Origin of the sequence: Streptomyces sp. NPDC052036 (assembly GCF_040680495.1) — a bacterium.
GTDB lineage: Bacteria > Actinomycetota > Actinomycetes > Streptomycetales > Streptomycetaceae > Streptomyces.
This window is the reverse complement of record NZ_JBFAWW010000003.1, coordinates 73000-129548: the sequence shown is the minus strand read 5'-3', so window position 1 is coordinate 129548 and position 56549 is coordinate 73000. Positions and strand designations below refer to the sequence as shown.

Sequence of the window (56549 nt, the reverse complement as noted above, 5' to 3'; positions counted from 1 at the left end):
CCCAGGTGCTTGATCCCGTTGATGTACGGAAGGGCGCTGGTGATGAGGTGTCGAGCCATCGCGGGCTGCTCCCAAGTCGCTACGTGGGGTGACGATCGCCGGTTTTTGGACCGTCTGTCATCGTCTACGAACCTTGAAATCGTAGCCGACATGGGTACGCCGCCCGCTTCCCGTTTTACGGGGTGAGAAGCGGGCGGCGTCTTTCGAGCGGTCTTTTGGGGCTCCTGTGATCCCTACGGGCGCCAGTTCGCCAGGACGCCCTCGTAGACCTCCGTGTCCGTCAGCTCGCGCGGGGTCTCGCCGGCCAGGAAGTGGGCCGTGTTGTCCGACTTCAGCTTGCGGAGGTAGTCGAAGGCCTTGTTCTCCGGGTCGCCGAAGGCGATGAAGGAGAAGAAGAGGGCGGGGTGGCTCTTCGCGGCGTTCGTGAGGGACTGGGTGGCGGGGGTCTTCGCGTCCGGAGCACCATCCGTCTGGAAGATCACCAGGGCGGGCAGGGCGGGGTCCGCGGACTTGTCGTGGTGGCCGGTGACGGCCTCCACCGCCGCGTGGTAGCTGGTACGGCCCATACGGCCGAGGCCCGCGTGGAGGTCGTCGATCTTGTTCTCGTGCTCGGCGAGGGTCAGTTCTCCGGTGCCGTCCAGTTCGGTGGAGAAGAAGACGACGTGCACCGTGGCCTCGGGGTCGAGGTGCGCGGCGAGCGCGAGAGCCTGCTCGCCCAGGGCCTGGGCGGAGCCGTCCTTGTAGTACGGACGCATGGAGGCGGAGCGGTCCAGCACGAGGTAGACCTTGGCCCGGGTGCCGGTGAGGCCGTGCTTCTCGAGAACGGTCGCGGCGGCCTTGTAGGCGGTGGTGAGACCGGGGGCGTGGGACTTGAGTTCGGCGGGGGTGAGAGCGGGCTTCGCGTCCGCTTCGGTGTCGGTGTCGGTGTCGGTGTCGGTGTCCGGCGTGGCCTCGGCTTCGCCGTCGGCGGGGGCGGACGACTCGATCGGGGCTTCCTCGGCGGCGGCGACCGGCTCGGTGGCGGGGGCCGCCGGCTCGGGGTCCTTGGCCTGGGGCTCGGCCTCGGGGGTGGTTTCGGCGGCGGGTTCGGGCGTGGGCTCGGGGGTCGCTTCGGCGACCGGTTCCGGCTGGGGCTCCGGTTCCTGCGCGGCCTCGGGCTCGGGGGTCGTGGCCGTCGGCTCCGCCTCCGGTGTGACCTCGGCGGAGGCCTCGGCCTCGGGCTCGGCAGCCTCCGGCTCCGGGGTGGCCTCCGGTTCCGGTACCGCCTCGGCGGCCGGCTCGGGTTCCGCGGCGGCTTCCGGCTCGGTGGTCTCGGTGGTCGCCTCGGAGGCAGCCTGGCTCTCGGGCTCCGCCGTGACTTCCGGCTCCGGCTTCGCCTCGGCCACGGGCTCGGGGTCTGCGGCGACCTCCGGCTCCGGCTTCTCCTCGGCCTGCGGTTCCGGCTTGTCCTCCGCGACCGATTCGGTCTCCGGCGCGTGCTCGGCCTCGGTGACTTCCGGTTCGGGCGTCTCTTCCACCACCGGTTCGGGCTTCGCCTCGGCCACGGGCTCGGGCTCTGCGGCGGCCTCCGGCTCCGGCGTCTCCTCCGCGACCGGCTCCGGCGTCTCCTCCGCGACCGGCTCGGGCTTCGCCTCCGCCGTCGGCTCGGGTTCCGTCGTAGCCGTCGGTTCCGGCTTCTGCTCTGCCGTCGGGGGCGCGGGCTCCTCCTTCGGAGTCGCCTGCCTCGGTACCGTCACGTGGTCGAACGCCGCTGACACCAGATCGTGTTCGTCGTCCCGGCCCGTCGCCTGGGCCGGGACCTCCGCCGACGCCGGAGCCTCGGTGATGACCGCGGAGGCCGATGTCGATTCCGAGGTCGTCGTCTCCCGCGAGGGCTCCCCCTCGGCGGTGCGACCCTTGCGTGAGCGGCCGAACGCGTTCCGCAGGAGAGTGAGAATGCCCATGTGCGCAACCCTTCGCGTGAGTTGATGCCCGTCAATCCCTGGCCAGGACGGACACGTAAGGTTAGCCGCCGCAGGCGCCGATCTTGGGCAGGGTCCCGCCATCGGAAGCGCCGTTGTCAATACCGCTATCTCGCCGTTACCGGCCCCGCAGGGCCCAGCCTCCTCCGCGTACCCCTCTTCGTACGCCAACCGCCGTACGGATTCCCCTGGTTCGACGGCCGTTCACCCGGCCGCCCCGCATCCGCACCTCCCTCTCCCCAAGGTTGCGCCCAAGTCAAGGAATTGCATGGGAAGAGTAAAGTGTGCAAGCTGCTGCCGCTGAGCGGAACGCCGTCCGGTTCGTAGCCCGTCGGACACCGCGACCGCGCACGGGGCCGTCTCGCGCGTCCAGGGCCTGACCGTCGAGGAGGTCTTCGTTTTCACCCGGGCGGCGGGCGGCAAGGCGGGTACCGTCACGACGCGTCCCCCGATCGCCCGCCCGGTTCTCAGTGCGGAGACGCGATCGCCCGGGCCGCCGCCACCTCCTGGCGCAGCGGTTCCAGGATGCTGTCCGCCGGGCCGGCGAGGTCCGTGCGGACCGCGACCAGGACCTCCGTCTCCCGCAGGCCCTGCGACAACTCCCGCAGTTGCAGGGCGACCTGTGCGACCTCCGCCGGGGACGGAGACCGCGCGCCCTGCTTCACCCGCACCCGCGCCCCGGTCGTCGCGTCCACGATCCGTTCCACCGCGACGACCAGCGGCCACCAGGCGGCGGCCCGGCGCCCGGTCGGCGGCGGCTCGGTCAGTGCCCGCTGGAACTCCGTACGGATGGTGGACAGATCGCGGTACAGACGGCGCCGCATACGGGCGCGGGCCGCCGGGTCCGCGGTGTCGCCGAACGCGTTCTCCACGTACTCGGCGGTGTCGGCGACCGCGTCCGCGAGCCGGGCGCCGACCCGCGCGTGCCAGCTCTCCGGCCACAGCAGATAGCCGGCGACGAGCGCGATCGCGCAGCCGATGAGCGAGTCGACCAGCCGGGGCACCAGCAGGGCGGTGCCCAGATGGTTGAGGAGGTCCGACAGCAGCAGGATCACCGGTGTGATCGCGGCGGTCTGATAGCCGTACCCGCGCGGGGTCAGCGCCGGGATGAGCGGGGCGAGGACCGCCACGGCCGCCACGTCCCACCAGCCGAGCGGCACCGCGGCCAGCACCGCGGCCGCCACCACCAGACCCACCACGGTGCCGAGCGCCCGCAGGAGCGCCCGGGAGAAGACCGAGCCGAAGTCGGGTTTGAGGACGAAGGTGACGGTGAGGGCGACCCAGTACGAGCGCGGGACCGGGACCAGGGACACCAGGGTCTGGGCGATGCCGATGCACAGGGCGAGCCGGAGGCCGTAGCGCCAGGAGGTGCCGGACAGTAGGACGTTGCGGGTCGCGCGGTAGACGCGGACGCGGAGGGAGGCGGGCCGGCCGAGGCGGTCGACGATGGTGTGCGGGTCGATGTCGCAGGCCGTGACGACCTCGGCGGCGTGACGCAGCGCGTGGTCGACGGCGCGTCCCGTCTCCCCGACCGGTTCGGGCAGGTCGAGGGGGAAGGCGTCCGGGTGCCCGGCGTCGACGGCGTCGGCGAGTCGGCGCACGGTGTCGGGCATCGCGTCGGGCAGCGGCCTGCCGTAGCGGTGGCCGGCCGCGGCGGCCTCCACGATCGGGGTGAGCGCGTTCAACTGTGCCTGCAGACGCACCAGGTCGGGGCTGCGGCCGTGCTGGAGGGTGCGCCGGGCGAGGATGAGGTCGTACGCGTGGTTGAGGGAGATGGTGACGGCGTACCGGGCGGTGTCGTAGGCCTCCGTCCCGCAGGCGGCGAGCAGTTCGGCGGCCGCTCGGTAGGCGGCCGCGACGGAGGTCCGCTCCGGTACGCCCGACCGCAGCGGCCAGGAGAGCAGCGCGAGGGCGAGGACGAGCAGTCCGCCGCCGGTCACGAGCAGGGGGCCGAGCCACCAGTCGCCGGGCAGCGGGATTCCCGCGCCGATCACGGCGTTGAGGAGCAGCAGCAGTCCGGAGACCGAGGCCACCGCGCCGATCGTGGAGATCATCCCGGAGATCAGCGCGATCCCGGTCAGGGCGGTGACCGCGAGCCAGCCCTGCTCGAACACCAGTGCGCCCACGGTGACGCCGGCGGCGCCGAGGAGCTGGGGGACCGCGATGTTGAGGATCCGCATGCGGTACGCGTCCGCGGTGTCCCCGATGACAGCGGACACGGCGCCCATGGAGGCGAGCGCGCCGTAGGCGGGGCGGCCCGCCGCGAGGCCCAGCGCGAGGGGGAGGGCTATCGCGATCGCGGAGCGGACGACGGCGGGCCGGTTGACGGGCGACTGCTGCGGTCTGAGGTTCCTGACCAGCCAGTCGGGAGGGGTGAGGCCGGTGGGGAACTCTCGGGACATGCCCTCATTATGGCCATTCGTTCGAATGGCTCACGAGGCCGGGCGGCGAACCCCGAGCCCCCGGGCCGGGGTCAGTGCGTCTGCGGGCGCCCGTGGAGGGTGACGTCGACGACCAGGGCGCGGTGGTCGGTGTCCGCGATGGTGAGGAAGTGCGCGGAGCGCGCCGAGAAGTCCGGGGAGACCAGGACATGGTCGATCTGGGCGCCGAACGGCGGGGCGGTCCACGTGGGCCAGGAGGGCGTGCGGGCGTCGCCGGAGAGGCGGGCGCTGTCGCGCAGACCGGTGTCGAGGATGCCGCGGAAGACGGCGTGGTCCTGGGAGGCGTTGAAGTCCCCGGCGAGGATCGTGGGGGCGCCGCCCCCGGCCGCCGCGTAGGCGCGCAGCTCCCCCAGTTCACGGCGCCAGACGGACAGCTGTCCCGGCAGCGGGGGCATGGGGTGGGCGAGCTGGAGGCGTACGGGGTGGTCGTGGACGTCGGCGACGGCGCCGGGCATGCCCATGGTGCCGGGCACACCGGGCGCGGCCGTCAGCGGGAACCGGCTGAGGATGACCGATCCGTCGGAGCCGGCGCCGTCGACGGCCCGCCGGTAGGGGTAGCGGCCGCCCGTGCCGCCGAAGGCGCGTTCCAGGGTGGCGGAGCAGTGGTACTCGCACTCCTCGACGAACACGACGTCGGGGCGCTCGCGGCGGACGGCGGGCACCAGGGAGGCGGTGCCGCGGCCGAACTCCACGTTGGAGGTCAGCACTCGGAACGCGGTGAGCGCGGGGCCGGAGGGCTCCCCGGCCCCGCCGTACGGTTCGGTGAACCAGGCGAGGGCGGCGAGCACGAGGACCGCGCCGACCAGGCCGGTGCGCAGGCGGGCGAGCAGGGCGAGCAGGAGGGCGAGTGCGGCGGGGACGGACAGCCAGGGCAGGAAGGCGAGCAGTTGGGGCACCGGGGTGACGGCGTCGGTGCCGGCGGCGCGGCAGCCGATGACGACACCGACCCCGGCGAGCAGCGCTCCGGTGCACCAGGCGGCCGCGGTCCGCCTCCGGGACCGCGGCCGGGCGGGGGCCGGGCCGGTCGGCTCCAGGGTCGCAGTGTCCATGGGCCGGCTGCCTTCCCCTCGATGGGCTGGATGCCCGAATCCTCCCTCAGCCGGGGGGCTCTCTCATAGAGGGAGTTCTGGGGGAAGGGGTGTTCGCGCGGCCGTCACAGGGTGCCGTGGGTGCCCCCGGGGGACTGCGGCGGCTGTTCCGCGCGGCCCGCCGTGACCAGGGACCAGATCACGAAGGCTCCGATGGCGATGGCGATGACCGACCAGACCGGGGCGTACGGCAGGAACATGAAGTACTCGACCATGTACAGGGCCGCCAGGCCCACGCCGATCGCGCGCGCCCAGTCCCGGCCCTGGAGCACGCCCCAGCCCGTGATCGCGATGAGGGCGCCTATGACCACGTGGATCCAGCCCCAGGTGGTGAGGCTGAACCCGTACACATAGTTGCCGACGCGGGCGTAGACGTCGTTCGTGGCGATGCCCGCGACGCCGTTCAGCATGCCGATGATGCCGCTGACCATCATCAGGACACCGGCGAACGCCATGCCGCCGGTGGCCAGGGCCGTGTGCTTCGCGTGCGGGGTGGGGGTGCGTGCGGTGTGCTGGACCATGGGGGCCGCCTCCTAGGGACCTCGGGACCTTCACCCGCAGGTTCACCCGTGCGGCGGTGGAGCGCAGGGTGATGTAGGCCGAACGGGTGGCCGCGCGATCCGGGGCGATGACCCGGCGGGTACGGGGAACCCGGCGAATCCGCGGGAACCTCGTGGGACCTCGTGGACACCTCGCGGGGTCCGTGTCGTACGCCGGGAGAAGGCCGTGGTCCGGGGGCGGGCGGCGGCTCCGGCGCCTCGGCCGTCGTGGGCGGGGAAGCCGGTCATTGGCTTGATCATTAATCCCCGGGCCGTCAACTCCCCGGCGCAATAAGATCGTTACGCAGGGTGCAATCCTTGGAGGGATGGTGGGGGACTACCGGAGCATCGCCGACCGGATAGCCGCGGACATCAGCGCGGGGCGGCTGAAGCCTGGCCAACGGCTTCCGCCGCAGCGGCAGTTCGCGCGCCGACGCGGTATCGCGGCGTCCACCGCGGGGCGGGTGTACGGCGAACTCGTGCGGCGGGGCCTCGTGGTGGGCGAGGTCGGGCGGGGCACTTTCGTACGGGCCTCGCCGGCGCCCTCGGACCGCGCGCCCGCCGGAGCGGCGCCCCGGGCATCCGTCGACCTGGAACTCGACCATCCCGCCGTGCCGGGCCAGTCGGAGCTGCTCGCGGCCGGGATCGCACCGCTGCTGCGGCCCGACATCCTCGCGGAGGCGACCCGCACGGCGCCTCCCGAGGGTACGCCCGTCGCCCGGGAGGCCGCCGCGGGACTCCTCGCCACCGCCGACTGGCACCCCGCCCCGGACCGGGTGCTGTTCGCGGGCAGCGCCCGGCAGGCCCTCGCGGGCACCCTCGCCGCCCTGGTGCGCCCCGGGAGCCGGATCGGGGTGGAGTGGTTGACGTATCCGCTGGTCAAGGAGGTCGCGGCGCGTCTCGGTATCGTCCTGGTCCCGCTCGCCACGGACGAGCAGGGACTGCGCCCGGACGCCCTGGCCGCCGCGCACCGCGCCACTCCCCTGTCCGCGCTCTATGTGCAGCCGACGCTGCACCATCCGACGTCGGTGACCTCGGGGCAGGAGCGCCGACGCCAACTGGCCGCCGCAGCACGCGCGTTACGGCTGCCTGTCGTCGAGGACCGCGTCTGGTCGTTCCTGTGCGGGGCGGAGGTCGGCGCACCGCTCGCCGCGTACGCGCCGGAACGCACCTATGTCGTCGACGGACTGTCCCTGCGGGTCGCGCCCGGGCTCACCGTCGGGTTCCTCGTGGTGCCCGAGGGGCGCGGCGAGAGGACGGCCGGAGCGCTGCGGTCGGGCGGCTGGACGGCGGGGCGGTTCGCGTTGGAGGCCGCGGTGAGGTGGATCGAGGACGGCGTCGTGGCGCGGCTGGTGGAGGCCAAACGGGCGGACGCGGCGGCGCGGCAGCGGCTGGTCGCCGAGCATCTCGACGGTTTCGCCGTACGGGCCGACCCGCGGGCGTACTTCGTGTGGTGGCGGCTGCCCCGGCCCTGGCGTGCGGAGGGGTTCGCGGCGGCCGCGGCCGAGCGCGGCATCGCGGTGACGCCGGGGCCCGCCTTCGCGGCGGCCGGGCGCGGGGCGCAGGACGTCGCGGCGGACTGCGTCAGGCTCTCACTTGCGTCGGCTCCTCGGCCGGAACTGGCGCGGGCCCTGCGGACGCTCGCCGACGTCGCACGTACAGGCCCGTGAGCCACGCGCCCAGGGCGACCGCGAGACCGACGCCCATCAGCACCCAGGAGACCAGCCGGAGCGTCTCGGTGAGCGCGTCGTAGACCGCACCGGCCGCCGGGTGCGAGACGCCCGGCGGAAGGTCCGCCAGCGTCATCCGGCGGCCCACCGCGATCGCCACGGCGAGCAGCGCGGCGCCGAGGGCCGTGCCGAGCCCGGTCGCGAGCACGGCCCGGCGGCGCGAGACGGAGACGAGGATGCCGGACAGGGCGAAGCAGGCCGAGGCGACGGGAAGCCAGAAACCGGCGACTTCGAGCACGTGGAACCCCTTCCGGAACGTCGTCAGGTCCTGCGACTGCAGCAGGATGATCTCCGTGTGGGAGACCGGGATGCGGCCCGCGAACGGGACGTGCTCGTCGACGAGTTGCCGTTTCATCCGCTCGGTGGCGGGGGCCAGGTCGAGGGTGACGGGGTGGTCGTCGTCCTCGCGCAGGGCGCGCATCACGGCATCATGGGCGCTCAGGTTCGCGGTGTCCCAGGCGGAGCGGAAGGCCTCGGTGCCGGTGAACGAGCGGACCGCGTCATGGACGAAGGCGTGCACGGACCCCTGGAGGGGCGCGCCGACGTGCACCTCGCGCATGATGCCGTCGGTGACGGCGCTGGCGATGGCGTCCTGCACCTCGGCGTCGGAGGCGAGCGGAGCGGTGGTGGCGGCGTAGCGGGCACTGTCCTCGACGCCGTACTTCGCCCACATGGCGAGGACGCCGAGCGGCACGAGCAGGCACGCGAGGCTGACCAGCACGGCGGAGAGAGGGCTCCGGACACGTCGAGACACCTCACCAGCGAACCGCGCCTGCGCGCACCCTGCGAGCGATATGCCTGCAAATGGGTGGATATGACAATCCGATGGGCGACTGGCGGACCGCGGTGCGGACGGTGGTGCCCTGCCCGGTCCGTGCGCTCTCCGGTGGAGGGTTCGGCCGAACGGGTGTTATCTGGTGGGTGGGGAGAGGAACGGACGGCAACCGGCCGGGGAGAAGCCTGTGCGTCGGCCCGCCGTGTCCTCTCCTTTCGCAGGACTCCTCGACCGGCGCCCGGAAGCGGATCTCGCCCCGGGTGACGGGTGAGTGAGGGAGACGCATGAGGCCCCGGCGCCCGGCGGGGCCACCACACACCGGGGTCTCGTGCGCCTGATGGAGCGGCGACCGTACGCGGGCGGCCGGGAACCGGTGAGCCGGAGGCCGGTCGGCCCCCGGCTCACCGGGCGGCAATCGCAGCCGTGGTCGTCAGGCGACTCTGTGGCCGGTCGCGTCCTCGTGCGTGTAGTAGCGGTAGAAGTTGAACGCGAAGAAGGCCACGGCGACGGCGAGCGAGAGGCCTGTCGCAAGCAGCACGCTCTGGCCGGTCTGGCTGTACAGGAAACCGAACGCGATGCCGGCGAACGCCGCCCACAGCACCGCGTGCAGTTCGCGCCGCAGCCGGGACGCCATCATGAACAGCCCCGTGCACAGCGCCGCGAACACGATCGCGCACACGAAGCCGAACAGGATGTTCCAGCCGGTGATGGGACCGGCGGCACGGCGGTTGGCGGCGGCCCAGTAGCCGTAGAGGAGCCCGAGGACGACGGGCACCGCCAGCCGTCCCGTCAGGTGGACGCGGTGGTCGAAAATGTCCGGCGGGCGATACCGCGTGACCGGCCCGCGGGGTGCGGTGACAGGTGTGCGCGAGGCCCCGGACGCGGGTGTCGCGTGAGTCATGGGAGCACTCCTTCCTCCAGGCGTCTCCTCGTGTCCCCTCGCCCCCGTACTCCAGGGCACACCTCGCCCGCGCGCCGGGCAAGTCGGGATGCGCGGGCCCCCGGGCCGTGTTTCGCTGGGGCTCATGAGGATCGTGCTGTTCGGCGCCACGGGCATGGTGGGCCGCCGGATCGCCGCGGAGGCGGCGCAGCGCGGGCACCGGGTCATGGCCGTGAGCCGCTCCGGCCGGTCGCCCGTGCCGGGTGTGACCGCCGCGGCGGCGGACGCCTCGGAGCCGGCGAAGGTGACGTTTCTGGTGGGCGCGGCGGACGCGGTGGGCAGCGCCTGCGCACCGCCGCGGGACGGTTCGGACCCCATGGAACCGTTCCTCGCGGTGAACCGCGCGCTGGTGCAGGGCCTGCGCGAGGCCGGGGTGCGGCGGTTGGTCGTGGTCGGCGGCGCGGGCAGCCTGGAGGTGGCCCCCGGCGAGGAACTCTGCGACCAGCCCGACTTCCCCGAGGCGGTCCGGCCCGAGGCGCTGGCCCACCGCGCGGCCCTGGAGTACTTCCGCACCCTCGACGACTTGGACTGGACGTATGTCTCGCCCGCCGCCGAGATCGCGCCCGGAGAGCGTACGGGCCGCTTCCGGGTGGACGGCGACCAGCTGCTCACCGACGAGCACGGCGTGAGCCGGATCAGCGCCGAGGACTACGCGATCGCGTTCGTCGACGAACTGGAGCAGGGCGCGCACCCGTGTGCCCGCATCTCGGTCGCGTACTGACCGGGCGGAAGGGCGGTGCCCGTGCCCCCCAGGCGACCACTCCACGACGGTACGCCGCCCCCTCGGGGACATCCCGACGGCTCGCTTCCCCCCGGGTCCGCCCCGGAGGCCGCCGCCCCCGTCGGCCCGGCCGGATTCCTCCGTGCGCGACGTCCCCGGCCCTCGGGGGCCGACGCCCCGGCGCGCGGTCCGTCGCAGCTGCTGCGCGTGCGCGGGCGCAGTGTCACCTGGATACCGCCGCTGGTCCTGCTCGTCGCCATCGCCGCGCTCGACTGGCTCACCTCCGGCAGCTTCCGGACCATCTCCTGGGTCGTGCTGGTGCCCGGCATCGCGGCTGCGATCTGCGGGCTGCGGGGCACGATCGCCGCCGCGGTCCTCGCCCTCGTCACCTACGAGCTGGAGGACCGTGCCTGGCCGCACCAGTTCCGCACCGGACTGCCCGACTTCATCCTCGTCGTCCTCGGCGGGCTGATGGCCGTGCTGGCCTGCGCGGTGCGGCTGCGCGCCGAGCGGCGCATGCTGCACATGCAGGACATCGTGGAGACCACCCGGCGCGCGGTGCTGCGTCCGCTGCCGGCCGGCTGGGGCGGCCTGGACCACGCGGCGGTCTACCTCGCCGCCGACAGCCTCGCCCGCGTCGGCGGCGACTTCTACGACATCCAGCCCGGCCCCCGGGGCACCCGCGTCCTGCTCGGTGACGTCCAGGGCAAGGGCCTCGGCGCGGTCGCGGCCGCTGCGGCACTGCTCGGCACCTTCCGCGAGGCGGCCTACCACGAGCCGCTGCTCGGCACGGTCGCCGACCGGCTGGAGACCCGGATGCAGCGGCACATCCGCTACGGCGCGGCCATCGGCCGGGACGAGGACGACCGCTTCGCGACCGCGGTGCTCTTCGGCTTCCCCCCGGACGACCCCGCGCAGGTCGAGTTCATCAACTTCGGGCACGAGCCGGCGCTGGTGGTCACGCCCGGCGGGATACGGTCCCTGCCGTCCGGCGGGCGGCTGCCGCTGGGCTTCGGCGACCTGGACGGCCGGCCGCCCTGCGCGCTGCGCGTCCCCTTGGCCCCCGGCGAGACGCTGCTGCTGGTCACGGACGGGGTGTCCGAGGCCCGTGACACCACCGGATGCTTCTTCCCGCTGCGCGACCGGGTGGCCCGCGCGGTGGCCGAGGACCCGCGCGCCGCCGAGCCCGGCCGTCTGGTGCGGCTGGTCCGCGACGGCACGCTGCGGCACTGCGGGGGACGCCTCGACGACGACACGACGATCTTCGCGCTACGACGGCCGCGCACGCCCGGCGGTATGTGAGTCTCCGCTCATCCCCCTGCCGTACAACCCGGGCCATAGACGGGCGATTGTCGTTCCTCCGTCGCAGCTTTGCAGGCGCAGCCGTTACCGTGCTGCGGTACGTGATCGATCGGGGAGGGAACGATGCCCGGAACCGTGCTGCTGCTGGCGGCCTCACCCGCGGGCAAGGGGTGCCTGGTGGACGCGGCCTCCGTGCTCCCGGTGCTCGCGGCCGTCGCCCCGGCCGTGCTGTCCGGCACGGACACGGCGAACGTGGTCGAACTCGCCGATCCGCTGGAGCCGCAGGCGGTCCTCACCCGGCTGCGGGCCGCGGCGGCCGTGCCCGGCCCGCTGACGGTGTTCCTCGTCGGCCAGCTCCAGCTCGACCGCCGCGAGCACCTGCCCCATCTGGCGCTGGCCCGGACCACCCCGTCGACCGTGCGCTACACGGCCTTCCCCTGGCACTGGTTCCGCGAGGAACTGCGGCTGCGGCCGCCCGGGGGGACGACGGTGTTCACGGATCTGCACGCCGACGCGGAGACCTGGCGGTATCTGCGCACCCGGCCCCTGGACTGCGGCCGGTCCGTACTTCTCTACGGCCGGGTCGCCCCGCCGCCCCCGCGCCGTGCGCTGGCCGCGCCGGCGTACATGAAGGCCGTGGCGACGATCCTGCGCAGCGGCCACCGTCCGGACCCGGGGACGCTGCACCACGAGGCCCTCACCCGGTCGCTCGCCGAGACGGGCGCAGCGGCGGGCACGGAACGGGACATCGTTTTGGGCCCGGTCGTGAACTCCCCGGCCCCGTACGGCCCGTGGCACACCCCGCCCGCGGGGTACGCCCCGCACCCCGGGCACCCCGGGCCCTCCGCGCACCCCGAACATCCGGCGCCCACCGGGACCTCGGTCCCCTCCGCGCACCCCGAGCAGCCCCTGTTTGCCGTGCAGTCGGCTCACCCCGAGCGCCCCGAGCAGCCCCCGTCCGCCGCGGGGTCCGCGCCCCCCGTGCAGTCCGTGACCCCCCGCCAGACCCCGCCCCCCGGACCGCCCGCCGACGCCCCCCGCAGCGCCGGGCGACCGCCCGCCCCCCGGACCTCCCCGCCGGCCGTACGGCTCCAGGTCGTCGCCCCGCCTCCGACCGCCGGCGCGCCTCAGGCCACCGTCCCCCCGCAGGCCGGCGGCACCGGTGCGCCTGACGCCGCCGTCCCGTCGCTCCCGGTCCCCGTCCCGCCGGACCTGGACCCGGACCCCCACACCGCGCTCGCGGCCGCGGTGCAGGACGGCAGGCACGCGGAGGCGGAGGCGCTCGCCGCGCGGTGGGAGCAGACCGCGCTGCGGGAGCACGGGGCCGGCTCCGAGGAGGTGCTGCACTGGATGGAGGTCCGCGCCGACCTCGCGATGCTCGCGGGCGACCCCGGCCGCAGTTGTGAGACCTGGCTCGCGGTCGCCGCCGCCCGCCTCGCGGCCGGTCAGCCGCCCGAGGACCCCGCGGTGGAGGCGGCGGTCGACCGCGCCCACCATCAGTGGGGCCGGCTGCGTGACCCGGCCCGGGCCCGCGAACTAGGCCCGGTCCTCGCCGAGTTGCGCACACGGGTCCCGGGACGCCGCGAAGGCGCACTGGACCATGTCCACAGGCGCCTTCGCCGGCTGGGGGCCGGGCTGCAGACCCAGCCGTGACGAGGACGGGACACGCCCCCGCCGCCCGTCAGCTCGGCCGGGTCAGGCGACCGGCAGATGCGCCAGGGCCCCCGACACCAGCGTGCGGACGCCAGGGACGACGGTGGACAGGTCGGGTGCGAAGCGGGGGCTGTGATTGCTCGGGACCGCCGCGAACTTCTCCATGAGGTCCTCGCCCGGTGCCGCCTCCCAGACGTCCGCCGGGGTGCTCGTCACGAACCAGTACGCGTACGGGATCCCGTCCACCGCCAGGCGCGGGAAGTCCTCGCTGCCCATCGCCGGGCCCGGGTCGAAGACCGTGGCCGCGCCGAACACCTCCCCGTGCACGGCGGCCACCGGGCCGTCGGTGGCGGCGTCGTTGACCGTGACGGGGAAGTCGGAGCCGACGGTCACCTCGGGCTCGCGCGAGCAGCCCGCGGCCAGGCACTCGCCCGCCGCGATGCGCCGGACCGCGGCGACCATGCGGTCACGCACCTCGGCCGACTGGGTGCGCAGGTTCAGGGCGATGCGCGCCTCGGACGGAATGATGTTGTGCAGGGTGCCCGCCTCGATGCGGCCCACCGTCAGCACTGCGGAGTCGCGTGCCGCGATCTCCCGGCTGACGACGGTCTGCAGCCGGGTGACGAGATAGGCGGCCGTCACCACGGGGTCCACGGTCGACTCCGGGCGGGAGCCGTGGCCGCCCCGGCCGTGCACGACGATGTCCACGTCCGTGGAGGCGGACAGGATCAGACCCGGGCGGTGCGCGTACAACCCGGCCGGGCCCGGGGCCGCATGCTGGGCGAGCAGCACGTCGGGGCGCGGGAAGCGCTCGTAGAGCCCGTCGGCGAGCATCGCCCGCGCGCCCTGGCCGGTCTCCTCGGCGGGCTGGCCCACCACCAGCAGCGTGCCCGACCACGCGTCGCGCCCGGCGGCCAGCGCCCCGGCCGCGCCGGTCAGCCAGGTGACATGCAGATCGTGCCCGCAGGCGTGCATCACGCCCGGGGCCTCGGAGGCGTAGGGCAGGCCCGTCTCCTCGGCGACCGGCAGCGCGTCCATGTCGGCACGCAGCAGGACGGTGGGCCCGTCGCCGTTGCGCAGCACCCCGACGACGCCGGTGCCGCCGACGCCCTCGGTGGTCTCGTACCCGGCCGTGCGCAGCCGTTCCGCGAGCAGTCCCGCGGTCCGGTGCTCGTGCAGGGACAGTTCGGGATGGCGGTGCAGATCCCGGTAGTAGTCCTCCAGTTCGGGCACGGGGAGGTCGGCGGTGAGGTCCAGCGCGGTGCGTGCGGCGGGAGTAGTCACGGGGCTCAGGGTATGCGGCGGGCAAGCCAGGCGTCGTCGGTCGGTCCGGACAGGGCCTGGTGGACGGGGCCGTGCTGCTGCGGGGCGATGTGCCTGACGTGCTGGGCAGGTTCCGGCTGGGCTGCCCGTGCCGGGCCCGCGTTGGCCGCGGTGACCAGGGCGGCCACGGCGACGACGGCCGCGCCGAATCCCCTGACGTGACGCGCGCGTATGCGTCCGCGGAATACGGAAGGGCGTCCGTGGAGCACGGAAGGGTGTCCGTGGAGCACGGAAGGGTGTCCGGGCACGGCAACCGACCTCGCAATGACAGCGGCGGATTAAGCACGTTTAACGTGCATCCCAACCTAGGGGGTCGGACGGGCCGACGGAAGTGCCCGTCTGTTGACGAAAAGTCAGAAGAAGGGCCGCCTCAACTGGGCTTACTGGCATGATTGATCGCATGGTGAAGCGGGACGACCCGGAGACCATCGGTCGCAGGGTGCAGCAGCTCCGGCGCGAACAGGGCATGACCCAGCGACAGTTGGCCGAACCCGCTTACACGCCCGCCTACATCTCCACCCTGGAGGCCGGCCGGGTCCGCCCCTCCGACGAGGCGCTGCGGCACATCGCCGAGCGGCTCGGCGTGGCGTACGAGGAGCTGGTGACCGGACGCCCGGCCCATCTCGCCACCGCGCTGCGGCTCCGGCTGACCGACGCCCAGCGCACCCTGGCCACCGGGGAGGCCGAGGCCGCCGCCGAGCAGTACGGCGCGCTGCTGGCCGAGGCCGAGGCGCACGGACTGGACACCGAACAGGCCGCCGCGCTGCTCGGTCTCGGGGAGTGCGCGCTGGAACTGGGCGATCTGGAGAGGGGCCGGCGGCACTTCGAGCGGGCCGAGACAGCGCTCGCCGGCACACCGCTGCCGAACCGGGTCCCGGCACTGCGCGGACGGGCCGTCTCCCACTACCTCGCCGGTGAACTCCGGTACGCGTGCTATCTGCTGGAGTCCACCCTCGACGAGCTGAACCGCTCCGGACTGCACGACCCGGATGCCCTGCTGCTGCTCTACGCGAGCGCCATCGGCCCCTACATGGACATGGGCGCGCAGGCGCGGGCGGCCCAGGCCGCCGAGTTCGCGCTGGCGCTCGCGCCACAGGTGCAGGACCCCGCGCTGGTGGCCCGGATGCACCGGTCGGTGGCCCGTACGCTCCTCGCGGAGGGGCGCGTCGCCGAGGCGGACGCCAGCCTGGCCAAGGCGGCCGAGCTGTACCGGCAGCTGCAGATCCGCACCGAACTGGCCAACTGCCACTGGATGCGCGGCTATCTCTACGCCCAGAACGGCGAACTGAGGCGCGCGGAGGAAGAGTTGCGCGAGGCGCTGGCCATGCTCGCCGAGCAGCGGGCCGCCCTCTACGGCAGCCAGGTCGCGGTGGAGCTGGCGGATGTGCTGCACCGGCGCGGGAGGTCCGAGGAGGCCGCGGAGCTGCTGCACGGCGTTCTCGGCGACATCGGGCCCGAGCGGGGTGCCGTGCACTCGGCCGCCGCGCACCGCCTGCTCGGCATCATCGCGGAGGACGCCCGCGACACGGAGACCGCGGAGGAGCACTACGTACGGGCGCTCAGCCTGCTGGAGCGGGCGGGCGCGGCGGGCGACCTGGCGGACCTGTGCCGGCTGCTGGGCGATCTGCTGCGGCGCACCGGCCGGGTGGAAGCAGCCCTGGACGCCTACCGTACGGGCCTCGGCCACCGCACGGCCCCGGGCACCACGACCCTGGGCCCGGCCCCGGCACAGCCGCCGCTCTGATCGCGCCGCGTGGCGCCAGGCCGGCTCTGATGGCCCGCGCCGCGTGACGCGCGACCTGCTCTGATCGCCCGCGCCGCGTGACGCCTCACGGCGTCACGATCGCGAACTCCTGGTCCGGGCGCGTCACATACGAGAACAGCCGCTTCAGCAGTCCCCGGTCGCCCTGTGTCTCGATGCCCGCGAGGCCGGTGCCCGTGAGCAGGCCCAGCAGTTCGGGGCGGGTCAGGGTGAGGGTCAGGCCCGCGTGCGGCTTCGGTGTGCGATGCAGCGGCAGGCTTCGGTGGGTGAGGGCGCCGTGCTCCAGATTGAGGCGGTGCCGGCGCTGCTCGTCGATCACGATCAGGTCGATGACCAGCCGTGGCTCCTTCGCCGCACGCGGCCCGTCGATGCGGACCGCGATGGCGTCGAGCAGCATGCTCACCGTGAGCGCCGACGCCAGCCCGGCCGTGTCGCCGACGATGCGTGCGCTGCCCGCTCCCTCGCGCAGCTCCAGCGCGCCGGTCAGATACATGTTGCGCCAGGGCCCGTTCTCGGCCCCGTGCCCGAGCCGCTCGTACACGCCCGCCAGCAGTTCCTTCGCCTCCTCGTCGTCCGGGTCGGCGAAGACGAGGTGGTTGAGCAGGGTCGCGGCGAAGCGCAGATCGCCGGAGTCGGCGTAGCGGCGGGCCGCCGCGCGCATCGCCTCCGGGCCGCCCGCGACCTCCACGTACCGTCGGGCGAGGTCGGCCGGTGGGTGCTCCCACAGATGCGCGGGGTTGCCGTCGTACCAGCCCAGATAGCGCTGGCTGACGGCCTTGACGTTGTGATTCAGGGATCCGTAGTAGCCGCGCGCGTGCCAGGCGCCTTCCAGCGCGGGCGGCAGCCGTAGCTCCTCCGCGATCTCCGCGGCCGTCAGACCGCTGTTCAGCAGCCGCAGCGTCTGGTCGTGCAGATACGCGTACAGGTCCCGCTGCTCGGCCAGCAGCCGGACCACGTTCTCGTGCCCCCAGGTCGGCCAGTGGTGCGAGGCGAAGGCCACGTCGTAGGCGTCGCCGAAGAGGTCGATGGCCTCGTCGAGGTGGCGGGACCACGCGCGGGCGTCGCGCACGGGCGCGCCGCGCGGGGTCAGGATGTTGTGCAGGGTGTGCGTGACGTTCTCGGCCAGGCACAGCGCGCGCCGCTCGGGGAAGAGGAAGTTCATCTCGGCCGGCGCCTCGGTGTCCGGGGTCAGCTGGAACACGATCGGCACCCCGTCGACGGTCTCGCGCTGTCCGGTGTGCGTGATGTCGAGGGTCGGCGGGATCAGGGTGACCGTGCCGGTGGACAGCGCGATGCCAAGTCCGGTGCCGATGTGCCCGTCGGGCGCCTTCGGCAGCCGGGTGCCGTGCATGAAGGCGGCGCGGCGGGCCACCGCGGGCCCCGCGAACACGTTCTCGATGACCGCGTGTTCCAGGAACCCGACGGGCGCGAGCACCGGCACCCCCGTCTCCTCCTCGCGCGGCAGCACCCCCCGGGCGCCCCCGAAGTGGTCGACATGGCAGTGGGTGTGGACCAGCCCGGTGACGGGCCGCTGTCCGCGGTGGCGCCGGTACAGGGCGAGGGCGGCCGCCGCGCATTCGGCGGAGATCAGCGGATCGACGACGATCACACCGTCCCGGCCCTCGACCAGGGTCATGTTGGCCAGGTCGAGCCCGCGCACCTGGTACACGCCCTCGGTGACCTCGTACAGCCCCTGACGCGCGCACAGCTGCGACTGCCGCCACAGACCGGGATGGGCGGTGTCGGGGCAGTCGCCGTCGAGAAACCCGTACGCGTCCCCGTCCCACACCACCCGCCCGTCCCCGTCCGTGACCACCCCGGGCACCAGGGCGGCGACGAAGCCGCGGTCGGCGTTCTCGAAATCGGTCCGGTCCTCGAAGGGCGGCAGACCGTCACGGGGCGCGGCGTCCATGGGGCCAGCTTCGGCGCGCCGGGTGCCGGAGGCCAGCCGTGGGGGACCGTTCGGGGCGAGGGCGCGTCATCTGTCCGACCCGGTGTGAGCCTGTCCGGCCAGCGCGTTCGCGAGGGCCCCCGCGCTCGACGGCAGATGGGCCGGGGCCGCCGGGTGACCGTCCCGGGCGGGCCGCTCGGCGAACAGGGCCGCCGTCGTGCTCAGCGCGGGGGTGGAGGGGGTCGTCCACAGGGTGCGGGTGCCGGGGCCCGTGCCCGCGCCGCCGGAGAAGCCGCCGGGGAAGCCGGCAGGCACCGGCTCGGTCACGCCCGGCGCCGGGGGGACCGCCGCCGCGTACTTGTCCATCACCCGGGCCGCGAAGGGCGGCATGACCCGGCGGGTGTCCGGGTGCGTCGGCGCGGTCTGCTGCGCCCCCGCTTTCCTCGTCGTCGCCGTCCCCTGCGCGGCGGCGTACGACAGTGCGGGCGTCCCCGCCACGGCGGCGGTGACGGCCACGACGGCCAGATACTTCGGTATCCGTGTCATGAACGGGAAACTCCTTGCCTGCTACGGACCTTGTGGGGTCCGGATGGGTGCATACGGTCGGAGAGCGCCTCTCCATCCCTGCAAACTCCCGGCGCTCTTCCCGGGGATGACACCCCGTCGGAACTCCTCGTGCGACGGTGCGCCCGGCCCGGGCGACGTTCCGTGTGCCGGAGCCGTGGCCCGGCGTGACGACCTTCCTCGAACCGATCGCCGAACCGATCGCCGAACCGATCGCCGAACCGATCGCCGAACCGGCCGCACTGTCCGGGTGCGGGCTCCGGCCGGGCGGGGGCCGTCGCCGACGCGCTCGGCCGCCCGGCCGGGGCGGCTTTGGCGTCCACGGTGGGTACGGCCGTCCGGGCGCAGCCCATGAGCGCCGCGAGCATCGTCAGCGCGCATACGAGCGCGGCCGTCCGGGCGGACGCACGGCGCCGGTTGCCGGCTCTGGTGGTCACCTGTTCCCCCCTGCGGTGTGTTTCGATGTGCGGCGTACGGGACCTGTACGCACGAGGGAGACAGACGGGTTGCACGGGGGATCCGGGGAATTCGGCGACCCCGTGACGGGCCATGGGCCTTTGCGGGGGGAGGCCATGAGCGGGCACGGGGCGGGGCCATGAACGAGCACGGGGCGGGTGCATGACCGAGGACGTGGCGGGGGCATGACCGAAGAAGAGTTCGACGCTTTCTACGCCGCCGCCTTTCCCCGGCTGACCGGCCAGCTCTACGCGTTCACCGGGGACCACGGCGAGGCGCAGGACGTCGTGCAGGAGGCGTTCGTGCGTGCCTGGGACCGGCGGCGCGAGTTTCTCGCCGAGGGCGCGCCCGAGGCCTGGATACGGACCGTGGCGACCCGGCTGGCGGTCAGCCGCTGGCGGCGGGCGCGACGCTGGCTGGAACTGGTGCGCCGCACTCCGTTCCCGGAGCACACGCCCGGTCCCGACCCCGAACGGCCCCTGCTCGTGGCGGCTCTGCGCAAACTGCCCGAGGCGCAGCGGATGGCCCTGGTTCTGCACCATCTGTGCGACCTGAGTGTGGAGCAGGTAGCCTCCGAAACCGGTGCTCCGGTGGGGACGGTCAAGGCCCGGCTGTCCCGGGGCCGGGCGGCGCTGGCGCGGGAACTGGCCACCGGCGAGGGGGAGAGGGAGGACGACCGTGTCCGATGACCTCACCACCGGGCTGCGTGAACTGGCCGACTCCGGGCAGCTTCCGCCCCGGGTCTCCGGCGCCGAGGTCCGCCGCCGGGCGGGGGTAAGGCGCCGCCGCCGTGCGGCCACCGCGACCGCGGGTGCGTCCGCCGTGACGGCTCTCGGTGTCGCGCTGCTGTTCGGCCTCACCGGCACCGACCGGCAGGACCGTCCTTCTCCGGCCGCGCCCCCGACGAGCACTCCGAGCACCCGTGCGGAGCCCTCCGCCACGGTGTATCTGGCCCGGCGGACGCTCCTCGTCGGCGATCGTGCGCTGCCCGTCTCCGCGGGCGCGTTCGACACGCGCACGCCGACGGGACGGATGACGGTCACCGCCCGGCGGGACATCACGACGCTGCCCGCCGAGGCCCTTCGCATCAAGGGCGCTGCCGGCGGCGATGCCGGCGTCAAGATCCCCTGGGTGGTCGAGCTGCGCGCGGACGACGGCACGAGCACCTTCATCGGCGCTCTGACCTACGACATCAAGGCGCCCGGCAACTACGACACGACGGGCGGCTGGATCGGCCTCGGACTCTCGGACGCGAAGTGGCTGTACGCACGGTTGCGCGTGGGGGACGTGGTCCTCGTGGCGGAGGGCCGGGGCGCGCCCGCGCCGACGAGGACCTCCGCCACGACCCGGACGCCCGTTCCGACCACCCGCGCGTCCGAGGGGACGGGCACATCGGTCATGCCGTCCCCGCAGGTCGAGTCGGGCACGGGCGGCGCCGGTTAGCCGTCCGCCCGCCTTCCTCCGTGAGCCGGTGCAGCAGGCCGGGCAGGCCGGGCAGGCCGGGCAGGCCGGGCAGGCCGGGCAGGCCGGGCAGGCCGGGCAGGGTCGTCCGTTCGGCCTCGGACAGCGGCGCGGAGCATTCGGCCAGGACCGCGTCGGCGATCCTTCCCACTGCGCCGGGGTCGTCCCGATGCCGGCGAGCCGGCTGTCGAGGGCCCGGTGCTGACGGTACTGGGCCTGTTCTGGCCAGGCGACCGGAAGATCTCATTCCTGATGTGGCCGAAACGTGATGGGGTCCCGAACTCGTGCTGGTTTCAACGAGGTTGACAGTTGATCGGTACTGATCGACTATGTGCTCGAACTGTGGTTCATGTGACCAGTGAGCCCAGTGTTTCTCTTCGACCACTCTTCCCGGCCACGGTCCCGGCGGTCTTGTGCTGCCCGCTGTCCTGGTCCGGGGCACAGCCCACGAAGTTGGGGGAACGCATGTCCGTTGCGCGCCGTGTCGCCGTACGCCGCCTGCTCGGGACGGGCGCTGTGGCGCTCACTCTCACCGCCGTCACGGGCGGTGCCGCCTGGGCCTCGGACACGCCCGGCGGTGACGGCTGGGACAAGGCCGGCCACGGGTACACGTCCGGCAAGGGCCCGGGCACGGTGACCGAGAACGACCGGTGCCAGTTCTCGCTGGACGGGACCTCCTTCACCGACTCGGTGCGGGTCGACGACCAGAACCTGAAGCCGACGGAGGACGGCAAGGTCCACATCAAGGTACGGGCCGCGGGCGACGCCACGACCTGCACCGCCTCGCTCGCCGCCTACCGGGCGCACGGCGCCGCCTTCGGTACCTCCGGCCTCCAGGTCTTCCACGACTTCGACTCCGTGACGGTGAAGCCGGGCGAGACCGACACGCTGGACATCGCGGTCCCGGACGCCGGCTGCTTCGCGCAGATCGACCTGTACCGGGGCAAGGTGAAGTTCGACGGCGACTTCAAGGCGAACGACGGCTTCGAGCACGGTGACCTGCCCAAGGGCCCGGACCGCCCGGTCATCAAGGACAAGCTGATCGCGTCCTGGAACGGCGGTACGAAGGACTGCACGGCCCAGCCGCCGAGCAGCCCGCCCGCGTCGACCCCGCCCGCCTCGACCCCGCCCGCGTCCGTGCCGGCCACGCCCCCGCCCGCCTCGACGCCCGCGACCCCGGCCTCGCCGTCCAGCCCGCCCGCCCAGGAGTCGAGCACGCCGCCCGCGCCGACGCCGAACGGCGGTTCGTCCACCCCGCCCGGCGGCCTCGCCGAGACGGGCGGCGGCAGCACCGCGCTCCCCCTCACGGCGGGCGCCGCGGCCCTCGTCGCGGCCGGTGCGGCCATCGCGGTCGTCACCCGGCGCCGCACCTTGCGCACCCGCGCATGACGCCACCGGCGTCCTTGTGACCATCCCCCCAGGGCCCGGCGCTCCTATCCCCCGAGGAGCGCCGGGCCCGCCTTTTCGCCCCGCGAAGCCCGCGGCATGGAAACCCATGCCGCGACACGCGTGCCGCGACACGCGTGCCGCGACACGCGTGCCGCGACACGTGAACGGCCGTCGGCGGGCGCGCTGTTGGGGGCGCGCCCGCCGACGGCCGTGGCCGGGCGGAACCGGAGGGTCAGCCCGTCGTGGGCGCCGAGGTCGGAGCGGTCGACGGCGGCGGCGTGAAGCCCGGAGGCGGGGAGAGAACCACCGTGGGCTCGCCGGGCGCGGGGGCCGGCGGGGTGGTGTCGCTCTTCGGGAGCTTGGGCGGGGTCGTCTCCTGGAACAGGACGTTGTCGAAGTTCACCAGGCCCGTCTGCTCCATCACCGTGATGTGGTCGAGGACCGTGTCGTTCGCCTGGTCGGCCAGCTGGCGGACCAGCGTGTTCTGCGTGGTGGCCCGGATGTTGGCGATGACGGGGAAGATCTGGCCGTGCGTCACCCGCAGGATGTTGGCGAGATCCTCGTCGAACTTCTTGCCCTGGTCCGCCGTCAGCGTCTGCACGAACCCCTGCTGCTGCGGGCTCGGCTGGTTGGGCAGTGTGATGCCCAGTGTCGCGGCGACCTTCCGGTCGGTCTCGTCGAGGTTGACGTGCCCGTTGACCAGGTGTGCACCGGCCGTGCGCACGGCCGGGGTGGTGCCCTTCTTCAGGGCCAGTTCACCCGAGGGGAACTCCCACAGACCTGCGGCCCGCACCTTGACGACGAAGTCGCGGTCCGCCTCGGTCAGCGGTCCCGACGAGGTGTTGGCGATGACACGCGACGGAGCGCTCGACACGGTCTGCACTCCCAGCATCGAGGGATAGACGAGCGCCGTGAGTGTGAGTGTCAGGGCGCCCCCCACGAAAAGGGTTCCGGCCGCGTTCCGCGAAATGCGCATGGCACCTCCTGGTTGTTCGGACGCCCAGAAGTACGCGTACGGCGGGGCCCGGAACCTTTTCCGCTGGCAAAATCCACGGACCATGCTGTGGGGGTCGTCACACCCGGTCGGGCCCCGCGCCGCCGCGGCCCGGACCCGTGCGCGCGGCAGTCCGTGGTCATGGGCCGTGCTCCTGGGTTCCGTGTGCCGGAAGAGGATGCGTGGCGCTGCCGGGGTGCCTGGCCCGGCACCCGCTATGTTCAGTCTGAACATCGGACATTCGGGGTTGCCATGCAGAAGACGGATGCCCTGCCCGCGCAGGCGCAGACGGAGGCCGAGCCGGCCGGCGCGGTCCCCGTGGCGACCGCCGACGCGCCCGCGTCCGGCCGACGGCCGCTGCCCTGGCCGCTTCTGTTCGGACCGGCCGTCCTCGCCGGCCCCGTGCTGCTCCTGCTCAGCCGCTCGCTGAACGTGCCCGCCATGCAGGCCTGGCGGACCGTGTGTCTCGCCGTCGTCGTCCAGGCACTGCCCTTCCTGCTGCTCGGTACCGCCCTGTCCGGCGCGATCAACGCGTTCGTGCCGGCCCGGGTGTTCAGCAGGGTGCTGCCCCGCCGGCCCGTGCTCGCCGTCCCGGTCGCCGGGGTGGCCGGTGTCGTACTGCCCGGCTGTGAGTGTGCGTCGGTGCCCGTCGCGAACAGCCTGATCCGCCGTGGGGTGACTCCGGCCGCCGCCTTCGCGTTCCTGCTCTCGGCCCCCGCCATCAACCCTGTGGTGCTGACGGCGACCGCGGTCGCCTTTCCCGGCAACCCCGCCATGGTGCTGGCCCGGTTGCTCGCCTCGCTCGCCACCGCCGCCGTGATGGGCTGGCTCTGGCTCTGGCTGGGCCGTGAGGAGTGGCTGCGGCCCGCCGTGCGGCACATCGGACACCGGTCGGGGCACAGCCGTTGGACGGAGTTCCGGCTCGGCTTCCAGCACGACTTCCTCCAGGCGGGCGGGTTCCTGGTGGTCGGCGCCATGGCGGCGGCCACCTTCAACGTGGCCGTCCCGCGCTCCGTGCTCGACACCTTCTCCGGCTCGCCCTGGCTGTCGGTGCTCTTCCTGGCCGGGCTCGCGGTCATCCTGGCGGTGTGCTCCGAGGCCGACGCGTTCGTGGCGGCGTCGCTGAGCGGGTTCTCGCCGGTCGCGCGGCTGACGTTCATGGTGGTCGGGCCGATGGTCGACCTCAAGCTGATCGCTCTTCAGGCGGGCACGTTCGGCCGGGCCTTCGCGGCCCGTTTCTCCACCGCGACGACCGTGGTCGCGATCCTGTGCAGCTCGTTGATCGGAGCGGCCCTGCTGTGAAGCGTCCCGTCCAGGTGACCCTGCTGGTCCTCAGCGGCCTCGGCCTGCTGCACGCCTCGCTCTTCACCGACCTGTGCCTCAGGTATGTGAAGGAGGGGCTGCGGCCGCTGCTGATCGCGTCGGGCGTGCTGCTGCTGGTGCTGGGTGTGGTGGACGCCGCGGCGGGCCGGAACCGGACGGGCCACGGCCAACCCGCCGGGCGGCCGGAAGACGCTCACGAGGACGGCGACCACGACCACGATCGCGGCCACAGAGGCGGCCACGGCCATGACCACTCCGGCACCCCCCGGATCGCCTGGCTGCTGTTCCTGCCCGCGCTGAGCCTGCTCTTCTTCGCGCCGCCCGCCCTCGGCGCGTACACCGCGACCCGAGAGGCGCCCAAGGCCGTCCAGGAGCAGGAGCATTTCGATCCGCTGCCCCGGACCTCGCCGCTCCCGATGACCCTCACGGACTTCACCACCCGGGTGCAGCAGGACCGGGGGCTGGCCATCAAGGGGCGCAGCATCCAGATGTCCGGTTTCGTCACGCCCGACAAGCGGACCGGCAGCTGGTACCTGACCCGGATCATCATCTCCTGCTGTGCCGCGGACGCCCAGTCCGTGAAGGTGCGGATGTACGGGAAGCCGGCCCTGGCCGCCAACACCTGGGTGGCCGTCACGGGTACCTGGCACCCCGGCGGAACCCTGGGCACGCGTTCGGCGCCCGTCGCGCTCGACGCCCGTACCGTCGAGCGGATCGCCCGGCCGGTGAACGGGTACACGGACGATCTGCCGCTCCTCCCCTCGCGCTGACCGCCCGCCTCGCGCACAGCCAGCCGTACGGGAGGGCGGACCGACGCCCGAGCCCTCGGCCGACCCGGATCCTCCGGCGGCTCAGGCCATCCAGAAGAAGACGGCCGTCATGCGCTTGTCCTCCAGGTCGCTGCCGCAGTAACCGGTGGCGCTGTGCATGACGTTGGCCTTGTACAGGAGCAGCCGGTTGTAGCGCTGCGGCACACGTACGTCCTCGGTGAACGAGTCCGGTGAGACATAGCGCGTGCCCAGCGCCTCGACCAGGTTGGTGTGCGGTGCCTGCACCATGTTGCCACCGAGGACGCCGCCGGGCAGGCTCTGGCGGTAGAAGCTCGTGCCGCAGTCCTTGGGGATGTCCGGGCTGAGATAGAGCACCGCGGCATAGCGGCACAGCGCCCGTGAGTCGGTGTGCGGACGCGGCTCGCCCTCGTCCTTGCCGACGACCTGGATGCAGTTGTGATTGAGGGTGCCCCCGCCGGGCGCGGTCTGCAGCCACAGCTTCTGCGCGCCGGTCTCCTTGCGCACGAGCCGTTCCACGCGGGCGAGTTCGTCCGGTTCCAGCCCGGGCATCGTCCGCAGCCCCGGCCAGCTCTCCTGGGTGTACGGATACCCCTTGGTCCAGTCGTTCTCGTCCTTGGCGAGGCACCGGGCCCGTACCTCGTCCACGTTCGGCAGCACGTCGTCGAGGACCCAGTAGTCACGGCCGCGGGTGGGCTTGCGGTACGGGAGCACGGGCAGGCGTGGGGGCTGTGGGGGCATGCGGGTGAACCTACAGTCCGTGCTCGCCGCCGTTTCTCTTCGGATGGTCAACGTTCCTTCAACACAACGCCCTTGAAACGTAACGGGGTTGGGTTGACGGGGCGTGGTCAGGGGGTCGGCGACGCCGGGCTCGACCGCGTCCGCTCCGGGGTCTCCGCGGAGCTGCTGTCCGGTGAGAACACCGCCATGCTCACGAACATCGCCGTCAGGAACAGGGCCGCGGCGGCGATCAGGCCCACGGCGCGCGGCCGCTGCATGACGATCGTACGCAGCGAGGGCTGTGCGCGCCGTCCGCCGGCCGGCGTCCGGTCGCGGCGCCCCGACATCGCCGGGCGCTCGCGGTGGCCTCCCGTGGCGGGGCGGTCCCGGTGAGGGGCGGTGGCGGGGCGTTCGCGGTGGCTGCCCGGCTGCGGGCGCTGGCGATGGGCCGTCCGGTGGCCCGGGGCCGGGGCGGCGGAGGGGAGTTTGTACGTCGTGGCCGGGCCCGAGTCCGTACGGGGGAGCGCCGGCGGTTCCATGGCGGGCACCGGGGTGTGCCGCGGCTGCGGGGCGATGGCGGGGAGCGGTTCGGGGCGGCCCTGCCAGGCGCCGGTGCCGAACCAGTCGGCGGCCTGCTGTGCGGTCGGCCGGTCCTCGGGCCGCTTGGCGAGAAGGCTCAGCAGATAGTTCTCGAAGGCGGGCGGCAGCGAGACACCCAGCTCGCGGGGCGGCACGGGGGCGCTGTCGAGATGGTGGTGGAGGATCGCGATCGGGGTATCGGCGCGGAACGGCGGGTTGCCGGTGAGGAGTTGATAGAGCACACAGCCCAGCGAGTAGACGTCGCTGGGGGGTCCCGCGGGCTTACCGAGTGCGCGTTCCGGCGCGATGTACAGGCTGGTGCCGACGATCTGCCCGGTCGCGGTGAGCGCGGCCGAGGGGTCGTCCATGAAGCGGGCGATGCCGAAGTCGCCGATCTTGACCGTGCCGTCCGCGTCGAGCAGCAGGTTGCCGGGCTTGATGTCCCGGTGCACGATGCCCTGTTGGTGCGCCACGGCGAGCCCGGCCGCAGCCTGCGCGGCGATGCGGGCGACGCGCTCGGCGGGCAGCGGACCGTCGTCGGCGAGCACCCGGGAGAGGCTGTCGCCGTCCACGAACTCCATGACCAGGAACAGCCGGCCGTCGTGCTCGCCGAAGTCGAGGACGCCGACCACATGGGGGTGGTGCAGCCGCCCCGCGGTCTGGGCCTCCAGCCGGAAGCGGGAGTCGGCGGTGGGGTCGGAGTTCTGGGCCAGCAGGACCTTGACGGCGACCGGCCGGCCGAGCATCTGGTCGTACGCCCGCCAGACCTCCCCCATCGCGCCACGTCCGACGGTGGTGTTCAGCTCGTACCGGCCCGCGATCAGCACCTGTTGTTACATCCTCATGCCGTGAGACGAATGCCGTGAGACCGCCCGGCCGCCGTCGGCCATGACTCCGCGGAACGGGTGATGGTGGGGAGCCGGAGCGGATCACAGCCTAACGGCACGCTCCCCGATTTGATCACGGTCTCCCCCCTGTGATGACCGAGTGGTGACGAACCTGTCGCACAATCCCCGCGTGTCCGACACTCCCGGCGCGGCGGCCCGGCTCCGCCGGACACGGGCCGACGGCCCCCGGCAGGCAGGGAGCCGACAGGAATGGGCCATTCGGCTCGGACTTCCCGAGCCTCTGACCGGTGGAGGACGGGGTCGACATCGGCCAAGGTCGTAAGTCAGTCGATTGACTTGATTTCTGGGAAGGGATGGCCTGACAGGAGGAACCGCACCCCCGGAAGCAGGAGGTCATGATGAGTGACGGACGCACCGAGCGGACCGAGCCGCTGCCCTATCCCTTCTCCGCCCCGACGGTCCTTCAGGTGCCGCCCGAATGGTCCGAGTTGCGGCGGACGTGTCCGGTGGCGCGGGTGACGCTGCCCAGCGGCGACGAGGCGTCGCTGCTGACCCGGTACGAGGACGTCCGCAGCGTGCTCGCCGACCCGCGCTTCACCCGCGAGCTGAGCGCGCCCGGAGCGGCCCGGATCACCGACACCGAGTCGGGGGGACTGTTCAACAGCCCGGTGTCCAGGACGCTGGCCGCCGAGGGGCATGAGCGATGGCGCCGGATGGTCGGCAAGTGGTTCACGGCCAAGCGCATGTCCGCGCTGCGGCCCGGGATCGAGGCCCGGACGGAGGAGCTCGTCGACGAGATGCTGGAGCACGGTCGGCCGGCCGATCTCGTCACCCATGTGGCCTTCCCGCTGCCGGTGTGGGTGATCTGCGACATGCTCGGCGTCCCGGAGAGCGACCGAGAGGCGTTCGCGCACTGGTCCGACGTCAGCCTGAGCCTGACCCGGTTCGACGAGGCCGAGATCGACACCGCTCAGGCCGAGTTCACCGCCTGCCTCAGCGAGTTGGTCGAGGGCAAGCGCGCACACCCCGGCGACGATCTGCTGAGCCGGCTCATGGACGCGACCGACGCCGAGGGGCGGCCGATGTCCGGTGCGGCGCTGGTCGCGACCGCCCAGGCGCTGCTGGTCGCCGGGCACGAGACCACGGCCGGGGTGATCGCGAAGATGGTGGCCCTGCTGCTGGCGGACCGCCGCCACTGGGAGCGGCTGCTCGCCGACCGGTCGCTGGTGCGTACGGCCGTGGAGGAGGTGCTCCGCTTCGACCCCAACGGCGGTTTCGGCCTGCCGCGCTATCTCTCCGAGGACACCGTGGTCGGGGGTGATGTGGTGCCCTCCGGTACGACCGTGATCTGCAGCATGGCCGCGGCCAACCGGGACGAGAGCGCCTTCGAGGGCGCCGACGAACTGGACCTGGGCCGCAGCCCCAACCCGCACATCGCGTTCGGCGCCGGAGCGCACTCCTGCCTGGGCCAGCCGCTGGCCCGCACCGAACTGCAGACCGTGCTCGATGTGCTGCTGCGCCGTCTGCCGGACCTGGAGCTGGCGGTCGAGCCCGGCGAACTGCGCAGGGTGGAGGGACTGGTCGTCGGCAGGCTGCAGGAACTTCCGGTGCGGTGGTGAAGCGGACATGAAGGTCACGGTTGACGAAGCGAAGTGCTGTGGTGCCGGTCAGTGTGCTGCTGGCGCCGGACGTGTTCGACCAGCGGGAGGAGGACGGGATCGTCCGGCTCCGCGACGCGGAACCCCCGTCCGGGCGGCACCCGGCCGTACGGGAGGCGGCGAGCATGTGCCCGGCCGCCGCGATCACGCTCACCGGGACGGGCTGAGCGCATCCGCCGGGTGGCCTGCGGCCGGACGCGTGAATTGCGCGGTCCGGCCGCGGGAGGGCCGGCCCGTGACGGCAGACGCCGAAATAGTGTCCCCGCATGACGGAAATCCTCAGCGGGCCCACCATCGGGGAGCTTCAGGAGCGCGCCCACGACGAGGGGCACGACTACGCCAAGGGCTCCCCGCACATCCGGCATCACCGCATCCGTGAGCGGGTGATCTCGGGTCTGCACGCCCTGGTCGGCGAGGTCACCGACCGCAACGGCCAGTGCCGGGTCCTGGAGATCGGTGCCGGGCACGGGACCTTCACCGACCATCTGGTGGCGGCCGGGGCGAGGGTCGAGGTGACGGAGATGAGCGCCCCCAGCGCGGCGGTCCTCCGTCACCGCTTCCGCAACAATCCGCGCGTCACCGTCACGCACGACCCGGACGGAGAGGCGCTGCTGCGCGCGGAGCCGCTCGACGCCGTGGTGTGCATCTCCGTGCTGCACCACATCCCCGACTATCCGGGTGCCGTCGAACACCTCGTCGGCCGTATCGCCCCGGGCGGCGCCTTCTTCAGCATCCAGGATCCCTTGTGGTACCCGCGCCGGTCGGGTGTCTCGATGCGCCTGGACCGGGGCGCGTATCTGCTGTGGCGGCTCGGCCAGGGGAACCTGCGGCGCGGACTGGCCACCCAGGCGCGCCGACTGCGCGGTCACTACGACGAGACGAACGAGGCCGACATGGCGGAGTACCACGTCGTACGGCAGGGGGTGGACGAGGTGGCGCTGCAGGGGCTGCTGCGACCCGCCTTCCACCAGGTGGAGCTGCAACGCTACTGGTCGACGCAGTCGGGAGTGCTGCAGTCGCTCGGGGACCGCTTCGGCCCCGCCACCACCTTCGGCCTCCTCGCCCGCAACCGCCGCGCCGGCTGACCACCACGCCTCACCTCCGGCCCCGGCTCTCGGTCAGGCCCGGACGTCCAGGACGTACTTGCCCGTGGACGCCCGTGTCTCCAGCAGTTCGTGCGCCCGCGCCACGTCCGTCAGCGGCAGCACCGTCACCTCCACGCGGACGGCGCCCCGCGCGACCTCCGTCAGGGCCTGTTCCAGATGGGCGCGGAGCAGCTGCGGGGCGCGGCCCGCGACGCCGCCGAGGTTGTAGCCCGCCAGCGAACTGTTGGTGTACCAGGGGTGGTTGCCCTCGAAGGCGACGTCCTCGGCCGCCGCGTTGCCGAAGACGACATGGCGTCCGAACGCGGCGAGCAGGCCGGTCACGGACAACCGGAACGCGCCGCCGACCGAGTCCAGAACCAGGTCCGCGCCCGCTCCGCCGGTGCGTTCGGCCACCTCCCGCCCGATCTCGTCGTACGACACCACGCTGTCGTAGCCGAAACCGCGCGCGTACTCCGCCTTGGCCGGGGAGCTGGTCACACCGATCACCGTGCGTGCGCCCAGTGACCGGGCCAGCTGCGCGGCGGCCGTGCCGACCCCGCCCGCGGCGGCGAGGACGACCACGGTCTCGCCCTTCGCGAGATGTCCGGCGGAGGTGAGCACGCCCAGCGCGGTGGTGACGTTGCACAGGGCGCCCGCCGCCAAGGCGCCGTCCAGCCCGGCGAGGTCGCCGTCCAGCCGTACCGTGTGCTCCGCGCCGACCGCGACGACCTCGGCGTTGCCGCCGCCGCCCAGGGCGAGGGCGGCTACCCGCTCGCCGGCCTCGACGCCGGTGACGCCCTCGCCGACGGCGCGTACCGTGCCGACCGCCTCCAGACCGGGGAAGTGCGGCAGATCCACCGGGAACTGGCCCCGCCGGAACATCACTTCGGCGAAGTTCACGCCCGCGTACTCGACGTCGACCGTGATCTGCCCGGGCCCCGGCTCCGGCACGGCGACATCCGCGACGGTCAGGACGGACGGGCCGCCGAAGGACTCGAACCGGACGGTACGCATACGGCTCCCGGCGGTCGTGGGGGTCTCGGGGTTCTCGGGGGTGTTCGTCATGGGATTCCTCTCTCGTCGAGGGGGGGACCCCTCTGCCGGCACCGAAGGAGGCAGTTCCTTCATGAGACAGAACTCTGTCATATGAACTAGGTCTGCTGTGTGGAGAAGGCGAACCTGTGCCAGGATCCTGTTACGGCAGACTCACGTCCACTGCTTCGTCCTCTGTCACATGCGAGACTGTTGGCATGGCGGACACGACGGAGACGGTCGCCGCGGGCCGGCTCGGGCACACGATCAAGAGGGCGGAGCAGGCCCTCATCGCACGCAAGACGCAGGTGTTGCGGGAGTTCGACCTGACGGTGCCCCAGTACTCGGTCCTGTTGCTGCTTTCGGCCTCCGACGGCATGTCGGCGGCGCAGCTCGCCCGGGAGTGCATGGTCACGCCGCAGACGATGGCCACGGTGCTGACCAACCTGGAGAAGGCCGGCCTGGTGGTGCGTGAACCCTCGGAGCTGCACCAGAAGGTCGTGGTCAACCGGGTGACCCGGGCGGGCCGCGCCATCGTGAAGAAGGCCGACAGGGCGGCGCTGTTCGTCGAGGGCTCGCTGAGTGCCGAATTCACGCCGGAAGAGCGGGCCCGCTTCGAGGAGTATCTGGAGCGGGCGGTCGCGGTTCTGGAGTCCCTGCGCTGATCAGTCGGGCGCTCGTGCGCTCGTGGCTTGCGTGAGGACGGTCTCCCGCACCTCTTTTGCTAGCACTGCTAGACATCCGAGCGTCGATCGGTCTAGCATCGCATTACTTGCTAGCGGCGCTAGGAACGCGCCCGGGCGTCTCGGGAGGGGACATGCAGAACGCACTGGCCGTCATCACGGTCGTCATCGTCGGCCTGCTGGTGGGCGTCGAGTTCGCGGTGGCGGTGTTCGTCAACCCGATCCTCGACCGGCTGCCGAACGACGGCGGCCTCTCGGCCCGCAGCGACGGGGCCCGCATCCTCGGCAGGGTGATGCCGTTCTGGTACATCGGCTCGGTCGTGCTCGGTGCCGTCCGGGCGGTCGCGAGCTGGGGCGACGCCGGGTCGGGGCTCGTCGTCACGGCCACCGCCCTGCTCGTGCTGAGCGTCCTGATGTCGATCGCCCTGCTGGTCCCGATCAACTCCCGCGTCGCGCAGTGGACCCGGGACAGCGCCCCGGCGGACTGGAAGCAGCAGCTCGGCCGCTGGGACCGGTTCCACTTTGTCCGCGTCGGGGTCATCGTCGCGGCGTTCGTCCTGCTGGTCGTCGCCCTGGTGTGACGCCCCGGACCGGCCGGCGGGCCGACCGTACCGGCGCTCAGGGGTTCTCGCCCTGGCTCCCGTCTCCGCCCCCGCCCTCCTCCTCGGGAGGGGCGGGGGCGCGGTCGTGCCGTGCCGCGCGCTCGAAGTCCCCCCACGCCTGGCGCTGGATCTCCTCGGGATCCGCGAGGAGTTGCTCCAGGGGCTCCGCAACCCCGGGAGCGGGCGGGGGCACTCGGGTGAGGGCGTCGTAGAGGTACGCGCAGGCCTCGTCCTCGGTGGCGAAGTGCCGTATCTCGCGGTCCCGGGAACGCTCGCGCAGGCCGACGGTCCAGCCGTTGCCCTCGGGACGCAGGACGTAGAAGGCATCCGGCTGGACGGGGACGTCGTGGACGCCGGTGATCTCGTACAAGGCCTCGGGAACGCCCGCCTCGCGGAGTCTGCCGACGAGTTCTGTTCGGTCCATCGGTGTGTCTCACCCCGTGGCTCCCGGGTGGTCCCCGACCGCGCCGGTCCAAGGGCCACCCAGGGCCGGGTGAAGTCAGGTCACGGGCAGTTCTTGCAGCTTCGTCTGGTTGAGGAGGTCCGTGATCGACAGGTCCGTCACATACTGCAGACCCAGTCCGGGCTGGCCGAACCAGGGCCTGATCGGGCCGGCGTGGACGGTGAACGACTGGACGACCCGGTAGAGGTGGTAGCTGAACGGGTGGCTCGGGTCGTAGGTGTCGAGGTTGCTCGGCGGGATCGCGCGCTTGGCGTACGGCGTGCCCGCGGGCGCGAGGAAGTGGCCGGTGCCGCTGCCGAACAGGTCGACCAGCTGTCCCGGGCGGAGGTTCAGCAGATGTTCCACCGGCTTGCCGTTCTTCAGCACGAAGCCGTTGTTGTCCGGGTACCACCAACCGGACAGTCCCGTCTGCGGATTCGTGTTCCAGTAGCACCCGAGGAACCAGTAGGAGGAGGTGCTGTCTGTGCGGTGATACCCCTTCAGCATCGCGCCGAGCGGGCCCGACCGGGGGAGCAGCGCCGGTCCCAGCCGCCAGTCGTCGTCGTAGTACCGCTGGATCGGCGGTGGTGCGGTGTTCGTCCCGCGGTCCCGCTCCTGGATGGGGCAGCGGGCGCTCTGTCCGACACGGGGCTCGACTGCGTGGGCCGTGGCCGGGGTGATGCCGAGCAGCAGCAGGAGCGACGCGAGGGTGCTCCGTACGAGAACGGGCAGTAGACGCATCCGGTGTCCCTTCGGTCCCTGGCGCCGGGCAGGCGCCTGCATGCGCGCGAGGGCGGCCGGTCGCGTAGAGGGATGACAGGCGGGGTGGACAGGCGGCCTCGTCGTGGTCCGCGGCCCAGTTCATGCGGGTCGTACACGGACGGGAGGAAGGCGCCGCAGCAAGTCACCCGATCCGATGAACACCGTTCCTCGGCCGGCCCAAGGGACGGGCGCCGGACCGGTACCGCGCCGACGCCGGCCGACCCCGCGACCGCAGGATGCGCAGGGTTCGCGGGAGACACCGACGGGGGTTGTCGCCGTCCGCTCGGGAGGGGGATCGACGACGGGCCGGGACTCGCCCGGCACGACAGGAGGCCTACGAGCGCTCCGCCGTCCCGATCTCCGTACGCCCCGCCCCTCCGCGGGCCCGGGTCCGGCCGAGGGACCAGGCGGCCAGAGCCACCAGGACGGCTGCCCCGAACCCGTACACCGGCAGCCACAGGGTCGTGGTGGACGCCAGGCAGTCGGCCACGACGGTATGGCTCTGTTGCTGCTGTGCGTGGGCCAGCGCCACGGGGTCGCGTCCGGTGAGGTCCGCCAGCGCGGCCTCCACGCGGAGGCGCTCGTACCGGCCCAGCTCACGGCACTGGGCGCGGGTGCCCCGCATGGGGAACAGCCATGACCAGCGCTGCATCATCGGAGCCAGCGTGATCGCGACGCACAGGCCGACGACGACGGCGTAGGTCATCAGGTTCACGGCGTAGGCGGAGCGCAGGCCGGGTGCCCACGTCGGCAGGCGGTAGAAGCAGAGGATCAACGCGAGGAGCGTCCCGCCGAGATAGGTCGCGAACCACTGCCAGGAACCCTGCGCGAGTGCGGCCGTCAGCACGGCGGCCAGCGCGATGCCGATGACTCCGGGCTGGGGCGCGGCGCTGTGGGCGCCCGTGCCGGCGTCTTTCCGGGCTGTGCGAAGGCCGAGGTCGTCCACCGTGTCTCCCGCCTGGTCACGAGGGCACCAGTGTGCGCACCGATCGCGCCCTCGTCCCGGGACCGGGCCGGACCGCCCGCAAGCCCGCCCGGTTGGCGGCGCCGTCCATGGCCCTCACCCGTGCCCCGGGATGGACCCGTGCCCCGGCACGGACCCGGGTGTGGAAGGAGCCCGGAACCGGCTCGGCACCCGGCGTGATGCCGGGTGCCGAGCGGTTGCGGGCGGTGTCTTTACGGTCGCGGGGTGACCCGGACGGTCACTCCGCCCGGCGTCAGGGAATGTGCCGGGCGATCCCGGTCGCCTTGCCCATCACCCATTCGAGAGGCCCGCGCTGGAAGGAGCGCGACCACAGGGTGGCGAAGGCGGCGACGGCCACGATGAAGCCGAGCAGCACGTGCAGCGCCGGGCCCGGCAGTTCGTCGATGCCCAGGACCCGGATGGCGACGATGTGGGACACGTACGCCGTCAGCGACATGGTGCCGACCGCGATGACGGGACGGGCCAGACGGCGCAGCCGGGGGAAGACGTCCATGGCGGAGAGACAGAGGGCCAGGACGGTGATCGCCACACCCGTGTTGGCGAGGATCGACAGGGTCGTCTCGCTGTGCGGAGAGGCGGCCAGCAGCCAGGCCGGAGTCGTGCCGGTCGGGTAGCCCGCGGTGTCGGACCACCAGGCCGACGACGCGGCCCCGCCCGCCCCGGAGGCCCCGATCGCGTCGAGGGCACCGGGGACGAGGTGCAGCGCCAGCCACGAGCCTCCGTAGCCGACGACCGCGAGAGCGACGCCGGTCAGGGCGATCCGCGTACGGACGGCCGCCGACGCCAGGTCGAGGCGGGCGACTGCCATGCCGGCCAGCACGAACGGGAGCCAGGTCAGGGCCGGGTAGCTGCCGGTGACCAGCAGGGAGAGCAGGCCGTCGGGCCGGCCGGCCGCGGTGGACGCGCCGCCGGCCAGCGGCGACAGCACATAGAGCAGCTGCGGGAACACCAGCGCCGTGCCGACGGCCAGCGCCGCGAGCGGCCCCGCGCCGAGCCGGTACAGCGGCAGCACCAGCAGGAAGTACAGCCCGTAGAAGGCGAGGATCACATCGACCGGGGTGCCCCACATGGTCAGGGCGCTGCCCACGGCCAGCAGGATGACCGCCCGGATGATCACCTTGGCGACGGCCTGCCGGCCGGCCTGCCCGGTCTTCGGCGTACGGCGCCCGGTGATGAGAACGACCGCGAAGCCGGCCAGGAGAGCGAACAGGGCGGAGGACCTGCCGTGCGCCAGCTCCATCAGGAAGCCGGTGACACCACCCTTGCCCGGGTCGGGTCCGACATGGGCCGCGAACATGCCGAAGACAGCCAGACCGCGGGCCAGGTCCACGCCGACCAGGCGGCCCGTCGAGGGCCGCCCGTTCTCCCGTGTTCCGTTCTCCCGTATTCCGGTCGCGCTCTCGGGCACTCGGGCCGGGGGCGCGACGAGGACTGCGTCGTATGTCATGCATCCAGACTGGAAAAGTACTGGTCAGTGGGGTACCCGGCAGAAGTCCGCGCGAACCCCGCCGACCGGCGGCAACCGGCCCCCCGACCGGCTGGACCGGGCGGGCGGCCTCATGGCGGGCGGCGGCCGGCTCCGGTCGGCGGGAGACGGATGCCTGGGGCGGTGGGGAGGCGGATCCTTGGAGGGGGGCGACGAACCGGAGGGCGGAGCGCACGTGATCCGGGTGGCGGTGGTGGACGACGAGGCACTGGTCCGGTCCGGCTTCAGCCTCATCCTCAACGCGGCGGACGACATCGAGGTGGTCGCGACCGCGACCGGGGCGGACGCCCTGGACGCGGTCCGGGAGCACCGGCCGGACATCGTCCTGCTCGACATCCGGATGCCGGACGTGGACGGTCTCACCGTGCTGCGGGAGCTGCGCGCGCTGCCGGAACCGCCTGTCGTGGCCATGCTCACGACCTTCGACGCCGACGAGTACGTCCTGACGGCCCTGCTCTCCGGCGCGGCCGGCTTCCTGCTCAAGGACACCGAGCCCGACCAGCTGGCCCAGCTGGTGCGCACACTGGCCGCCGGCGGCGTGGTGATGTCCCCGCAGGCGTCCCGGACCCTGCTGCACACCCACCCCGGCACCGAGCCCTCCGCCGTCGACGAGGAGGCGGCCCGGGTCGAGCTGCTGACCGACCGGGAGCGGAACGTGCTCGTCCTGCTGGCGGAGGGCCTGTCCAACGCCGAGATCGGAGCCCGCCTGCACCTGGGCACCGGCACGGTCAAGGACCACGTCAGCGCCATCCTCACCAAGCTGCGCGTGGCCGGCCGGGTACAGGCCGCCCTGCTCGCCCAGCGGGCCGGGCTGCTGGGCACCGACCGGGAAGGGCGGTGATCGAGATGACCGGTACGACCGGGGCCACTGGGGCCACCGGGGCAGCCGGGGTTGCCAGGACCACTGGGGCCACCGGGGTCACCGGGCTCACCGGAGCCGCCGGGACGGCCGCCCGGCCCGGCAGGAAGCAGCTCTGGGAGCGCGTACCGGCGCCCGTGGTCGACCTGGGTCTGGTCGCCCTCGCCGCGCTCGACGCGGGGCTCAACCTCTCGGACGACACACCGTTCGGACTGACCCTCGCCGCCGTCGCCTGCGCCGCCCTCGCCCTCCGCCGGCGTTTTCCGCTGGTCGTCTTTCTGCTCACCCTGCCCGCGACCCTGATCCAGGACACCCTCGTCGCCCCGCTCGCGGCCCTGTTCACCCTGGCCGTGCGCTACCGGGACCGCCGTCTGCTCGCCGTGTGCGCGATCCTGTCGGCGATCGCCACCGCGATCCCCTGGCCGCCGGGCCCGAGCACATGGATCGGCCGGACCTGGACTCTGGTCGACTTCGTCTACACCCTGGCGACCGCCGCCGCCCCCGTCCTGCTCGGCCAACTCGTCCAGGCCCACCGCGACTTGTCGCAGCGCCTGACGGAGATCGGGGAGGCGAGGGAACACGAACGCGTCCTGCACGCGCAGGCCGTCCTCGCCCGCGAACGCGCCCAGCTGGCCCGCGAGATGCACGACGTCGTCTCCCACCAGGTCAGCCTGATCGCCGTACAGGCCGGCGCCGTCCAGGTCGCCGCCAAGGACCCGGAGACACGGGAGGCCGCGCGCTCCATCCGCTCGCTGAGCGTCGGCACGCTCGACGAACTGCGCACCATGGTCACCCTGCTGCGCGCCTCCGGCGGCGACGTCACCGAACTGACCCCGCAGCCCACCCTGGCCGACCTGCACAAACTGGTGGCGTCCAGTGGTATCGAGGCGGAGCTGAGGGGCGAACTCTCGCCCACCGTGGGCACACCCGCCCAGCGGGCCCTCTACCGCACGGTGCAGGAGGCCCTGACGAACGTCCGCAAGCACGCTCCCGGAGCCGAGGCCACCGTCGAGCTGTGGCACGACGGCCCCGATGTCGGCGTGACGATCAGCAACACCGCGCCGTCCCGCCCGGCCCTCCCCCTCCCGAGCGCGCACCAGGGTCTGGTGGGCCTGAAGGAACGCGCGGACATCCTGCACGGCACCTTCGAGTCCGGCCCCACGGCGGACGGCGGCTTCCGGGTACGGATGCGGATCCCGGCCCACGCGGACTGACCCGGACCGGCGTTCCGGGTACGGTCCGACGACCTTCCGCTCCGACGTCCGACGCGGGGAACGGCCGGGTCAGCCGAGGCACACCACGAGCAGGCACAGATGCGCCGGTGAGGTCGGCTGCGACGACGGGTTCGTCTGCGGGGTGCCTGGGGCCGTCGTGCCGGTGGTCGCGGACGGGGACGTGGGCGTGGACGGTGTCTGCGCGGACGTGCCGGTGCTGCCCGTGCTCGTCGAGCCGCCGGAGGCGGGCGCGGCCGTCTGCGGATACGCGGCAGAGGTCTCGGCGGGAACCGGGGTGGCCGCGGAGTCGGGCCGGGTGTCCGGCCGCGCGCTACGGGGCGTGGTGACCAGGGCCTGCCGGTGGGGGGTGCCGACGACGGGGGACTCGGCGGCGGACATGGTGTGCGAGGGCTGCGGCGCCGACGAGGACCGGTGGGTGCCGGGCGAGGCCGTCTCCGGCAGGCTGTCCTCGCCGGTCTGCTCGCCCGCGATGCCCATGCTCCGGTTGTCCGGCGCCGCGGCCGCCTGAGCCCGGTCGGGGGACTGCCTGTCCAGCGCGGTCATGGTCAGACCGCCACCGACGATCGCGACGGCGGTCGCGACCGCGGCGCGCCGCTTGTTCTTCTTCCAGCGGGCCAGCTGGCGGCGCCGGGCGGCCCGTCCCGTCGGCGCGGCGGAGGGAAGGCCGTCCAGCTCGTCGGACGGGGTGTCCACGTCGTCGGACCGGTCGAAGGGGTGGGCGGTCTCGGCCGGGGCCGGTGCGGAAAGGTCGCTGTCGTGCCACGTGCCGGACAGGGCGAACTCCCGCGCCGGGGTCCCGGTCATCGCCGCGCCCGTCGTCGGTGCGTAGGCGCGTGTGGCCATGGGGGGAGCGATGTCCGGGGCGTAGGCACCGCACCCCGGACACACCAGGGCGCCGTTGAGATGCCGACGGCACGAGGAGCAGTAGTCCATTTGCGGTCTTCCTGAGTCGACTGCGCCTGCGGCCTCGGCCGCGGCCTGGCCACGTTCGCACGTGGGTTCCAGCGGCTAGTCACGCTAACGGGGCTTTCGGAGGACTGTGTGGGCCCTGTGTGGCACTCCTGGGTGGATTCTCTGCGCGTTCGTGGGCGTGGTGTGGTCGGCCGTGCGGCGCCGAGCGGCGGGGACGGACCGGCCCGGTCGCGGCACCGGTGGCCCCGACCCGCCACTTCTTTGATCATCATTGACCGTTTCGTTTCCCCGCCGTCGCCGGCATCGCCTAAGCTCCGCTCACTTCCCCGCTTCATCAGGGGCTTCTTCAGTTCCGGGGGTTCGAAACCACCGTGCGTATACGCACTCTTCCGGCCGCGACAGCGCTCGCGGTCCTCTTCAGCTCGGCCGCGCTCGCGGTCACGTCGACCGCACCCGCGCTGGCCGACTCCAGCACCGTCCTGCCGGTCCAGTCGACCGGCGACGTCGTCGTGGACGGCGTCCACCAGCGGGTCTTCATCAGCGACCCGACCGGCGGAAAGGTCGTCGCGACCGACTACAGCGGCACCGTCGTCGGCACGATCGACTCCCTGCCGGGCGTCCGCGGCCTGGAGCTCTCCGCCGACTCCGGCACCCTGTACGCGGCCGTCGAGAACGCCGACGCGATCGTCGCCATCGACACGGCGACCGCCACCGAGGCCCACCGCTACCCGACCGGCGCCGGCAGCCAGCCCGAGTACCCGGCCCTCGCCGGCGGAAAGCTCTGGTTCGGCTACCGCGACCAGGGCAACGGCAACATCGGCTCGCTCGACCTGAGTGGTACCGACCCGGTCGTGACGCTCCACCAGGACACAGCCAAGAACTGGCTCGACGCCCCGATCCTCGGCTCCTCGGCCGGTGCCCCGGGCACCCTCGTGGCGGGCGCCTCCGGGCAGAGCCCGAACGAGTTCGCCGTGTACGACGTGTCGTCGGGCTCGGCGAACCGCACCGCGTACGCGTGGGACCCGGGCAGCAGCAGCGACCTCGACGACCTCGCCGTCACGCCGGACGGCAAGGACGTCGTCACGGCCAGCGGTGCCCCCTACAAGCACCAGGTGTTCAAGCTCTCGGACCTGTCCGAGGACGGCAGCTACACCACCAACCCGTACCCGAACGCGGTCGACATCGCCCCGAACGGTGCGGTCGCCGCGGGCAGCTTCTCCTGGTACGACCCGGACGTCCACATCTTCCAGCCGGGCGTCTCCTCGCCGGTACGGCAGTACGACTTCCCGAACACGGGCCACAGCAGCGGCGCCGACACCCTCGCGGCCTCGGGTCTCGCCTGGGCGCCGGACGCCAGCAAGCTGTTCGCGGTGTCGTACAACGACGCGGACGTGTACTCGCTGCGGGTCCTCAACGACCCGACCAAGGCGGACACCACCCTCACGGCGACCGTCCCGGTCACCGCCCCCCGCGCCAAGTCCCTCACCCTCACGGGCAAGCTGATGTCGGACACCGCCGCGTTCCCCGTCGGCACCAAGGTCTCGGTCACCCGAACCGACGACGAGTCCCGGTCCGGCAAGGCACTCGGCACGGCGACGGTGGGCGCCGACGGCTCGTACTCCTTCGCCGACACGCCGCCCGCCGGCGGCAAGGTCACGTACACGGTCACCTACGCGGGCGACACCTACCACGCGGGCGCCACCACGCGGAGCACGGTGAACGTCACCCGCACGGCGACCACGGTGACGCTGACCGGCAACGGCAAGGTGTACGCGTACAACAGCCCGGTGAAGTTCACGGCGCACCTGGGGACGACGTACAAGAACCGCACCGTCGGCATCTACGCCGATCCGTACGGCGCCGACAAGCCGGAGAAGCTGGTGAAGTCCGGCACCGTCGACTCCTCCGGAAACCTGTCCGTCACCCTCAATCTGACCCGCGACACCAAGGTCAGCGCCAAGTTCACGGGAGACACCCGGTACGCCCCCGCGACGGCCACCAGCACGGTCGGCGCACAGGTCGGTGTGTCGTCCGCGCTCAGCGGCTACTACACGAGCAAGACGGCGTGGAGCGAGACGTACCGCTACTTCCACCAGTCCAAGGACCCCGTCTACACCACGACGATGACGGCGTATCCGGGCCGTAAGTACAAGGTGGAGGTGCAGCGTTACGACCGGGGCGCCTGGCGTGCGACGCACTCCTCGTACCTCGAACTCGGCTCGGGCGGCAAGGACACGCTCGAACTCACGGGCACCCCGCCGACCGGCGTCCGCTTCCGGATCCGTTCGTCCTACGTCGACACGACGTCGGGCGACAACGTGAACTCGACGACGTACGGAACCTGGAAGTACTTCATCTTCACCCGCTGACGTCCGCCCCTTCCCTGTTTCCCACGGCCCCGGCAGCTCCTTGTGAGCCCGGGGCCGTTCGTCGTCGCGCGCTGAGGCTGTGTCAGCAGGGCTGCCTGCCACGGCGAGTGTTACCGAACTCGGACACACCGTCGACACAAAACCCTCACGCGAATATCTGTTCGCATGCCATCATTCCGGCGGCAGAAGCGACCCACCGGAGTACACCCGAGCCGTCATGCCGCACCGGGTGCGCCGGTCCGAGGAAGGATGACGCCCCGCATGGGCAGACCCGTTCCCCCGCAATCCCGCCTCCGGGCGCCGCACCGGCTGCTGTGGCCGGTCGCCGCGGCCGCCGCCGGAGCCGCGCTCATCGCCGGTGTCGTGCAGACCCCGCCCCGGACCGGGCCGGACGCGGCGCCGGTCGCGGCCGTGAGCTGCGCCGACGGTGTGTGGAAGGCCGACTACTACGCCAACACCACCCTCACCGGCACACCGCGCAAGTCACTGTGCGACAAGTCGGTCGACGAGAGTTGGGGCAAGGGCCATCCCGCCGGAATATCCCTGCCCGACGACCGCTTCGGCGTGCGCTGGACGATGCGCCGCGACTTCGGCGGCGGCGGCCCCTTCCTGCTGAAGACCGCGGCCCAGGACGGCGTCCGGGTCTGGGTCGACGGCACCCGCTATGTCAGCCTGTGGCGCGACTACTCCTCCACCCAGCGCGCGAGCGTCAAGGTGACCGTGCCGCGCGGGACGCACACCGTGCGGGTCGACTATGTGGCGCTCACGGGCTCGGCCAACGTCTCGGTCGGCCTCGCCCCGACCACTCCGGACCGGACCGCCCCTCTGGCCCCCGCCTCCGTCAAGGCGTCGCGCGGCGACGGCAGGGCCACCGTCAGCTGGGCCCGCAACGCCGAGGCGGACCTGGCCGGTTACCGGGTCTACCGCGCCACCGGCACCCCCGTGCCGACCGACACCGCCCACCGGGTCAGCGGCTCCGGGCTGCTGACCGGGAGCACGTTCACCTCGACCGGGCTGCACAACGGCACGAAGTACTGGTTCGCCGTCACCGCCGTGGACCGCGCCGGCAACCAGTCCCGCCCCTCGGCGAACGTCTCGGCCGTCCCGGCCGACACCACCCCGCCGCGGTCCCCGGACCTGCTGGGCGCCGACGGCTACGGCGACATCGACCTCAACGGCAACGGCGTGCCCGACCCCGACGACGACCTCGGCGAGAACCACCTGAGCTGGGGCCCGAGCTGGGACGACGACTACAGCACCAGGGATTCCTTCGCCGGGTACGCCATCTACCGCGCCACCGCCCCCGGCGGCCCGTGGACCAGGATCCGGAGCGCCGACGCCCGGGTGGTCCAGGACAACGCCTACGCGGACCAGGACGCCCCGATCGGCATCACCGCGTACTACCGGGTGACCGCCGTCGACACCGCCGGCAACGAGTCCGCCCCGGCCGCCACCGAGCCCGGTGAGTACGCCAGGAACATCGCCTCGGCGCTGCGCCCCGACACCGGTCTGTACCCGCCGCAGCAGCCCACCGGGGTCAAGGGCGGCCTCAGCGACGGCAACGCCGTGCTGGACTGGGCCGACAACCCGGTCGGCAGCCCCGTGCACGGACTGACCGACGGCTACCAGGTGCAGTCCGCCTCCTCGGCCGCCGGCCCCTGGACCCTGCGCGCCGGCGCACCGCTCACCGCCTCGCAGTTCACCGACGCCACCCTGCCCGAGGGCGGCACCCGCTACTACCGGGTGCGCGCCGTCGGCAAGGCCGTCGACGCCGACACCCCGCGCGCCTACTCGGCCTGGACCGATCCGGTCGCCGTCGACCGCCCGCAACCGCCGGACACCACGCCGCCCGCCGCGCCCGCCGGACCCGAGGTCACCGCGCCCGACGGCGGCACCACCGCCACCCTGACCTGGACCACCAACGGATGGCCCGGCTACGAGCAGGACTTCGCCGGCTACCAGGTCACCCGCGGCGCGGGTCCCGACGGCCCGTTCACCGACTCCGGAAGCCCCCGCACCCCCCAGTGCGCCGACGTGCCCGGCACCGAGCAGGTCCGCTGCACCCTGACCGACGGCCCGATCGCCGCCGACGCCACCCCGTACTACCGGGTCCTCGCGGTCGACCGGACGGGCAACCGCTCCTCGGGCACCGTGGTACGGCTGAAGCGTTCGGCCCCGCCGGCCCCCACGCCGGCCAAGCCCACCGGGCTGACCGCCACGCGTGACGACGGCGGCCTCCTCCTCGACTGGGACGACTCCCCGGCGTCCGAGGCCTATCTCTACTACCTGTACCGCACGACCTACGGCAGCCCGTGCGCGAGCGTCGACACCTTCCACACGGCCGCCTCCTACTACCTGGACACCGACCCCTGGCGCAAGGCCCGTTACTGCTTGACGGTGCGCGGTTTCCAGGGCACCTACAGCGACCCGGTCTGGATCGACGTGTCCGACGAGCCGGGCCCCGGCCCGCAGGCGCCCGGGAAGCCGACCGCGGCCGGCACCGCCGACGGCGTCCGGCTGACCTGGTCCGCCGCCGACCCCTCCGTGACCCGCTACGAGGTCTGGCGCCGCACCGAGACGGACGCCGTGTACTTCAAGACCGCCGGCCTCCCGGCGACGACCTCCCCGGACTGGACCGACACCGGCGCACCGGCCGGAGTGCCCTCCTGCTATCGGACGATCGCCGTCGACGCGGCGGGGAACCGCTCGAACTTCTCCGAGGACGACTGTGCGGTGCGCCCGTACCCCGAGGGCACCGCACGCCCCGACCGGCCCGCGGGGCTGACCGCGCGGCAGGACGGCAGCCAGGCGGTGCTGTCCTGGCAGCCCGTCCCCGGCGCCACCGGCTACCTCGTCTACCGGTACTGGAACGACGCCGCCAACCCCGGCACCCGGATCCAGGACCAGCCCGTGGCGGCCACGACCGTGACCGACACCGCCGCGCCCTCTCCCTCCTCCAACGCCTCGTACGCGGTGGTGGCCGTCAACGCCGACGGGGTGCGCTCCGCGGCGGCGGTGCTGCCGTGGACGGGCGACGGCTACGGCGCCTCCATGACCCTCGCGGCGAGCGGCTCCGCTGACGGTGTGCGGCTCACCTGGACGTGGGCCTGCCAGAACGACTGGTGCCCGGCACCCTCCTCGGTGACGGTCCGGCGCTGGAACCCCGGCACCCAGGTGTGGGACGAGCTGACCTCGGCCCTGCCCGGCACGGCGACGTCCTACCGGGACACCACCGCACCGTCCGGGGCCACCTCCTACTACCGGGTCCAGGTCTACGGCCAGGACGGCGACACCCCGGAGCAGATCGGCTACGGAGCCGTCCCCGGCACCCGCCCCGCGGCGCCCGCCGCCGACTGAGGGTTCCGCACAGGGACGTGCGCAGAACCAGGAAGGACGGCACGAAGGCCCGGGTCCCCGACCCGGGCCTTCGTCGTGTCCGGAGCTCTTGGGGGGTAACCGGCCGGGAACGGATCGGTATCGCCCCTTCCTAGCCTGCACGAGCCGGTCCGGCGGAACGGACACCGTGCGAAGGGGAGTCGTCGCCACCCGGTCGGGGCCTCTCCCGGCCGTCCGACCGCCGGGATCCGCCGCCTGTTCCCTGTCCGCATCGGGCCCGTCCGGCCCGTGCCCCCCCATGGAGGAACCTATGCACCCGTTGCTGCGTGTCAGCGAGGAGGTCCGGGCCGCCCTCGCCGACGGGCGCCCCGTCGTGGCCCTGGAGTCCACCGTCATCGCCCACGGCCTGCCCTACCCCGGCAACGTGGAGACCGCGACGGCGATCGAGAAGGCGGTGCGCGACGCGGGCGCCGTGCCCGCCACCATCGGCCTGGCCGACGGCCGCTTCACCGTCGGCATGAGCGAGTCGGACCTGGAGCGGTTCGGCACCGCCAAGGGCATTCCGAAGGTGTCGAGCCGTGACATCGGGGTGGTCCTGGCCGGCGGTGGGCTCGGCGCGACGACGGTGGCGTCGTCGCTGGTCGCCGCCTCCCTCGCGGGAATCCCGGTGTTCTCCACGGCGGGTGTCGGAGGCGTGCACCGCGGGGCGGGCGAGACGTTCGACGTCTCCGCCGACCTCGTGCAGTTCACCCGCAGCCCGGTCGCCGTGGTGTGCGCGGGCGCCAAGAGCATCCTGGACCTGGGTCTCACGCTGGAGTACCTGGAGACGCAGTGCGTGCCGGTCATCGGCTACCGCTGCGACGACTTCCCCGCCTTCTACTGCCGCTCCAGCGGCCACCGCAACCCGCAGCGGATCGACGAACTGCCGCTGCTGGTGCGGGCACTGCGCGCGCACTGGGCGACCGGCACGGAGGTGGGCGCCCTGGTGACGCACCCGATCGCGGAGGCCGACGCGCTCGACTCCGAGTATGTCGAGGGGGCCATCACCGACGCCCTCGCGCAGGCGGACGCGCAGGGCGTCACCGGTCCCGCCATCACCCCCTTCCTGATGAAGGCGGTCAGCGCGGCCACCGCGGGTGCCAGTGCCGCCGCCAACCGCGCCGTGCTCATCTCCACCGCGGCCCTCGCGGGCGAAGTCGCCGTGGCCCTGGCGGCTGCCGGTCAGGAGGAGTCGTCATGACCGGGGCGCTGCTGCTGGACCTCGACGGCACGCTCCTCGACACCCCGGGGGCCATCGCCCGCACACTGCACTCCGTCCTCTTCGAGGTCGCCGGGCGCGCCGTCGGGACGGACGCGGTGCGGGCCACGGTCGGCAAGCCGCTGGACACCTCCGTCGCCGCGCTGCTCGGCCGGGACCCCGCGGACCCGGTCGTCACCGAGGCGGTCGCCCGTTACCGCGAGGCCTTCGCCGCCACTGTGCTGCCCCGGGCACGCGACATCGTCCTGCCGGGTGTCGTCGAGGGGCTCACCCTGGCCCGGGAGGCCGGGGTGGCGCTCGCCATCGCCACCAGCAAGGTGCGCGCGAGCACCGAACCGCTTCTGCGGGCCGCCGGTCTCGACGGCTTCTTCGCCACGGTCGCCTGTCACGACATGGTCGACCGTGGCAAGCCCCACCCCGACCTCGCCCTGTACGCGGCGGAGTCACTGGCCGTGCCGCCGGAGGACTGCGTGGTCGTCGGCGACAGCGGTGACGACATGCGGATGGCGCGCGGGGCCGGGATGCGGGCGCTCGGCGTCACCACCGGGGTCGCGGGCGCCGAGACGCTCGCCGAGGCGGGCGCGCACGACGTGTACGACCGGTTCGACGAGCTCGTACGGGACGCGCTGGCACACGAACGCGAGGTGGTCGGACCATGACCGGGACCGGACCGGCCGGCCGGGCACAGGCGGCCGATGTCGTCACGGCCGCCCTCGCCCCCGCCGTCTGGGGCACTACGTACCTCGTCACCACCGAATGGCTGCCGCCGGGCCGCCCCCTGCTCGCCGCGACCGTCCGGGCCCTGCCCGCCGGACTGGCGCTGCTCGCGATCACCCGGTGCCTGCCGCGCGGCGCCTGGATCGGCCGCGCCCTCACCCTCGGGGTCCTCAACATCGGGGCCTTCTTCACCCTGCTGTTCGTGGCCGCCTACCGGCTGCCCGGCGGACTCGCCGCGATCATCGGCTCGATCCAGCCGATGATCGTGATCGCGCTCGCCTTTCTGCTGCTCCGCGAGCGGGCCCGCCTCAGCGACTGCCTCGCCTGTGTCCTCGGCACGGCCGGCGTGGCGCTGCTGGTCCTCAGCGCGCAGGCCAGGCTCGACCTCGTCGGCGTGATCGCGGAGCTGGCGGCGACCACGAGCATGGCCGCCGGTATCGTCCTGGGCAAACGGTGGGGGCGCCCGGAGGGCGTCGGACTGCTGGCGTTCACCGGCTGGCAGCTCACCGCCGGCGGTCTGCTCCTGCTGCCGCTGGCCCTGGCGGTCGAGGGGTCCCCGCCCCGGCCGACGGGGGAGAACCTGCTCGGCTTCGCCTATCTGGCGGTGATCGGCGCACTCGTCTCGTACGCCCTGTGGTTCCGCGGCATCGAGCGGCTGCCCGCTTTCACCGTGTCCCTGCTCGGCTTCGTGAGCCCCGTGGTGGCGACGGCACTGGGCTATCTGGTCCTCGACCAGTCACTGACGCTCACTCAGATATGCGGGGTGGTACTGGTGTTCGGCGCCATCCGGCTCGCACAGCGGTCGGCGGTCCCCCGCACCCCGGCGCCCGGGCGCGCTGGTCCCGGACCGGGAACGGATCGGGAACGGGCGTTCCTAACCTGGCCGCGACAACGTCGAGTGAGGGAGAGGTCAGTGCAATGACCGAGATCGTGCTCATGTCCGGCAGCGTTCGTGACGGCTCGTACAACTCCGCGGTCGTCGCCACCCTGCGCCGTATCGTCGAGGAGCGCTTCGAAGGGGTGTGTACCACCGTCGTACGCCCCGCCGAACTGCCCTTCTACGACGAGGGCATGGACGCGGCGAACGGCTCCGAGGCCGTGCTGCGGATGCGTAACCGTGTCGCCGCCGCGGACGTCCTGGTGATCAGCACCCCGTCGTACAACGGTGCCGCCCCCGGCGTCCTCAAGAACGCGCTGGACTGGCTCTCGCGGCCGTACGGCGAGAGCTGCCTGGACGGGCGGACCGTGGCCGTCACCAGCGCCTCGCCCGGTCCGCGCGGAGCCGTGGACGCGCAGCCGGGGCTCGTGGAGGTGCTGGGGCACGCCGGTGCGCTGGTCGTCGAGCACCCGCCGGTGGCCGTGGCCAACGCCGGTGAACTGCTGGCAGCGGAGGGGGAGTTCACGGAGTCCGAGACCCTCGACGCACTGGAGAGCCTGCTGCGGACCGCGCTGGCCGCGGCCCGGGAGCCCGTGCCCTCTCTCGTCGGCTGACCCCGCGTACCCTCGACACCACGTCCGTACCGCCACGGAGTCCTATGCACCCAGTCCTGGGCGGCCGGTGTTCCGGCGCCCCTCCTCATTGCCCGGCGCACACCCTCCGGGTCACGATCGCGGTACCGGTCCACGGCCGGGCACGGACGGCAGAACAGTCGTCCGTGCCCGGCCGTGCCGCCGTTGCCGGCGGTGCGCCCCGTCCTACGCCTCCCGCCCGTCCCCGCCCCACGTCTTCCGCCCGTCCCCCGACACCTTTCCGTCGAAAGTCCTCCGCCGAAAGCCTTCGCCGTCATGAGCACACCACCCCCTCACCGCCGGATCCTGATCGCCGGCCCGACCACCGCGCTCGTACGGGCGGCCGGAGCGGCCGGGTTCCGGGTCTGGTCCCTGTGTGACGCCCGCCGATGTCCGCCCGAGGAACTGACCGCCCTCTCCGAACGCGTGCTGGTCGCCGACTTCGGCGACGAGGCCGCGCTCAAGGAAGCCCTGGACACCGCCGCCGCCGTCGGCCTGCACGTCAACCCGCCGGGCACCGTACGGCTGTTGGCGGATCACGAAGCCGTACGGCGGCTCGTGCACGACAACCAGCTGTGCCCGCCGGAGGCCGCCGAGGACGCGGCCGGGGACCGGTACAGGGTCGACACGCTGAGCGTGCACGGTATGCACCACACGGTCGGCATCACCGCCGAGACACCCTGGGGTCTGCTGCATCCCGCGCCCCTCGCCGGCGACACCGCCGCCACGCTGCGGTCGGTCGTCACCTCACTGCTGGACCTGGCCGGGTACCAGTACGGGCCCGCGCACACCGAGGTCGTCCTCACCCCGGACGGGCCGGTCACCACCGGCTGCGCGGCCGTCGTCGCCGAGGAACCGGTGCCGTGGCTGGTGCGGGTGGCCTCGGGGCGCGAGCTCGTAGCGGACGCCTTCGAGGTGCTCGCCGGGCAGGATGTCGCGCCCGTACGGGCGCTGCGGTTCGCGGCCTCCGTCACGCTCCCGGAGATCCGGCCGGACGACGTACGCGCGCTGCCGTACGTGCGTCAGGTCGTCAGGTCCGACGGCGAGCGGGGCGGCCAGGTCGTCCTGGAGGCCGAGTCGCCGGAGCACGCCGCTGAACTCGCCTCCCGCATGAAACGGTTGTTCGTCTGATTTCCTTCGGGAACGTTCCGTCAGGAACTTTCCTTCAGGAACGCCGAATGTCCCGGTGGCCGGCCACCGGGACATTCGGCGTATGAGGGGGAGAGGGCGGTTCAGGAGCTGAAGGCGCGCTGGTGCCAGACGAGGCCCCCGTCGGCGCCCTCCGGAGCGTCGACCTCGGTGACCCGGCCGATCAGGATCGAGTGGTCGCCGCCGTCCCGGGCCGCGTACCGCTCGCAGGTCAGCCGGACACCCGCGGCCAGCGCCGGGGCGGGCGCCGGTCCGGGCAGCAGGGGCGCGTCGGTGAACCGGCGGTCCGCCGGGCCCGCGAACCGCATCGCCAGGTCCTCGTCGCCGGGGCCCAGGAGATGGACGCAGAAGAACGGCGCGGAGACCAGCGCGTCGTGCGAGCCGGCGCGGCGGTCCAGACAGACGAGGAACAGCGGCGGGTCCAGGGAGAGCGAGGAGGCCGCGCTGACGGTCATCCCGCGCGGGGCGCCGAGGTCGTCGTAGCAGGTCACCACCGTCACCGGGGCCGCCAGCGCGGCCATCGCGGAGCGGAAGGCAGCCGGGTCGACGGACTTCCGGACGCCGGAGGGCGCCGTCAGCAGGGGGGTGCTCATCGGATCGCCTCCACGCGCCGGGCGGTCGGCAGCCGGCGGCCGTCCGCGGGGGTGTGCACGCCGGTGCGGACGTCCCAGGCGATCCGGCCCGCCCGCAGCGTCGTCACCACCCGGCCGGTGAACGTCCAGCCCTCGTACGCGGACCAGCCGCACTTGGAGCGCACGTCCGCCGCGGACATCTGCCACCGCTCGGCCGGGTCGAAGAGCACCAGGTCGGCGTCCGCGCCGGGCTCCAGGCGGCCCTTGCCGGGCAGTTCGAACAGGGCCGCCGGCCCGCTGCCCATCAGACGTGCGAGATGGCGGGCCGCCTCGTCGGCGGGTACGGAGCGGGTGCGCAGGCCCGTCCAGATCGACACCGCCAGCTCCTGCACCCCGGGCAGTCCGGGTGGCGCGTCGGCCGGCGGGCGGTTCTTCTCCTCGATCGTGTGCGGGGCGTGGTCGCTTCCGGCGGTGGCCGCCTCGCCGTTCAGCACGGCCTGCCACAGGCGTTCCCGGTCGGGCTCGTCCCGGATCGCGGGCGAGAGCCGGGTGCGCGGGCCGCGGCGGCAGGTGTCGGCGTGCGTGAAGGACAGATGGTGGCCGGTGACCTCGAACGTGACCGGCAGTCCCTCGCGGGCGGCGGCGACCAGCAGATCGATCTCCTCCGCCGACGAGGTGTGCAGCACATGGGCGGCGGTGCCGTGGCGGCGGACCAGTTCGACGACCTGGGCCACCGCCACGATGGCGCCCGAGCGGGGGCGGTGCGGTTCGTACTCGGAGTAGGTGTGCGGGTCGCCGCGCCAGGAGTCGAGCAGATCGAAGACCCGCTGGTCCTCGGCGTGCAGGACCAGCCGGACGCCGCCTCGGGCGGCCGCCTCGAAGGCGGCGTCCAGCTGTGCGCGGTCGCGGAAGACGACCGGGGCGGTGTGGTGGCCCGCCATGAACACCTTGGCGGAGGTGGCGATATCCGGGTCCAGGGTGGCCAGCAGCCCGGGGTTGGCCGGGTCGGCGCCGATGTGGAAGCGATGGTCCACCCCCGCGTGGCCCGCCACCAACTCCGCCTTGGTCCGCAGGGCGTCCTCGTCCAGGCCGGGCGGACGCGTGTTCGGCATGTCCATCACCGTCGTGACGCCCCCCGCCAGCGCCGCGGCGCTCCCGTGCTCCCAGTCCTCCTTGTACTCCAGGCCCGGTGTACGGAAGTGCACATGGGAGTCGATCAGGCCCGGCAGGACATACCGGCCCCGGGCGTCGATGCGCGGTCCCTCGGGCAGCGGGGCGTCCGGCCCGAGCAGGGCGGCCACCTTGCCGTCGTTCACCACGACCGTGCCCTCGTGCACGCCCTGCGGGGTGACCAGCCGGCCGCCCTCGATGATCAGCTGTTCCATGACATGCTCACCAGTTCCCTGCACAGATCGTTGGTCGGTCCCATGAGGGCCACGGCACGGGCGTCGCGGCCGTGGCGGTTGACGGGGTGTGTCTCGACGTAACCGGCGGAGCCCAGCATCCGCGCGGCCTCCGCGCACACCTCCTCGGCGCACACCGAGGCGAAGAGCTTGGAGTGCAGCGTCGCCATGCCGGGGTCGGGCGCGTCCCGGCGGCCGGCACGCTCCACCACCGCGCGGGCCGCCTCGACCCGGGTGGTGAGGTCGACCAGCCGGTGCCGCACCGACTGCTGGGCCAGCAGCCCACGGCGGGCCGCCTGGTCGGTGACGGCGTCCAGGGCCGCCTGGGCGAGGCCGACGGCGACCGCGCCGAGCGTGGCGCCGCTCTCCCGTACCCGCGCGATGATCGAGGCGGCGGCGCCGAGCGGGCCGAGCCGGTCGGCGTCCGGCACCCGGCAGTCGTGCAGCGAGACGAACCCGGTGGCCGAACCGCGCATCCCGGCCAGCCTCATCGAGGTGTCCGGCCTGAGGCCCGGGGTGCCGGAGCGGACGAGGTAGAAGGTCTGGCCCGCAGCGCCGTAGCCGGTGTCGGGGGCGGCGCTGTCCTCGGGCGCACCGCTCTGGGCGAGGACGAGGTAGAGGTCGGCGATGCCGGCGCTGGTGGTGAAGGACTTCGCGCCGTCCAGCAGCCAGTCGCCGTCGGGCAGCCGGCGGGCGGTGGTGGAGAGGTTCTTCTTGTTCGCGCCGGCGCCGGACTCGCTCCACGCGGACGCGGCCAGCCACACCCCGGAGGCGAGCTTCGGGAGCAGTTCGCGGTGCTGGGCGTCGGTGCCCTGTTCCACGATGCGGCTGGTGACGGCGTAGTGCTGGAACAGCATGATCGAGGCGGAGGCGTTGACCTCGGCCACCTGGGCCACCCGCCGGTTGAGCTCCACCGCGTCGGCGCCCGCCCCGCCGAACCGGCGCGGCACGGCGAGACCGAGCAGCCCGGTGCGGCGCAGCACGGAGACGGCCGCGAGGTCGGGCTCGCCGGTGCGGTCGGCCTCCTCGGCGCAGCGCGCCAGTTCGGCGAGGCCGTCGGTGAGGTCGGCGGGGAGCGTCTCGGGGGCGGCGGCCGGGTTCACAGGGGCAGTGACAGGCATGACGTGTCCTCGGGGCGTGAAGGGGAGGGAAGGCCGTAGGGGTCGACGGAGGGCGCCACGGTGTGCTCGTAGCTGACGTACTTGTCGGCGACGGAGACCCAGCCGAGGCGGGGCGCGTCGGCCGGGCCCGTGATGCGGGCCCGGGCCCGCAGCGGGCCGCCCGGGGTGCGCAGCCGGACCAGCCCGGACTCGTGCCCGGCGGCGCGGGCCAGGGAGAAGGGCACGGTGCCCTCGATGCCCACCGCGGTGCCCAGGCAGATCGCGCCGGTCAGGGCGAGCGTGGGGTGCCAGGACGGCACGGACACCGCGCGGACCGCGAGTTCGCCGTCCGGGCCGGGCAGCAGGGCCGCGACTTTCGGGAACGCGCCGGAGGAGTCCCAGCCCATCTGCTCGCACACCGCGAGGCGGACCCGGCCCAGCAGGCCGAACAGCTCGTCCCCGGCGGTGAACAGCTCCCTGGTGTCCCGCACCCCGAGATCGCCCGCGCCGACGAAGACATACGGATTGCCCATGTCGACCAGGGACACCGGGATCCGTCGCCCGTCGACCGGCACATGGGTCACCGGTTCCCCGGTGACGAGCAGATCGTCGACCGGGCGGGCGGGGGTGCACAGGAAGTGAGCGGTGAACCGGGTGCGGTCGGGGCCGGTCTCGTCGACCTCGCAGACCACATGGTCGCCGTTGTTGAGCACATTGACCCGGACGCGCCGGCCCGGCTCCAGCGGCGGGATCATCCCGTCCCGGGCGGCGGCCTCGACGGCGGCGAGGATCGAGTGGCCGCAGGAGCCCCGGGTGTCGAAGCGGCCCCGGCCGCCGGGCAGCGACTGCACGAAGTAGTAGTCGAGGTCGAACAGCGGATGCGCGGAGGGGCGGACGACGGCGTTCTTCAGTACGGTCTGCCGGGTCGCGGGGTCGAGCCCGTCGCGGATTCCGGCCAGCCCCTGAAGCAACTCCGCGTCGCCGTCGGGAAGCCGGTCCGCGTCGATGACGAGCGTGGGGCACGGGGCGCCCTCGGCGCGCACCAGGTGGGCCGCGCCGGCTCGGGTGATCGTGGCGTTCACCGTGCCCCCTGCGGCGCCGGGGCGGATATGGAGGAGCCGGCGAAGAACTGGTCCCGCCACATCTGGTGGGTCATCAGGGACCACAGGGCGAGGGAGACCTGGTCGGACGGGCGGGCCGCCTGCTCGGTGAACAGGCCCTCGACCGCCTCGGGGCGCAGTCGGCCGTCGGCCCGCAGAACGGCGGGGGCGAGGGTGGCGCGGGCCAGGTCCCACAGGGTGGAGCCGGGCTGGAGCATGGCGGTGATCGGCAGGGTGAACGGCTGCTTGGGCCGGTTGAGCACGCTGTCCGGGACCAGTCCGCGGGCCGCCGCGTACAGGGCGCGCTTGACCCCGCCGCCGGTGATGCGGTGCTCGTCGGCCAGCGTGGTGGCGTAGCGCACCACCGAGGGCTGGCAGAACGGCAGCCGTACCTCGACCGAGCTGGCCATGCTGAGGTGGTCGACACGGCGCAGGTGGTAGGCGGGCAGCCGGTAACGCTGCTCCACCGCGCACAGCCGCTGGAGCCGGCTGCCCGAACCGTGCCGGAGCGTGCGCAGCAGGTCGTCCGGGAGCGCGGGCCCCCGGTCGGCGACGGCCGCCGCGTAGTCGCCGGTGTAGAGGCGGGCGCGCAGCGCGGCGGGCACGGCGGCGAGGTGGTCGAGGTAGGTGTCCACCCAGCCGGGGCCGCAGGGCGCGGTGACCGCCTGGGTCATCCGGGCGTAACCGCCGAAGAGTTCGTCGGCCGCGTCGCCGGTGAGCGCCACCTTGAAGCCCGCGTCGCGCACCGCCCGGAACAGGGAGAAGGTGCTGAGCGTGATCGGGTCGGCGTTGGGCTGGCCGAGGTGCCAGACCACGTCCGAGAGCAGCTCGGGGAAGCTCGCCGGGTCGACCTCCACCTGGTGGTGGACGGTGCCCGCGGCCCGGGCGACCTCCGCCGCGTAGGCGCGCTCGTCGAAGGGCCAGTCGCCGGAGTAGGCGATGTTGAAGCTGTGCAGCCCGGAGTGGGTGCGTGCGGCCAGGGCGGTGACCAGGCTGGAGTCCAGGCCGCCGGAGGTGATCGCGGCCACCGGGGCGTCGGCGACCAGGAGCCGGGAGACCTCGCGGCCGAGCAGGGCGCGCAGTTCGTCGCCGGTCTCGTCGAGGGTGCGGTCGTGCGGCTCGGCGACCGCGGAGGCGGTGCGCACACGCAGCCGCGGGCCCTCGCGGCGGGTGACGACGAGGGTCGCGGCCGGCGGCAGCACGTCGATGCCCTCGAACATGGTCCGCTCGCCGAACGGCGTCTTCAGCGACAGATAGGCGTCCAGACCGAACGGGTCCTCGTGGGCGGGGATGTCGGCGAAGCCGAGCAGCGCCGGGATCTCGGAGGCGAACCGGAACCGGCCGGTGGCCGCGTCCCACGTGTGGTACAGCGGCTTCATGCCCGACTCGTCGGTGGCGATTACCAGGCGCGGCTCGTCGCGCAGGTCCATGACGGCGACGGAGTACATGCCGTCCAGGTGCTCGGGGAAGCGGTCGCCGTAGAGGTGGTAGAGGGCGGGCAGGACCGAGCCGTCGCAGCGGTCGGTGAAGGTGAACCCGTGCCGGGTGAGGCGGCCGCGCAGCTCGTCGTGGTTGTACAGCTCGCCGTTGAAGACGACGGTGACGCCGTCGAGGTGGTACGGCTGATCGCCGCCCTCGGGGTCCATGATGGACAGCCGGTTGTTGCCGAGGGCCCACTCCGGGTGCGTGGCCTCGGTGCCGGCCGTGAACGATTGGGCGTCGGGGCCGCCGTGGTGCAGCAGGGCGGCGACCGTGCGCAGCTCGCGGTGGGCGGTACGGGCGTTGAAGGTTCCGTAGATACGGCACATGGCGTCAGATCACCTCGGAGGAGACGCCGGCGGCGTCGTAGAGGGCGGGGTCGAAGGGGGTGGGGCCGCCGCAGGTGACGAACCGGCGGGCCTCGGGGCCGGTGTGCGGGTTGCGCGCGCCGTGCAGCACTCCCGGGGCGGCGTACAGCACGTCCCCGGCGGCGACGTCGACCCAGCGGTCGACGAGGTACATCTGGCCGACGCCCTCGAAGGCGATGAACGCCTCGTCGGAGTCGGGGTGCAGATGGACGTTGAAGGTCTCGCCGGGCTCCTGGATGCCGCAGTGCAGACACAGCTGGCAGCTGCCGGAGCCGGGCCAGAAGACGAAGTTCATGGCGGCCCGGCGGCCCTCGGCGCTGACCTGGCCGGTGCCGGCGAAGCCCTGCAGCCGGGTGGTCTCGTCCCACAGGGAGGAGAAGAACTTCGGGTCGGTGCCGAGGCGGCGGCCCTGCTGGAGCGGGGACCGCCACACATAGACGGTCATGCCGGCGTCGTCGGCGGTGAGGGCCAGGGCGCGGCCGGTCGGCGCGTACGCGGCCGAGGCGGGCCGGGCCGGACGGCTGTCGTCGTCCACGGCGAGCCGGCCGGAGCCCGCGAAGACGACCGCCGTGTTCTCCTCCTGAAGGGTGTGCGGTGGACTCCAGGTCTCACCGGGCGCTATGCGGGCCACGTGCAGCGTGACCCAGGTGGCCCCGGCCTCGGGGCTCACGGGCGTGGCGACGGTGGTGCGGGACCCCTCCTGGGGCTGGAAGACCAGCTCCTCGGAGCGGATGATCCGGGCGTCGCCCAGGTACGTCGCGGTGTGCGTCGCTGTCATTGGTGACTCCAGGCTCGTACGGCACATGCGTCTCGCATGTCGTGTTCGAGCCGAGCGTCGACGGTGGCCGTACCGGTGATGTCCCCGCCCGCTCCCGGTCGGGGGCGGCGGACCGGGACCGGGCGGGAGCCGACCGGGACCGGTTCGGGAAGACGGGGCGGCACCTTTGGGGTGTCGCCGGGAGACGGCGGCAGGGACGAACCCCCGAGAGGAGGTACGACCGTGATCCGTAAGCCCGTTCGCCGGGGCGTCAGCTCCCGCAAGTCCGCGCTGTAGGCCTGATGGCCTTCGTCCCCTGTCCCTTCGAGTTTCGGGAAGGAGGAGCAGCCGTGATCCGTAAGCCCGTTCGCCGGGGCGTCAGCTCCCGCAAGTCCGCGCTGTAGGCCTGATGGCCTTCGTCCCCTGTCCCTTCGAGTTTCGGG

General features: G+C 73.2%; 49 protein-coding genes and 1 pseudogene (1 of these 50 running past the window's edge). 24 read left to right on the top strand and 26 right to left on the bottom strand.

Annotation, left to right across the window (positions count from 1 at the left end):
* The 5 genes from metG to AB0L95_RS06895 form a co-directional block, all read right to left on the bottom strand.
* Positions 1-59, bottom strand: partial view of a methionine--tRNA ligase gene (gene metG, locus AB0L95_RS06915; protein ID WP_365158096.1) — the start only. Its footprint begins 1657 nt before the window's first position; 59 of the gene's 1716 nt are visible here — the first part of the coding sequence; its start codon is at positions 57-59; the stop codon falls past the left edge of the window.
* A 174-nt stretch (positions 60-233) separates the two neighbouring features.
* On the bottom strand, positions 234-1943 hold the full coding sequence (locus AB0L95_RS06910; protein ID WP_365158093.1) for a VWA domain-containing protein: 1710 nt from the start codon (positions 1941-1943) through the stop codon (positions 234-236).
* A 485-nt stretch (positions 1944-2428) separates the two neighbouring features.
* Entirely contained in the window at positions 2429-4363 is a 1935-nt protein-coding gene (locus tag AB0L95_RS06905; RefSeq protein WP_365158090.1) for an FUSC family protein, read from the bottom strand.
* 71 nt (positions 4364-4434) lie between these two features.
* Complete coding sequence (locus AB0L95_RS06900; RefSeq protein ID WP_365158087.1) at positions 4435-5451, bottom strand: endonuclease/exonuclease/phosphatase family protein; 1017 nt, start codon at positions 5449-5451, stop codon at positions 4435-4437.
* A 104-nt stretch (positions 5452-5555) separates the two neighbouring features.
* On the bottom strand, positions 5556-6011 hold the full coding sequence (locus AB0L95_RS06895; RefSeq protein ID WP_365158085.1) for a hypothetical protein: 456 nt from the start codon (positions 6009-6011) through the stop codon (positions 5556-5558).
* Positions 6012-6358: 347 nt separating this feature from the next.
* On the opposite strand from AB0L95_RS06895, the gene AB0L95_RS06890 reads away from it, so the two are divergent.
* Positions 6359-7699 carry a PLP-dependent aminotransferase family protein gene (locus AB0L95_RS06890; RefSeq protein WP_365158735.1) on the top strand — a complete coding sequence of 447 codons (1341 nt, stop codon included), beginning with the start codon at positions 6359-6361 and terminating at the stop codon, positions 7697-7699.
* On the opposite strand, the gene AB0L95_RS06885 is transcribed toward AB0L95_RS06890, so the two are convergent.
* Both AB0L95_RS06885 and AB0L95_RS06880 read right to left on the bottom strand, forming a co-directional pair.
* Positions 7614-8513 (bottom strand): hypothetical protein, encoded by a 900-nt coding sequence (locus AB0L95_RS06885; protein ID WP_365158083.1) that lies wholly within the window; start codon positions 8511-8513, stop codon positions 7614-7616. The two genes, AB0L95_RS06890 and AB0L95_RS06885, sit on opposite strands and share 86 nt — an antisense overlap.
* A 451-nt stretch (positions 8514-8964) precedes the next feature.
* Positions 8965-9435: a hypothetical protein gene (locus tag AB0L95_RS06880; RefSeq protein WP_365158080.1), complete on the bottom strand. Its 471-nt coding sequence runs from the start codon at positions 9433-9435 to the stop codon at positions 8965-8967.
* A gap of 124 nt (positions 9436-9559) precedes the next feature.
* On the opposite strand from AB0L95_RS06880, the gene AB0L95_RS06875 reads away from it, so the two are divergent.
* The 3 genes from AB0L95_RS06875 (at position 9560) to AB0L95_RS06865 (ending at position 13150) form a co-directional block, all read left to right on the top strand.
* Positions 9560-10195, top strand: coding sequence for an NAD(P)H-binding protein (locus tag AB0L95_RS06875; protein WP_365158077.1), 636 nt, complete (start codon positions 9560-9562; stop codon positions 10193-10195).
* 198 nt (positions 10196-10393) lie between these two features.
* Entirely contained in the window at positions 10394-11497 is a 1104-nt protein-coding gene (locus AB0L95_RS06870) for a PP2C family protein-serine/threonine phosphatase (protein ID WP_365158732.1), read from the top strand.
* Between the two features lie 123 nt (positions 11498-11620).
* The gene (locus AB0L95_RS06865; RefSeq protein ID WP_365158074.1) at positions 11621-13150 is read left to right on the top strand and encodes a hypothetical protein; all 1530 of its coding nucleotides are present in this window, start codon (positions 11621-11623) and stop codon (positions 13148-13150) included.
* A gap of 42 nt (positions 13151-13192) precedes the next feature.
* Here AB0L95_RS06865 and AB0L95_RS06860 read toward each other — a convergent pair whose 3' ends face one another.
* Complete coding sequence (locus AB0L95_RS06860; RefSeq protein WP_365158071.1) at positions 13193-14434, bottom strand: amidohydrolase; 1242 nt, start codon at positions 14432-14434, stop codon at positions 13193-13195.
* Positions 14435-14439: 5 nt separating this feature from the next.
* Positions 14440-14682, bottom strand: coding sequence for a hypothetical protein (locus AB0L95_RS06855; protein WP_365158781.1), 243 nt, complete (start codon positions 14680-14682; stop codon positions 14440-14442).
* Between the two features lie 191 nt (positions 14683-14873).
* Between AB0L95_RS06855 and AB0L95_RS06850 the strand changes: the two genes are divergently transcribed.
* Entirely contained in the window at positions 14874-16217 is a 1344-nt protein-coding gene (locus tag AB0L95_RS06850; protein ID WP_365158068.1) for a helix-turn-helix domain-containing protein, read from the top strand.
* An 85-nt stretch (positions 16218-16302) separates the two neighbouring features.
* Here the strand turns inward: AB0L95_RS06850 and AB0L95_RS06845 are convergent, their stop codons facing one another.
* Together AB0L95_RS06845 and AB0L95_RS06840 are read right to left on the bottom strand one after the other, a co-directional pair.
* Entirely contained in the window at positions 16303-18147 is a 1845-nt protein-coding gene (locus AB0L95_RS06845) for an alkyl sulfatase dimerization domain-containing protein (RefSeq protein WP_365158065.1), read from the bottom strand.
* 66 nt (positions 18148-18213) lie between these two features.
* Complete coding sequence (locus AB0L95_RS06840; protein WP_365158062.1) at positions 18214-18672, bottom strand: hypothetical protein; 459 nt, start codon at positions 18670-18672, stop codon at positions 18214-18216.
* A gap of 659 nt (positions 18673-19331) precedes the next feature.
* Between AB0L95_RS06840 and AB0L95_RS06835 the strand changes: the two genes are divergently transcribed.
* The 3 genes from AB0L95_RS06835 to AB0L95_RS06825 all read left to right on the top strand — a co-directional run bounded on the left by AB0L95_RS06835 (position 19332) and on the right by AB0L95_RS06825 (position 21996).
* Complete coding sequence (locus tag AB0L95_RS06835) at positions 19332-19835, top strand: SigE family RNA polymerase sigma factor (RefSeq protein ID WP_365158059.1); 504 nt, start codon at positions 19332-19334, stop codon at positions 19833-19835.
* A complete protein-coding gene (locus AB0L95_RS06830) occupies positions 19825-20589 on the top strand; it encodes a L,D-transpeptidase (protein WP_365158057.1) in 765 nt (254 codons plus the stop codon). Before AB0L95_RS06835 ends, AB0L95_RS06830 begins: the two co-directional genes overlap by 11 nt.
* Before the next feature lie 483 nt (positions 20590-21072).
* The gene (locus AB0L95_RS06825; protein ID WP_365158054.1) at positions 21073-21996 is read left to right on the top strand and encodes a hypothetical protein; all 924 of its coding nucleotides are present in this window, start codon (positions 21073-21075) and stop codon (positions 21994-21996) included.
* 232 nt (positions 21997-22228) lie between these two features.
* On the opposite strand, the gene AB0L95_RS06820 is transcribed toward AB0L95_RS06825, so the two are convergent.
* On the bottom strand, positions 22229-22972 hold the full coding sequence (locus tag AB0L95_RS06820) for a DUF4142 domain-containing protein (RefSeq protein ID WP_365158051.1): 744 nt from the start codon (positions 22970-22972) through the stop codon (positions 22229-22231).
* Between the two features lie 270 nt (positions 22973-23242).
* Here AB0L95_RS06820 and AB0L95_RS06815 point away from each other — a divergent pair, with 270 nt between their 5' ends.
* Entirely contained in the window at positions 23243-24292 is a 1050-nt protein-coding gene (locus AB0L95_RS06815) for a permease (RefSeq protein ID WP_365158048.1), read from the top strand.
* Positions 24289-25083: a TIGR03943 family protein gene (locus tag AB0L95_RS06810; RefSeq protein WP_365158045.1), complete on the top strand. Its 795-nt coding sequence runs from the start codon at positions 24289-24291 to the stop codon at positions 25081-25083. Before AB0L95_RS06815 ends, AB0L95_RS06810 begins: the two co-directional genes overlap by 4 nt.
* 81 nt (positions 25084-25164) lie before the next feature.
* Here AB0L95_RS06810 and AB0L95_RS06805 read toward each other — a convergent pair whose 3' ends face one another.
* On the bottom strand, positions 25165-25842 hold the full coding sequence (locus tag AB0L95_RS06805; protein WP_365158043.1) for a DUF6445 family protein: 678 nt from the start codon (positions 25840-25842) through the stop codon (positions 25165-25167).
* Positions 25843-25949: 107 nt separating this feature from the next.
* Entirely contained in the window at positions 25950-27227 is a 1278-nt protein-coding gene (locus AB0L95_RS06800) for a protein kinase (RefSeq protein WP_365158040.1), read from the bottom strand.
* A gap of 419 nt (positions 27228-27646) precedes the next feature.
* Here AB0L95_RS06800 and AB0L95_RS06795 point away from each other — a divergent pair, with 419 nt between their 5' ends.
* The 3 genes and pseudogenes from AB0L95_RS06795 (at position 27647) to AB0L95_RS06785 (ending at position 29991) form a co-directional block, all read left to right on the top strand.
* Complete coding sequence (locus AB0L95_RS06795; RefSeq protein ID WP_365158037.1) at positions 27647-28867, top strand: cytochrome P450; 1221 nt, start codon at positions 27647-27649, stop codon at positions 28865-28867.
* A gap of 7 nt (positions 28868-28874) precedes the next feature.
* Positions 28875-29073: pseudogene (locus AB0L95_RS06790) on the top strand (ferredoxin).
* Between the two features lie 99 nt (positions 29074-29172).
* Positions 29173-29991 (top strand): class I SAM-dependent methyltransferase, encoded by an 819-nt coding sequence (locus AB0L95_RS06785; protein ID WP_365158034.1) that lies wholly within the window; start codon positions 29173-29175, stop codon positions 29989-29991.
* 33 nt (positions 29992-30024) lie between these two features.
* Here AB0L95_RS06785 and AB0L95_RS06780 read toward each other — a convergent pair whose 3' ends face one another.
* Positions 30025-31056, bottom strand: a complete 1032-nt coding sequence (locus AB0L95_RS06780) for a zinc-binding dehydrogenase (protein ID WP_365158031.1) — start codon at positions 31054-31056, stop codon at positions 30025-30027.
* 185 nt (positions 31057-31241) lie between these two features.
* On the opposite strand from AB0L95_RS06780, the gene AB0L95_RS06775 reads away from it, so the two are divergent.
* Positions 31242-31688: a MarR family transcriptional regulator gene (locus tag AB0L95_RS06775; RefSeq protein WP_365158028.1), complete on the top strand. Its 447-nt coding sequence runs from the start codon at positions 31242-31244 to the stop codon at positions 31686-31688.
* Between the two features lie 152 nt (positions 31689-31840).
* On the top strand, positions 31841-32287 hold the full coding sequence (locus tag AB0L95_RS06770; RefSeq protein WP_365158026.1) for a DUF1772 domain-containing protein: 447 nt from the start codon (positions 31841-31843) through the stop codon (positions 32285-32287).
* Between the two features lie 37 nt (positions 32288-32324).
* Here the strand turns inward: AB0L95_RS06770 and AB0L95_RS06765 are convergent, their stop codons facing one another.
* The 4 genes from AB0L95_RS06765 to AB0L95_RS06750 form a co-directional block, all read right to left on the bottom strand.
* Positions 32325-32732 carry a hypothetical protein gene (locus AB0L95_RS06765; protein WP_365158023.1) on the bottom strand — a complete coding sequence of 136 codons (408 nt, stop codon included), beginning with the start codon at positions 32730-32732 and terminating at the stop codon, positions 32325-32327.
* A gap of 75 nt (positions 32733-32807) precedes the next feature.
* A complete protein-coding gene (locus tag AB0L95_RS06760) occupies positions 32808-33491 on the bottom strand; it encodes a TNT domain-containing protein (RefSeq protein WP_365158021.1) in 684 nt (227 codons plus the stop codon).
* 355 nt (positions 33492-33846) lie between these two features.
* Complete coding sequence (locus tag AB0L95_RS06755) at positions 33847-34458, bottom strand: hypothetical protein (protein WP_365158018.1); 612 nt, start codon at positions 34456-34458, stop codon at positions 33847-33849.
* 271 nt (positions 34459-34729) lie between these two features.
* Positions 34730-35944 carry a DUF418 domain-containing protein gene (locus AB0L95_RS06750; protein ID WP_365158015.1) on the bottom strand — a complete coding sequence of 405 codons (1215 nt, stop codon included), beginning with the start codon at positions 35942-35944 and terminating at the stop codon, positions 34730-34732.
* Between the two features lie 214 nt (positions 35945-36158).
* Here AB0L95_RS06750 and AB0L95_RS06745 point away from each other — a divergent pair, with 214 nt between their 5' ends.
* Both AB0L95_RS06745 and AB0L95_RS06740 read left to right on the top strand, forming a co-directional pair.
* Positions 36159-36824: a response regulator transcription factor gene (locus AB0L95_RS06745; RefSeq protein ID WP_365158729.1), complete on the top strand. Its 666-nt coding sequence runs from the start codon at positions 36159-36161 to the stop codon at positions 36822-36824.
* 5 nt (positions 36825-36829) lie between these two features.
* Positions 36830-38056, top strand: coding sequence for a histidine kinase (locus tag AB0L95_RS06740; RefSeq protein ID WP_365158011.1), 1227 nt, complete (start codon positions 36830-36832; stop codon positions 38054-38056).
* Between the two features lie 69 nt (positions 38057-38125).
* Here AB0L95_RS06740 and AB0L95_RS06735 read toward each other — a convergent pair whose 3' ends face one another.
* Positions 38126-39010, bottom strand: coding sequence for a hypothetical protein (locus AB0L95_RS06735; protein ID WP_365158008.1), 885 nt, complete (start codon positions 39008-39010; stop codon positions 38126-38128).
* Positions 39011-39360: 350 nt separating this feature from the next.
* Between AB0L95_RS06735 and AB0L95_RS06730 the strand changes: the two genes are divergently transcribed.
* From AB0L95_RS06730 to AB0L95_RS06700, 7 genes are all read left to right on the top strand, one after another.
* On the top strand, positions 39361-41358 hold the full coding sequence (locus tag AB0L95_RS06730) for an Ig-like domain repeat protein (RefSeq protein WP_365158005.1): 1998 nt from the start codon (positions 39361-39363) through the stop codon (positions 41356-41358).
* 261 nt (positions 41359-41619) lie between these two features.
* Complete coding sequence (locus AB0L95_RS06725; protein ID WP_365158002.1) at positions 41620-44715, top strand: PA14 domain-containing protein; 3096 nt, start codon at positions 41620-41622, stop codon at positions 44713-44715.
* Positions 44716-45004: 289 nt separating this feature from the next.
* Positions 45005-45934, top strand: a complete 930-nt coding sequence (locus AB0L95_RS06720) for a pseudouridine-5'-phosphate glycosidase (protein ID WP_365157999.1) — start codon at positions 45005-45007, stop codon at positions 45932-45934.
* Positions 45931-46611: an HAD family hydrolase gene (locus AB0L95_RS06715; RefSeq protein ID WP_365157997.1), complete on the top strand. Its 681-nt coding sequence runs from the start codon at positions 45931-45933 to the stop codon at positions 46609-46611. The genes AB0L95_RS06720 and AB0L95_RS06715 overlap by 4 nt, the downstream gene beginning before the upstream one ends.
* Positions 46608-47591 carry an EamA family transporter gene (locus AB0L95_RS06710; protein WP_365157994.1) on the top strand — a complete coding sequence of 328 codons (984 nt, stop codon included), beginning with the start codon at positions 46608-46610 and terminating at the stop codon, positions 47589-47591. The genes AB0L95_RS06715 and AB0L95_RS06710 overlap by 4 nt, the downstream gene beginning before the upstream one ends.
* A complete protein-coding gene (locus AB0L95_RS06705; protein ID WP_365157992.1) occupies positions 47588-48160 on the top strand; it encodes an NADPH-dependent FMN reductase in 573 nt (190 codons plus the stop codon). Before AB0L95_RS06710 ends, AB0L95_RS06705 begins: the two co-directional genes overlap by 4 nt.
* 294 nt (positions 48161-48454) lie before the next feature.
* Positions 48455-49309, top strand: coding sequence for a hypothetical protein (locus AB0L95_RS06700; protein WP_365157989.1), 855 nt, complete (start codon positions 48455-48457; stop codon positions 49307-49309).
* Positions 49310-49410: 101 nt separating this feature from the next.
* Here the strand turns inward: AB0L95_RS06700 and AB0L95_RS06695 are convergent, their stop codons facing one another.
* The 6 genes from AB0L95_RS06695 to AB0L95_RS06670 are packed head-to-tail and all read right to left on the bottom strand — an operon-like array spanning position 49411 to position 56127.
* Positions 49411-49920 carry a flavin reductase family protein gene (locus tag AB0L95_RS06695; protein WP_365157987.1) on the bottom strand — a complete coding sequence of 170 codons (510 nt, stop codon included), beginning with the start codon at positions 49918-49920 and terminating at the stop codon, positions 49411-49413.
* Complete coding sequence (locus AB0L95_RS06690; protein ID WP_365157985.1) at positions 49917-51284, bottom strand: dihydroorotase family protein; 1368 nt, start codon at positions 51282-51284, stop codon at positions 49917-49919. The genes AB0L95_RS06695 and AB0L95_RS06690 overlap by 4 nt, the downstream gene beginning before the upstream one ends.
* Positions 51272-52423: an acyl-CoA dehydrogenase family protein gene (locus AB0L95_RS06685; protein ID WP_365157983.1), complete on the bottom strand. Its 1152-nt coding sequence runs from the start codon at positions 52421-52423 to the stop codon at positions 51272-51274. Before AB0L95_RS06685 ends, AB0L95_RS06690 begins: the two co-directional genes overlap by 13 nt.
* Positions 52402-53484, bottom strand: a complete 1083-nt coding sequence (locus AB0L95_RS06680; RefSeq protein ID WP_365157980.1) for a PrpF domain-containing protein — start codon at positions 53482-53484, stop codon at positions 52402-52404. Before AB0L95_RS06680 ends, AB0L95_RS06685 begins: the two co-directional genes overlap by 22 nt.
* Positions 53481-55310: an asparagine synthase (glutamine-hydrolyzing) gene (gene asnB, locus AB0L95_RS06675; RefSeq protein ID WP_365157977.1), complete on the bottom strand. Its 1830-nt coding sequence runs from the start codon at positions 55308-55310 to the stop codon at positions 53481-53483. The genes AB0L95_RS06680 and asnB overlap by 4 nt, the downstream gene beginning before the upstream one ends.
* A gap of 4 nt (positions 55311-55314) precedes the next feature.
* The gene (locus AB0L95_RS06670; RefSeq protein WP_365157975.1) at positions 55315-56127 is read right to left on the bottom strand and encodes a cupin domain-containing protein; all 813 of its coding nucleotides are present in this window, start codon (positions 56125-56127) and stop codon (positions 55315-55317) included.
* Positions 56128-56549: the final 422 nt, after the last annotated feature.

Excerpts from the sequence above, each read along its gene's own strand:
- AB0L95_RS06705 (WP_365157992.1), top strand. The coding sequence starts at position 47,588 with ATGACCGAGATCGTGCTCATGTCCGGCAGCGTTCGTGACGGCTCGTAC.
- AB0L95_RS06805 (WP_365158043.1), bottom strand. The coding sequence starts at position 25,842 with ATGCCCCCACAGCCCCCACGCCTGCCCGTGCTCCCGTACCGCAAGCCC.
- AB0L95_RS06720 (WP_365157999.1), top strand. The coding sequence starts at position 45,005 with ATGCACCCGTTGCTGCGTGTCAGCGAGGAGGTCCGGGCCGCCCTCGCC.
- AB0L95_RS06785 (WP_365158034.1), top strand. The coding sequence starts at position 29,173 with ATGACGGAAATCCTCAGCGGGCCCACCATCGGGGAGCTTCAGGAGCGC.
- AB0L95_RS06835 (WP_365158059.1), top strand. The coding sequence starts at position 19,332 with ATGACCGAAGAAGAGTTCGACGCTTTCTACGCCGCCGCCTTTCCCCGG.
- AB0L95_RS06700 (WP_365157989.1), top strand. The coding sequence starts at position 48,455 with ATGAGCACACCACCCCCTCACCGCCGGATCCTGATCGCCGGCCCGACC.
- AB0L95_RS06770 (WP_365158026.1), top strand. The coding sequence starts at position 31,841 with ATGCAGAACGCACTGGCCGTCATCACGGTCGTCATCGTCGGCCTGCTG.
- AB0L95_RS06740 (WP_365158011.1), top strand. The coding sequence starts at position 36,830 with ATGACCGGTACGACCGGGGCCACTGGGGCCACCGGGGCAGCCGGGGTT.
- AB0L95_RS06875 (WP_365158077.1), top strand. The coding sequence starts at position 9,560 with ATGAGGATCGTGCTGTTCGGCGCCACGGGCATGGTGGGCCGCCGGATC.
- AB0L95_RS06725 (WP_365158002.1), top strand. The coding sequence starts at position 41,620 with ATGGGCAGACCCGTTCCCCCGCAATCCCGCCTCCGGGCGCCGCACCGG.
- AB0L95_RS06670 (WP_365157975.1), bottom strand. The coding sequence starts at position 56,127 with ATGACAGCGACGCACACCGCGACGTACCTGGGCGACGCCCGGATCATC.
- AB0L95_RS06760 (WP_365158021.1), bottom strand. The coding sequence starts at position 33,491 with ATGCGTCTACTGCCCGTTCTCGTACGGAGCACCCTCGCGTCGCTCCTG.
- AB0L95_RS06825 (WP_365158054.1), top strand. The coding sequence starts at position 21,073 with ATGTCCGTTGCGCGCCGTGTCGCCGTACGCCGCCTGCTCGGGACGGGC.
- AB0L95_RS06910 (WP_365158093.1), bottom strand. The coding sequence starts at position 1,943 with ATGGGCATTCTCACTCTCCTGCGGAACGCGTTCGGCCGCTCACGCAAG.
- AB0L95_RS06880 (WP_365158080.1), bottom strand. The coding sequence starts at position 9,435 with ATGACTCACGCGACACCCGCGTCCGGGGCCTCGCGCACACCTGTCACC.
- AB0L95_RS06820 (WP_365158051.1), bottom strand. The coding sequence starts at position 22,972 with ATGCGCATTTCGCGGAACGCGGCCGGAACCCTTTTCGTGGGGGGCGCC.
- AB0L95_RS06710 (WP_365157994.1), top strand. The coding sequence starts at position 46,608 with ATGACCGGGACCGGACCGGCCGGCCGGGCACAGGCGGCCGATGTCGTC.
- AB0L95_RS06715 (WP_365157997.1), top strand. The coding sequence starts at position 45,931 with ATGACCGGGGCGCTGCTGCTGGACCTCGACGGCACGCTCCTCGACACC.
- AB0L95_RS06905 (WP_365158090.1), bottom strand. The coding sequence starts at position 4,363 with ATGTCCCGAGAGTTCCCCACCGGCCTCACCCCTCCCGACTGGCTGGTC.
- AB0L95_RS06685 (WP_365157983.1), bottom strand. The coding sequence starts at position 52,423 with ATGCCTGTCACTGCCCCTGTGAACCCGGCCGCCGCCCCCGAGACGCTC.
- AB0L95_RS06815 (WP_365158048.1), top strand. The coding sequence starts at position 23,243 with ATGCAGAAGACGGATGCCCTGCCCGCGCAGGCGCAGACGGAGGCCGAG.
- AB0L95_RS06795 (WP_365158037.1), top strand. The coding sequence starts at position 27,647 with ATGAGTGACGGACGCACCGAGCGGACCGAGCCGCTGCCCTATCCCTTC.
- AB0L95_RS06765 (WP_365158023.1), bottom strand. The coding sequence starts at position 32,732 with ATGGACCGAACAGAACTCGTCGGCAGACTCCGCGAGGCGGGCGTTCCC.
- AB0L95_RS06695 (WP_365157987.1), bottom strand. The coding sequence starts at position 49,920 with ATGAGCACCCCCCTGCTGACGGCGCCCTCCGGCGTCCGGAAGTCCGTC.
- AB0L95_RS06750 (WP_365158015.1), bottom strand. The coding sequence starts at position 35,944 with ATGACATACGACGCAGTCCTCGTCGCGCCCCCGGCCCGAGTGCCCGAG.
- AB0L95_RS06865 (WP_365158074.1), top strand. The coding sequence starts at position 11,621 with ATGCCCGGAACCGTGCTGCTGCTGGCGGCCTCACCCGCGGGCAAGGGG.
- AB0L95_RS06690 (WP_365157985.1), bottom strand. The coding sequence starts at position 51,284 with ATGGAACAGCTGATCATCGAGGGCGGCCGGCTGGTCACCCCGCAGGGC.
- asnB (WP_365157977.1), bottom strand. The coding sequence starts at position 55,310 with ATGTGCCGTATCTACGGAACCTTCAACGCCCGTACCGCCCACCGCGAG.
- AB0L95_RS06850 (WP_365158068.1), top strand. The coding sequence starts at position 14,874 with ATGGTGAAGCGGGACGACCCGGAGACCATCGGTCGCAGGGTGCAGCAG.
- AB0L95_RS06775 (WP_365158028.1), top strand. The coding sequence starts at position 31,242 with ATGGCGGACACGACGGAGACGGTCGCCGCGGGCCGGCTCGGGCACACG.
- AB0L95_RS06780 (WP_365158031.1), bottom strand. The coding sequence starts at position 31,056 with ATGACGAACACCCCCGAGAACCCCGAGACCCCCACGACCGCCGGGAGC.
- AB0L95_RS06840 (WP_365158062.1), bottom strand. The coding sequence starts at position 18,672 with ATGACACGGATACCGAAGTATCTGGCCGTCGTGGCCGTCACCGCCGCC.
- AB0L95_RS06895 (WP_365158085.1), bottom strand. The coding sequence starts at position 6,011 with ATGGTCCAGCACACCGCACGCACCCCCACCCCGCACGCGAAGCACACG.
- AB0L95_RS06735 (WP_365158008.1), bottom strand. The coding sequence starts at position 39,010 with ATGGACTACTGCTCCTCGTGCCGTCGGCATCTCAACGGCGCCCTGGTG.
- AB0L95_RS06845 (WP_365158065.1), bottom strand. The coding sequence starts at position 18,147 with ATGGACGCCGCGCCCCGTGACGGTCTGCCGCCCTTCGAGGACCGGACC.
- AB0L95_RS06900 (WP_365158087.1), bottom strand. The coding sequence starts at position 5,451 with ATGGACACTGCGACCCTGGAGCCGACCGGCCCGGCCCCCGCCCGGCCG.